The following is a 57,400-nucleotide window of genomic DNA, read 5'->3' on the forward strand; positions in this document are numbered from 1 at the left end:
TGGCGCTTCTTGACGGCCTCGCGCTTCTTCTCGATCTCCTGGCGGAGGAAGTACTCCTCTTCGGACTCCGTTTGATGGGACATGCTGAAACTCGCTGGGGTTGGGTGGTCAGTTGGGAGGTGAAACTCAGCCGGCCGGCTCGGGGGCGGGCTCGGGCGTGGGATCGGGTTCGGGCGCCGGGGCGGGCGGCTCGGGCTTGGGCTCGGCTCCGCCCCCTGCCCCGCCGGGCTTGTGCTTGTCGAGGTAGCTCTTGGCCGCAGCGTTGTTGGGATCGACGGCGAGCAGGCGCTCGTAGAGATCCACGGCGCGCTTGGTCGAGCCGACCTTGGCCGCGGCCTTGGCCGCGCCCCTCAGCGCCATCTTGTTCTTGGGCGACTGCTCGAGGGCGCGGTCGTAGAACTGGTTGGCGCGGCTGTTGTTGCCCTGGGCGGCGTAGCCGTCGGCCATGCACACGAGCACGTCGAGGTCGTTGGGCTTGATGTCGAAGGCGCGCAGGAGCAGCTTGAGCCCGGCGTCGGCCTGACCGGCCGAGACCTTGTCGCAGCCGCGGGTGACGAGGCCGTCGAAGCCACCGCCGCCGCCGCCGCCGCCACCTCCCCCGCCACCATCGCGCTGCGGGCCGGGGACGGGCGGCGCCTTGGCGATCTCGGCCCCGCCGGTCTCGCCCTCGCCGGTCTCGCCTCCCGCCTCGGTCTCGCCCTCACCGGTCTCGCCCGCGGCAGCATCGGCTCCCGCCGTGTCCAGCGAGCCGCCGCTCATGGCCACGCCGATGATCGAGTCCGTCGACAGGTTGAGCATGCGCTGCACGGCCGCCTGGGAGCCGGTGTCGTCCCCGGCGCGGCGCAGGGCCAGGGCCAGCACGCCCTCCGCCAGGGCGCTGCGCGGCTCGACCGCTTGCAAGCCCGCGATCAGCCCGGTCGGGACCTTGGCCTTCGGGTCGCGCCAAAGCTCGGCGCCCGCGACGATGAGCGCCGCTTCGCTGTCCTCGGCGGGGATCATCGGCGCGACCTCGACGATGTCGCGTCCGCCGGCCAGGCGCGCGAAGGCCCGCAGCTCCGTGAGCCGCGCGGCGTCGGGGGCCGAGTCGAGGGAGTCGACGATGTGCTGGCCGTGGACCTGGTCGTCCTCGGCCCGAGACGCGTAGTCGCTGCGCTGCTCGGCGTCCTGGGCGACGGCGGCGGACAGCTGGTAGGCGAGGCTGCGGCTGAGCAGCAAGTCCGCGAGGGCGAGCTTCATGGTCGCGGCGGCTTCGCCCGTGGGCCCGCCGTCGACGGCGCGCTGCAGCGCCGCCTCGGCCTGGGCGAGCTCCTTCAAGCCGAGCCTGGCGGTCGCGGCTCGGGCCGCGTCGACCTCGGCCGAGGCCACCACCGAGCCCTCGTCGCCTGCGCCCTCCGCCCCAGCCTCGGCGCCCGAGCTCTGGCCCAGGTTGAGCAGCCGTTCGCGGATGCTGGGCACGCCGAACATCAAGCCGACGGCGGCGACGAGTCCGAGCACCGCGAACAACCCCGGCCCGAGGCGACGGCGCTCTTGGCTGGCCTCCGCCGGCTCGGCCACGGGCTGCGCCCCGCCGCGCAGCTCGCGATCGTCGAGGTCGAGCTGGAGCTCGCCGTCGTTGGGCTCGCTGCCCCAGGAGGTCGGACCGTCGACCTGGACGGGGATGTCGAAGCCAGACTCGAGCTCGGGCTCTCGGTCGCGGCCAGAGCCAGAGCCAGAGCCAGAGCCAGAGCCAGAGGCTGCGCCTGCGCCCAGGTTGGGGGCCGGCACGACCGAGGCCGCCGAGCGGGCCGTCGCTGGCGGTGCCGTCGGCTCGACCTCCGGCTCGACCTCCGGCTCGATGTCAAAGTCGGACTCGAGCCCGAGCGCCGCCGCTGGCGACACCGTCTCCGGGACGGGCTCGGGCGCCGCCGGAGGCGCTGGCGGGGGCATGGCCGGCGGCGCGAGGGTGACCGGCTGGGCGATCTCGGGCAGCGCTTCGAAAGCCGAGAAGGCCCCCGCGAACTCGGGCATGTCGCCCAGGCGCACCCACTTCTTGCCCGTGCGCGAGACCTCGTCGTCGGGGTGCATGCGCCCCTCGTCGATCCACTCGCGCAGCGACGCGACGTCGGGGGCCGTGAAGGTGGAGCCGTCCGTAGTCCGGATCTGCCAGTCCTTGACCCGGTGCGCCCCCTCCTCGACCACGAACACGTGGCTGCACACGGAGCAGCGCACGCTGACTGGGCCCGCGCCCAGCTGGCGGCCGTCAAAGCCGAACTCGGTGTGGCACTTCTCGCAGCGAATGACCATTCGCGCTCCGACTCTAACGCCCGAGCCCGAGCATTTCCACCACTCAATCGCCGGGCTTCAGCCGACCAGGGCCAGGATCGTCCCGACGACCCCGACGAGGGCGATGCCGATGACGGTCCCGAAGTAGCGCATGGCCGGCGCGACGCCTTCGACGACGACCTCGAGGCCGGCCTCGGCCTTGCAGTTGGGGCAGGCCAAGCCCTCGCCGTGCCCGCTGTGCTCGCCGCCGTCTTCGTCGGCGCCGGAGCTCAGGGCGGCCCCGTCGAACTGAGTGTGGCATTGGCTGCACACGTAGCGCATGCCATCGGCGTACGACGGCGCCGGGGGGGTGTCAAGCGCAGGAGCTTCCGGGGCCGAGATCCGCCTTTACGGGGCCTTCACGCCCCAGCAAAAGCCGCCCCTGCGGCCCTGTGGCACCATGGTCGATGTGCGGATCCTGCTGATCGAAGACGACGAGAAGCTCGCCGAACGCACGGCCGAGTACCTCCAGTCCCACAAGGCCACGGTCGAGATCGTCCCCGACGGCGAGCGGGGCCTCGAGCGCGCGGCCTCCGGCGAGCACGAGCTGGTGCTCCTCGATCTCATGCTCCCCGGCATCGACGGCCTCGAGCTGTGCCGCAAGCTCCGGCAGCGCTCCAAGGTCCCGGTGATCATCTTGAGCGCCCGCGGGGACGAGGTCGACCGCATCGTGGGCCTCGAGGTCGGCGCCGACGACTACATGCCCAAGCCCTTCTCTCCGCGCGAGCTCCTCGCCCGCATCCGCGCCGTGCTCCGGCGCCACTCGGCCGCCCAGGGCGACGACGAGGACAGCGTCACGACGGGCCCGCTCGAGATCGATCGCGCCCGGCGGACCGCGACCATCGCGGGCGCGAGCTGCGAGCTGACGGCCTACCAGTTCGATCTGCTGTGGCTGCTCGCGACCCAGGCCGAGCGCGTGCTCAGCCGCAATCAACTCCACGCCCAGGTCCGGGCCCTGCGGGGTGAGCCGGCCATGGACTTCGACCCCACCGTCGACCGGTCCATCGACGTCCACCTGAGCAAGATCCGTCAGGCCCTCGACGCCGCCTCCCCGGGCCGGGGCGCCGCGATGATCAAGACCGTCCGCGGCGTCGGCTACGTGCTCTCGCCCCAGGGCTGAGCCCCCGCCACGACCCCCGAGACCGCGATGACCAAGCCGCCCCCCGACGCGCGCCACTCGACCCTGGGCGGCCGCCTGTTCGTGCGCATCTACGCGACCTTCGTGGTCTCGGTGCTGCTGTTCACCGTGCTCGCCGCGGGCTTCGTCGCCTTCTCCTTCTCCCGGGAGCAGAGCCACGTCGAGGCCGTCGTCCAGCGCATCCAGGCCGAGGAGGAGGCCCTGCTGCTGCGCCTGCAGTCCGGCGATCTCGCGGGCGCCCTCGAGGACACCCGCGCCCTCGGGGACGAGCTCGACAGCCACATCGTGCTCTTCCCCCACGAGCCGCCCCCCCACGACGACCCGCACCACGACGGCCGCAAGCCCAAGGCCCGGCCCAAGTTCAGGAAGAACAAGAACAAGGGCAAGAGCTGGCACAAGGGCCGCTGGGACCACCTGCCCGGGGAGAGCGAAGACGAGCGCGAGGTCCGACACCACGTCGCCCAGCACCTGCCCGCGTCGCGCCCCGACCTCCGACGCCTGCGCGCCGGCTTGCCCGTCATCCACCACCAGCGCCCTGCCCCGCCGCTGATCGCCGTCCCCATCGTCGACGACACCCTGGCCAAGCGCGAGCGCGTCGCCGCCGTGATCATCGCGGTGCCCCAGAAAAAGCCGCGCGCGGGCCTGCTCGTCGGCGCGCTGCTCTTGCTGCTGGCCCTCGCCGGCGGCGCGTGGGTCCTCGCCGACTCCCTGTCCTCGCGCCTGGCTCGGCTCGAGCGCAGCACCGACATCCTCGCCAGCGGCGACCTCAAGCACCGCGCGACCCTCGACCGCGAGACCCCCCGCGACGAGGTCGACCGCCTCGCCGTCGCCTTCAACGAGATGGCCGAGCGCCTCGACAGCCTGGTCACCGGGCAGCGGACCCTGCTCGCCAACGTGTCCCACGAGCTGCGCACGCCCATCGCCCGGGTCAAGGTGCTGATCGAGATCCTCGGCGAGCGCCTCGAGGCCCTCGACGAGGCCCAGCGCGCGGGGGACAGCGCCGACCCCGAGACCCTCGCCCGCCTCAGCCGCGGCTTCTCCGAGATGCAAGAGGACATCGACGAGGTCGAGGCGCTGATCCGCGATCTGCTGACCTCTGGCCGGCTCGAGCTCGGCGGCACCATCGAGCGCGAGCCCGTCGACCTCACCGCCCTGTGCGAGCGCGCCGCGGCCCGCTTCGACGCCGAGCTCGAAGGCCTCGAGGCAGGCGCTGTGGAGATCGCCGGGGACCACCTCTTGCTCGAGCGCTTGCTCAAGAACCTGCTGTCCAACGCCCGCCGCGCGTGCCCCGAGGGCGCGCTGACCGTGCGCGTCTCGACCGCGGGCGCGCGGACGCAGGTCGAGGTCGAGGACGAGGGGCCCGGCATCCCCGCCGACAAGCGCAAGCAGATCTTCGAGCCCTTCACCCGCCTCGACTCGGCCCGCGCCCGGGACCAGGGCGGGGTCGGCCTGGGGCTGTACCTGTGCCGCCAGATCGCGCGAGCGCACGGGGCCACGATCTCCGCCGAAGACCGCCGCGACGGCCGCTCGGGCGCCCGCTTCGTCCTCACCTGGTAGCGACTTTGTTCACGGAGCTCGAGCCGGGGCAGGCTCCTGGTCGGGCTGGCGCCGCCGATCTATGGTCCGCCCGTGCAAGCCCACCAAGCCGCCTTCGTCGATCTGCTGGTCCGCTACGAGGTGATCCGCTTCGGCGAGTTCACCCTCAAGTCCGGGCGCAAGTCGCCCTACTTCGTCAACGCCGGCCAGCTGCGCACGGGCCAGGCCATCGCCGGCCTCGGCCGGGCCTACGCCGCGGAGATTCAGCGGGCGCGGCTGGCCTGCGACCTGGTGTTCGGCCCGGCCTACAAGGGCGTGCCCCTGGCGGTCGCGACGGCCATCGGCCTGGCCGAGCGGGGCCTCGACGTGCCCTACGGCTTCGACCGCAAGGAGGCCAAGGACCACGGCGAGGGCGGCATCTTCGTGGGCACCAAGCCCGAGGCCGGCATGAAGGTCGTGCTCGTCGACGACGTGATCACCTCCGGCCGCTCGATCCGCGAGGCCGTCGAGCTGCTGCGCGAGGCGGCCCCGGACGTGCAGGTCACCGCGGCCATCGTCGCCGTCGACCGCTGCGAGCGCGGCCGGTCCGAGAAGACCACCATGAGCGAGCTGCGCGAGGAGCTGGGCGTCGACGTCCGGGCCATCGTCGACATCCGGGAGGTCGTCGCCTACCTCCACGGCCGCCAGATCGACGGGCGCGTGGTCCTCGACGACGCGGGCAAGGCCGCGATCGAGGCCTACCTGGCCGAGTACGCCGGCCAGGCTTGAATCCAGGGCCCGGGGTGTGGCAACGAATGCCCGACTCCCCTGGGGGCAATGGTCCCATTTCGACGTGTGCTCTCTGGTGAGACCCACCAGTGAGCACATTCGTACATTGAAGGCTGATATCGCCCATTGCCCCCTACGCGGGGCCTGGAACCCTCCACGCATCACCAGGCCTGGAGTGTGGCGTTTTCGACTCTCAACTCTAGTAGCCATACTCCCTACGCGCTTTGCCTGCTACACCCCTTGCCATGCGCAAGGGAATCACGATGGGCTTCATCGCCGCGCTGGCGTGCACGAGCGCCTGCGGCGACTCGAGCGATCCGGGTGCCGAGGACGAGGCGACGGACACCGCTGGCACCAGCAGCGACGACGAGGTCGGCAGCGAGCAGGGCACCGGAGAGGCGGGCACCACCGGGACCACCACCGGCGACGGCGACACCACGACCACCGGCGACGGCGACACCACGACCACCGGCGACGGCGACACCACGACCACCGGCGACGGCGACACCACGACCACCGGCGACGGCGACACCACGACCACCGGCGACGGCGACACCACGACCACGGGCGACGGCGACACCGACACCACCGGCGATGGCGACACCGACACCACCGGCGGCCAAGAGTGTGGCACCACCCTCTACGCCACCGTGCGCGACTTTCAGATCGCCCACCCCGACTTCCAGTACACCACCGGCGTCGATCTGGGCATCGTCGAGGTCGACCTCGGCGCGGACCAAAAGCCGGTCTACGCCGGCAACCCGAACACGCCCACGACCACCGGCGTCGACAATTTCAACCAGTGGTACAACGACGTCGACGGCGTGAACCAGCCCTTCGAGGTGCCCATCGAGCTCCTCGAGATCATGCCGGGCGTCTACGAGTACGCCAACGGTGCCTTCTTCCCCATCGACGATGAAGGTTGGGGCAACGAAGGTAATCCACACAACTACCACTTCACTCTCGAGCTCCACACCAACTTCCTCTACACCGGCGGAGAGGTGTTCACCTTCGAGGGCGACGACGACCTGTGGGTGTTCGTCAACGGCAAGCTCGGCATCGATCTCGGCGGCGTGCACGGGCCGCTCGAGGGCAGCATCGACATGGACGCCCTCGCGGGCCAGCTCGGCATCGAGATCGGCGGCCTCTACGACCTCGACTTCTTCTTCGCCGAGCGACACACCACGCAGTCGAACTTCAAGATCACGACTACGATCAACTGCTTCAACCCGCAATAATCACTCTAGGAGAGAGCTGCCCCATTTTCTTGGTGGCACACTCTGGCAATTGGGGGCGGTCTCGGGTAAACCCGGACCGCCCCTTTTTGCCCCAATGCTGCGTCTAGTCCCGACTCACGTGTTCACTGGAGCGACCGGCTTTGTCGGTTCTGCCATCGTTTTGGAGCTTCTGGAGCGAGATCCTCGAGCAGAAGTGCTCGCCATCGTTCGCCCGGGCGAAATCGAACCAAGTATACGCCTTCGCGAGACCCTGCACAAAGTCGCGCGTCTGTATGCGCTCGAAAGCGCACAGGGTGTAGAGATTCACACGGCCATCGATCAGCGCTGCCACGCCATCGCGGGCGACCTCTTCGAGCCTGCGTGCGGCGTTCACCTCGACGACTCGCGCCCCTGGGAAGGCGCCGAGTTCTGGCACTGCGCAGCCTCGCTCCAGTATCAGGACCGCCATGCCGACAACATCTACCGGACCAACACCCAGGGCACGGAGCACGCCCTCGATCTGGCCCGGCGGGCCGGTGCGCGCTGCTTCAACTACATCAGCACGGCCTACGTCGCCGGCACCCGCTCGGGGTCGATCCTCGAGCAACCCGTCGAGGAGGGGCACAACAACAACCACTACGAGCGCTCCAAGGTGCGGGCCGAGCAGATGGTCCAGTCCGAGCCGACGATGCGGACCCGGATCCTGCGCCCGAGCATCGTGATCGGGCACTCGAAGACCCGCGCAGCCCTCAACTTCAACGGCATGTACGGCTTCCTGCGCGGGCTGGTCAAGTTCCGCGGCGCGATGGAGCGAGCCCAGCGCAGCCTCGCCGCGCGCCTCGACGTGCGCGTGCGCGCCGATCGACACGGGACGGTGAACCTGATCCCCGTCGACCACGTGGCCCGCGACGCCGCCCGCTTGAGCCTGCGCGACGCCCCCGATGGCATCTACCACCTGACCACGGCCACACCGATCAACACGGGCTCGACCCTCGACACGCTGTTCGAGCTGGCCGGTTTTCGGCGCCCCAAATTGGTCCAGACCTGCGACGAGTTCAGCTCCCTCGACGCGCGCTTTCATCGGCGCGTCGACTTCTATACGGCCTACCTCGTCGGCCCCAAGCAGTTCTCCCGCGCGCACACCAACGCGGCCGCGGGCACCGACGAGGGCGGCACCTTCGTCCTCGACACGGACACGCTGACCGACTTTTGCAACTGGTACGTCGAGCGCCTCGAGGCCCGACGCTCGGTCCTGCCGGCGACGCGATGAGCCTGCCCCAGCGTCCCCACCGACCCGACGACGGCGCCTTCATCGTGGGCACGGGCCGGTGCGGATCGACCCTGCTGACGCAGATGCTGCGCCGGCACCCCGAGCAGCTGAGCGTGTCCGAGCTGTTCGCCTTCATCAGCGATCTGGGCAACCAGATCCCGCGCTGCTTTCCGCCCGAGGCCATCGACGGCGACGCCTTTTGGGCCATCGTCGCCGGCGTGCACCCGCGCCAGAACCTGCTGCTGCGCCACGGCCTGCGCATGCCCGAGGTGCTCTACGACTTCGAGCGCGGTCGCTTCGAGGCCAGCGCGGGCGTCCCCGCCCTCGCCCTCACCACCTTGCCGCACCTCGAGGCCGACCCCTTCGGCTCCGCGCACGCTGGCGACGTCGACGGGCGCCTCGACGAGCTCGAGGCCGTGGTCCGCGGCTGGGGCCGGGCGCCAGCTGCCGATCACTACCGCGCGCTGCTCGGCTGGCTGACTCGTCGCTACGGCCGGCGGGCCTGGGTCGAGCGCTCCGGCGGAACCCTGCGCATCGTCCACCGGCTGATCGAGCAGTTCCCCCACGCGCGCTTTGTCCACATCGTCCGCGACGGGCGAAACACCGCGCTGTCGATGAGCCGCCACATCGGCTTTCGCATGGCGCTCATCGCCTTTCAGCTCGTCGAGTTCCTCGGCGTCGACCCCTTCGACGATCCAGACCGGAGCGAGGTCGACGATCTGCCCGACGACCTCGCCGCGCTCTTGCCCGAGCACTTCGACGCCGAGGCCTTTTGGGCCTACTCCCTGCCCCCCGCGCTGTGCGGGCACTACTGGTCGGGCGAGATCATCCGCGGCCTCGAGGCCCTCGACGCGCTCGAGCGCGATCGCGTGCTCACGCTCAGCTACGAGCGGCTGCTCAACCAGCCGCGGGAGCAGCTGCGGATCCTCGACGCCTTCCTGAGCGGCCCAGAGGCCGCCGAGCAGCCCGCCTCGCGCGCGTGGATCGAGGGCTGCCTGGGCCTGATCGGCGCGGGCCGGTCGGCATGGTCGGAGCTCCCCGAGCGCGAACGCCGAGAGCTCGAGGCGGCCTGCGCCCCGGGCTTCGAGGCCCTCGCCGCCCGCGGCCTCCGGGCCGTCTAGGCAGGCTGACGAACATCCCTCATACTCCAGCCGTTCATGCTCCAGAGCATCGCCATTTCCGCGCTGGTGGTCATCATGATGGTCACCATTGGGCTCGAGCTGACCCTCGAGGATCTGGGGAATGGACTGCGCGAGGGCAAGTGGCTCGTCCTCGCCGTGCTCGCCAACGTCGTGCTCGTGCCCGCCCTCGCCTACGGCCTAGGCCTCGCCACGGCCTTGCCCGCGGGCATCTTGCTCGGCGCGATGGTCTGCGCCTCGGCCCCGGGGGGGCCGACCGGGCCGTTGTTCACGCGCATCGCTGGGGCCGACCTCGCCTTCGCCACGGCGCTCCAGGTGATCCTGTGTGTCATCGGTCTGGTCAGCGCGCCGCTGACCCTCACCTTGTTGCTCAACCACCTCGGCGAGAGCGAGGCGACCCGCACGAGCGTCGCAGGGACGCCGCTTTGGCCCATGGTGAGGACCTTGTTCGTGTTCCAGCTGGTCCCCCTGGCGACCGGCATGCTCGTGCGGAGGCAGCGACCCGAGCTCGCCGCGCGCATGGCCAAGCCCATGGGCACCGCGGCCAACGTGCTGCTGCTGGTGATCATCGTCGGCATGCTCGCTACCCGCGGCAAGATCTTGCTCGAGCAGTCCCTCGTGGTCCACGGCGTGCTCGTGGCCATGGTGGTCCTCCCCCTGGGCCTGGGCCGGCTGTCTCCCTCGGCGACCGAGCCCCAGTCCAAGGCCATGGCGACGGCCATGGTGACCACCGTGCGCAACCTGTCCGTGGCCCTGCTGCTCTCGGCGACCTTCTTCGAAGATCCAGCCGTCGACGCCGCCATCTTGGTGTGGGGCTTTTACATGATGCTGCTGCCCGCGGGTGTGGCTGCGCTGCTTGGGCGTCGGGCTCGCCGGGTCGATCCAGCCCCCGCAATGGCCGACTGAGCTCTGCTCTACCCCCACAGGCATCTGCGAACCGGGGGCGCTTCGTCGCTATCCGCTCCTCCGCTATGGCTTGGTGGGCAATGGGGTTCGTGCCTTCGAGAAGGCTGGTGGTCGCCCCCGCGAGCGGGGGCGTGGAGTCGTTGACAGTCTCTGAGTTGCGCGCCGAAGCCGTTTACGCTCGGCTTACGCGGGGGCGACGGCCCTCCCCCACCCCACCCGCCATGCTCCTCATCATGATTCGCCGCCGAGTCCTCGTCCCCGCCCTCGCCCTCGCTGCCGCCCTGGTGCTGCCCAGCCTCGCCCACGCGAAAAAGGGTGAGGGCAAGCACCAAAAGCGCGTCGCCAAGATGTGCGAGAAGATTCAATGCTCCGATCAGCAGGAGCGGGAGATCGGCCAGGTCTTCCAGCAGATGCACATCGACACCAAGGCCGACCGCGCCACCATCAAAGACCTGCGCAAGCAGATGGCCGACGAGTGGGCCAAGGATCGGCCGAGCGAGGCCACCCTCGAGAGCCTGGCCAAGAAGGTCGCCGCTCACGAGCAGAACATCGCCGATCGGCGCATGGACGCGATGATGGAGCTCCACGGGGTGCTCGACGCGGAGCAGCGCAAGCAGGTCGCCGCCCAGCTCATGAAGGGCAAGGACGGCAAGGGCAAGGGCAAGGGCAAGAAGGCCAAGAAAGACAAGCAGGCTCGCTGAGCCGCACCGGTCCACCGTCCTCGACGCGCAGGCATGCAGCCTGCGCGTTTTTTCGTGCCTCCAGCTCGAACTCGCCCGAGCTCGCCACCGCCCAATCCAAGCGCAGCTCACTTTACACGACGCTGACTCCCAGCCAACGGCTCGCCTCCCCGAAGCGGCGAATGATCAGAGTGTGGCCGGGAGAGACGACTCCCACCCACCTCGAACACTCCCCACTCTTCAAAAGGACCCATGACCATGAGCATCGCCAGCCTGATCGGAACCCGCCTCGCCACTGGACTCGGAGCCCTCGCCATCGCCGGCAGCGTCGCCGGAGGTGCAGCCGCCACGGCGTACGCCGCCCCCGAGCGCGGCGACCGGACTGAAACACGCGCAGATCGGGAGGACGGCCCCCTGAAGGCGTTCCGCCAAGATCTGCGCGAGCAGACCAAGGCCGACCGCGAGGCCGTCGAGGAGATGCGCCGCGAGCTCGCACAGGAGTACGCCAAGGACAGCCCGGACACCGCCAAGATGGAGCGCCTGTTCGCCGCCATCGAGGCCCGGGAGGACGCCATCTCCGAGACCCGCTTCGACGCCTGGGTCCGCGTCCACGCCGAGCTGACCCCCGAGCAGCGAGCCAAGGCCGCCCAGCGCATGGCCAAGGGCAAGGGCGGCAAGGGCAAGCACGGCAAGGCCAAGCCCGGCAAGGGCAAGCCTGGCAAGGGCAAGGGCAAGGGCAAGGGCCACCACGCCGACGACCGCCCGAGCACCCCCGCCGCTGCCGAGGACGTCGCCAAGCCCGAGCCCAAGTCCAAGCGCGAGCGCCGACGCGCCGCCCGGGCAGCCAAGAAGGCCGAGAAGGCCGCGCGCTGAAGCCACAGCTCCCCACAGCCACCACCCCCCAGCGGGCCGCGAATCATCGCGGTCCGCTTTTTCGTGCTCGCGCGTAACCTCGCCGGGCCTGCGGCACTACCGAGGGAACATGCGCCGCACCCGAGACATCGCCGCCCTCTCGCTCTCGACCCTCTTCCTGCTCACGCTCGGCGCCTGTACCGAGGGCGAGGAGGAGGAAGGCTCGGAGGCCGCCGAAGGCGAGACCGCCAACGCAGACGAGGCCGACACCGAGTCCGAGTCCGAGTCCGACTCCGGCGAGACCACCACGGAGTCCTCGGAGACCACCGGGGGCACGGGCTGCTCCCCCGTCGGCGTCCCCCAGGGCGACGCGGCCCTGTCCAGCTGGCTCGAGCAGGGCAGCTACCTCGACTGGCAGGCCGAGGGCGCGGTCCACCCCAGCAGCGGTCCGCACTTCGGCGGCGTGCGCACCTTCGTCGACGACTGCCTGTCCCAGTCGCTCACCGCCGGGACCACCAGCGCGGTCGGGGGAGCCTCGGTCAAGGAGCTCTACGGCGACGGCGACGAGGTGCTCGGCTGGTCCGTCATGCTCAAGGTCGCCGAGGGTGAGGGCGGCGACAGCTGGTACTGGTACGAGATCTACGAGGGCCAGGTCTACGGCGACGGCGTGGGCATCACGCTGTGCACCAACTGCCACGGCGGCGGGCAGGACTTCTTCCTCACGCCCTGGCCGCTGCAGTAGTCAGGGCGCGGGCGCGAGCCCAGTTTGGGGCACGCCCACGATCCGGGCGGTGCTGAAGGCTTCTTGCGAGACCCACACCCGCACCGAGCTGGCGAAGCTCAGCGCCCGACCGTCGGCGAGAAAGCGCGGGTGGTAGTCGACGAACTCGTTGTGGGTCAGCGAGGAGGTCTCGGGCCCGGCGTCGCCGGTCGCGTCGAGCTGAACCAGACCGATCTCGCGGCGGTGGGTGTCCACGCGGTGGGCGAAGGCCAGCATCCGCGGGCCGGCCTGCGCGGGGCTCAGCGCGAGGCCCCGGGGCTCGATGGGCCTGGCGAGCACGCGCGCCTCGAGGTCTTTCGGGGTCAAGGTGATCAGCAGGGGCGCCCCCGCCTTCGCCGCGCCCCTCCCCTTCCCGTTCCCCTTGCCCTTGCCCTTGCCTCGCGGCGGCGTGGCCAGCTCGCGCGCGGCCCGGGCCGCGCCCTTGGCGAGCAGGCGCAGCTCGATGATCTCGATGGTCTCCTGGGGACTCCGCGCGACCAGGATGACCCGCGGCGCGAACGCACCGTCGGCGTCCACGCCCTCGACCACGGCCAGGTCCAGGAGCTGGCGCCCCTCGGCGAAGAACTGCGTGGGCACCCGCAAGTGCGCCCCGGGGCGGCGACGATCGACGAACTCCACGGCGTGGGCCTGACCGCCCGGCTCCCGAGGATCGTCGCTGGGCGTCCGGGTCAGCACGGCCACGCGCCAGGGATCGACGAAGTCGAGGGGGCCCATGCGCACGCCGGGCAGGCGCAGCAGCTCGACGGAGCCCGCCCCGCCCGCCTCGACCTCGGTCAAGGTCGCGCCCGCGCCGACCACGGGCTCGAAGGCCTCCTCGGTCAACCACACCCGGAGCACGGCCTCGTCCCCGGACTGCTCGGCCCGGGCCAGCAACAGCGCGTCGCCCTCGGCCATGCGCGGGGCGAGGACGCCGAGCTCCGCCGATGGGTTCGCCGGCAAGCTCAGCTCGCCGAGCTCGCGCCAATTGCAGCCCGGGCCCGGCTCGCGCCGCCACACCATCAGCTCGCTGTCCCGGGTGATCACGCCCAGGGTCGCGCCGTCGCGGCTCGCGTGCAGGCGCGGCGACTCGGCCATGGCCAGCTCACCGCCCAGCAGGCTCTCGCAAGGCTGCGCGCCCTCGATGACCAGGCGCTCGCGCGCCGCCAGGGCCCCGCCGCCCGCCTCGGCGGACGCGAGCGCGCTCGTCAGCAGCTCCGGCGGGACCCACTCGAGCACCATCGTGTCGCCGACGTCGAGGTCGAGGGTCTGGGCGTCCTCGCTGTAGATCTCGATGGCGTGGCGGGCCACGAGCACGCCCCCGTCCGGGTCCGGGATGGCCACCCCGGTCTCGAGGGTGTCCATGAGCGACACGACCCCGGTCTCGAGGCCGAGGGCGTCGTCGAGCTTGCCCTGGGCCGAGGCGATGCGCTCGTCGAACTCTTGCGGCCGGGCGATCATCTGGCGCGCGACCTCGATCTCCGACTCGAATTGCAGCTCGGCCACCGTCGGCCGGACCTCGTCGACCCGGGCCAGCAGCTTGCGCTGCTGAAACAGCGCCTCGAGGGCGCCGTGCCCGGGCAGGCGCAGGACCGGGCTGTCCCCGACGGCGTCGACGCTCAGCGCGTGGGGGAAGGCGAAGTCCCCGACGCTCACGGCCGCGTAGTCCCGAGCTTCGAAGTCGGCGATGGCGTCGGGCGCGGGCTCGAGCTCGACGCCCGACCAGTCGACGGCCGAAGGATCCTCGAACACCACGAAGCCAAAGCCGCGCTGGTCGGCGAGCTCGAGCAGCTTCGCGGCGCCCTCGGCCTCGCTCTCGGGCAAGACGTCGGCGGCCACCGCCAGCCAGTCCTCGAAGCGATCGACCTCGACCTCGAAGCCCCCCTCCTCGAACACGGCGTAGTAGTCCACGTCGCCGGCCTGGGTCACGACCAGGACGCGGTTGCGCTCCTCGGGCGCCCCCTCCCCGCTGTCCCGCGTGGCCGTCCACAGCGCCGCGCCCAGGGCCCCGAGCACCGCGAGGCCCAACACGGCGATGCGCGGCCGCACGCTCGCGCGGAGGGCCTCGACCTCGCGAGTCATCGCCCCGAGTATACGCGCCGCGCTCGGGGGCTCCCGCCCCGCCCCACCATTTGGAGGGCTGGTGACTCGGATCAGGTCTGGGTCGCCGCGCGCACGCCGTTGGCGTACAGCTGCAGGCCGAGCCCGAAGGCCGGGCGGGCCTCGGCGCCGAAGCGGCGCGCGAGCCAGCGCGGGTGGTTCTCCGGGTAGAGGAAGGCCTCGGGGTGCGGCATCAGGCCGAACACACGCCCGCTCGCGTCGCACAACCCGGCGGCGCCGTCCGGCGAGCCGTTGGGGTTCGCCGGCCACTCGCTGGTCGCCTCGCCCTGGGCGTCGACGTAGCGCACGGGCACCCGGCGCTCGGCGAACAGCTGGTCGCGCACGGCGTCGGAGGCGAACACCAGCTTGCCCTCGCCGTGGCGGCTGGGGCTCTCGATGCTCTCGACGCCCCGGGTCCACACGCAGGGGCTCTCGGGGTCGACGCGCATGCGCACCCAGGCGTTGCGGTAGCCCAGGCGATCGTTGCCGACGATCGACACCTGCTGAGGCGCGAGGGCCTCGGGGCTCGCCTCGCCGAGGGCCCCGGGCAGCAGGCCCAGCTTGGTCATGACCTGAAAGCCGTTGCACATCCCGACCGCGAGGCCGCCGTCGGCGATGAAGCGGGCGAGCTCGCGGCCCAGGCCAAAGCGCATCCGGTTGGCGAACACCCGGCCCGAGGCGACGTGGTCGCCAAAGGAGAAGCCGCCGATGAACACGAGGATCGAGGCCTGGCTCAGGCGGCCGGGCTCGGCCAGGAGGTCGGAGACGTGGACCTGCTCGACCTGGGCGCCGAGCAGCTCGAAGGCCGCGGCGCTCTCGGCCTCGCAGTTGAGCCCGTAGCCCGTGGGCACGAGCACGCGCACGGCCTCGGCGGCGCCGTCGAGCTCGAAGGCGTCCATGATCGCCGTCCGCTTGGCGGCGAAGCTGGTCCCAAAGTTCCGTCCCTGGTGTTGCTCAGAGTCCATGAAGCGCCTCCCCAAAGCGTCCCCGCAGCGCGGCGAGGGTGGTGTCGATGACCGTGCCAGAACCAGAGCCAGAACCAGCGCCCGTGCTCACGCGCAGCGTCGGCGCCTCGACCACCCGGCCGAGTCGCTGGAGACCGTGGGCTCCGAGCGCCGCCTCGACGGCCTCGCCCTGGGCCTCGGCGCAGGTCAAGACGATGCGGCCCGTGCTCTCGGCGAACAGCTGGGCCGCCGCCGAGAGGCCGTCGGTGTCGAGCTCGAGCTCGAGCCCGAGGCCGCTGGCCAGCACCATGTGGGCGAGGCTCAGGGCCAGCCCGCCGCGGGCGCAGACGTGGGCCGAGCGGATCAAGCCGGCGTCCCGAGCCCCCGCGAAGGCGCCGTAGCGCGCCCAGCAGGCCTCGAGATCGGTGCGCGGCAGATCCGTCGGCGGCAGGGGCGAGCCCGCGTCCGCCCGCGCCCGCTCGAGCTCGCTCGCGCCCAGCTCGAGGGCCGTCGCGCCCAGCAAGTACACGCGGTCGCCCGCGGCCCGCGGCTCGAGGTCCAGGCACGCGCCGACGTCCGGGGTCTGACCCATGACGCTGACGAGCAGGGTCGGCGGGATCGAGATCTTCACGCCGCCCAGGAAGGCGTCGTTCTTCATCGAGTCCTTGCCCGAGATCAGCGGGACGCCGTAGGCCAGGCACGCGTCGTAGAGGCCCTGGCAGCAGCGCACGAGCTGGGCGAGCTTGTGGTGCCCGTCGGGGGTCTTGGCCGACTGGATGGGGTCGGGCCAGCAGAAGTTGTCGAGGGCGGCGATGCGATCGAGGCGGGCGCCCGCGCACAGCACCCGGCGCACGCCCTCGTCGACGCAGGCCCGGGCCATGGCCTCGGTGTCGATGTCGGACAGCCACGGGTGGATGCCCTCGCCGAGGATCACCCCCTCGTCCCGGCCGTGGCGCACGCGCATGGCGGTGGCCGTGGACGGCACGTCGCCCTCGACCCCGAGCAGGGGCTTGATGACGCTCAGGCCCTTGACCTCGTGGTCGTAGCTCCGCGCCCGGTCGTCGTTGGCCGACAGGTTGGGCCGCGCGAGCAGGTCGAGCAGGGCCGCGCCGCAGTCGAGCTGGGCCAGCGCCGCCTCGGCAGCGCCCGCGTCCACCACCCGCGCCTGCGCCGGCGACCAGCGGGCCTCGAGGGTCGGCAGCGGCACCCCGTCGTGCATGAACTCGAGGCTCAGGTCGCAGACCTCGAGCGCGCCGTAGTCCACCCGGAAGCGGCCGTCGTCGGTGAACTCGCCGAGCACCGAGGCCTCGACCTCGCGCCGCGCCGCCAGCTCGAGGAAGGCGTCGAGCTGCGCCGGCGGGACCGCGACGGTCATGCGCTCTTGGGCCTCGGAGATGAGGATCTCCCAGGGCGCCAGGCCCGGGTACTTGAGCGGCGCCTTGGCCAGGTCGATGCGCGCGCCGTTGGTCGCCTCGGCCATCTCGCCCACGGAGCTCGACAGGCCGCCCGCGCCGTTGTCGGTCATGCCCGAGTAGAGCCCGCGGTCCCGGGCCTCGCTCAGGAAGTCCCACATCATCTTTTGGGTGATCGGGTCGCCGATCTGCACGGCCTGGACCGGCGAGCTCTCGTCGAGCTCGACGCTCGAGAAGGTCGCCCCGTGGATCCCGTCCTTGCCGATGCGCCCGCCGACCATGACCACGCGATCGCCGACGGCGATGGGCTTGTCCTCGGTCGGCCGCGGCGCCCGCTCGGGAGGGGGGCCCGGGACGGTCACCGGCATGGCCGCCACGGTCCCGCAGTAGACCAGGGGCTTGCCGGCGTAGCGCCCGTCGAACAGCTCGAAGCCGCGGCTATAGGGGATCCCCGACTGGTTGCCGCCGTCGATGACACCGTGGTGCACCCCGTCGCGGATCCGTCGCGGGTGCATCAGGCCGGGGGGCAGGCCGCTGCGATCGCGGAGCGGGCCGCGGGGGTCGCCAAAGCAGTAGCCCCACACGTTGGACAAGAGATCCGCGCCCAGGCCCGTGCCGAAGGAGTCGCGGTTGACCCCGACGATGCCCGTCATCGCGCCGCCGTAGGGGTCGAGGGCCGAGGGCGAGTTGTGGGTCTCGACCTTGTAGACGAGGTGGTCCGCCTCGGTGAAGCGGACCACGCCGGCGTTGTCGTGGAACACGGAGACCAGAAAGTCCTCGCCCTCCGGGTCGGCGCCGCTTTGCTTGCGGGCGTCCGCGACGGCCTCGGTCGCCGCGCGCACGTAGCTGCGAAACAACCCGCGCTCGATCAGCGTCTCGTCTCCCTGCGGGTCGACGTAACGGATCGGCGAGGCGAAGATCTTGTGCTTGCAGTGCTCGGACCAGGTCTGGGCCAAGCACTCGAGCTCGGCGTCGGTGGGATCGCGCCCGAGCCCGCGAAAGTGCGCGGCGATGGCCTGCATCTCTGCCAGGGTCAGGGCGAGCATGCCCTCCTTCGAGATGCGCTCGAGGGTCGCGTCGTCGGCCTCGCGCAGGGCCACCGGCTCCACACCTGGGGCTCGCTCGCTGCCCGCCCTGGGCACGCGCAGATCGACGCTGCGCGGCGCCTGGACGAGGCTGTGGCGCTCGATCAGCGGGTTGTAGAGGAGCTCCCGCGCCGCGGCCTCGAGGGTCGGACCGTCGACGCCCCAGACCAGATAGAGGGTCGAGCTGTAGGCATGGCCATCCAGGCTACGGCGAAGACAGTCGCTCGCCGCACGACGGACGCTGTGACCGATCGCGTCCGTGACCCCAGGCAAGAAACCGACCGACAGGATCCACGGCGCCTCGCCGTCGCGCTCCGGGTCTGGAAGCATTCCCAGCGCCCCGATCTCGGCGACGGGATCGACGAGAGCCTCGAGCACGCGCTGGGCCTCCTCGTCGCTCAGACCGAGATCGAGGTGATAGCTTTTGCGCGTCTGCAGGGCCGCCGGGCTCAGCTCGAGCCAGGTCTCGAGCCGCTTGCGGGTGGCCTCTGCGAGGGGATCCACGAGCCCCGGTCGCACCTCGATCTCGAGCCGATGCACGCTCACGGGCGCATGACTCCCCCGCGGGCGACGAGCTGTCAATGGCCTCTGGCAGCCTTCAATCGTGCGTCCAGCGACATTCTCAGCTGCGCGCGGGGCTCGGTCCGCGCCGATCCGAGGCTCCCGGCGGGGGCGGAGCGACGGGCGCATCTGCGGCCCTTGGTGCTCCGAGGCCCCCTGCGATGGTTTTTTTGCCTGGCACCAACACGCCCGAGCGGCCCCCAGAGCGCGGACGACAGCCCTCGGAGCGAGACGCATCTCCCCGAGAGATCGCACCTTTTCGACGCCGCCCGATGTGGCATCGCGGGCGTGCGCGCGGTTGGATCCAATGGCGCCAGGGCGCCCCCTCGGGCGCGCACACTTGACAGGTCCGCGAGCACCCTGCACCATTTCCCTCGACGGCTACGGATTGCTAGGCGGATCGCTGTCCGAGATGGGACAGGAGCCATGCGGCGAGCCAGGACGGGGTTGCGCTGAGACACCCCACGCTCGTCGAAGCGCCGTCACGCTTCGCAAAGCGCTCTTCTACAGGGCTCGAAAGCCAACCCGCTCATGACGCGGCGTGCCTCGCTGGACTCCAGCGAGAGCGGAACACGCAGACTCGCGCGGACGCCAGCGACAGACAGATCGAACACATGATGACGCTCTCCTCCACCCAAGGACTCCAACGTGGCAGCTGAAGCGCACGCCGTCCCAGAACCCAGCCAGACCCGCACCGCGGTCGTCGACGAGCAGTGGCGCCAGTCCCTGCTCCAGGTCATGCGCCAGGTCGTCAACAACCTGCCCGACGAGACCTCCCTCGGCGAGCTCGTCGCCGCGACCCGGGCCAACCCCCACCTCGCGCCGATGCTCGGCTACATGTCGGTGCAAGAGCTCATCGACATGGCCGTCGCCAGGCCGCCCCGCCCCTCGCCGAGCAAGACCGGCCGGCCCCAGAGCCAGGTCCAAGACAGCGCGAGCGTCGAATACGACGAAGACGGCAACCCGCTGATGGCCCTGCCGAGCACCGGCCCCGCCGTCATCCGCCGCCGCGCCGACGTCCCCGACGGCGACCTCCGCATCCTCCGAGCCCTCGCCGACGACGGCCCGCTCAGCGAGCCCTCGCTGGTCCGCGCGACCAAGCTGACCTCCGACCAGGTCAAGCTCGTGCTCCGCCACCTGCGGACCAAGGGCTGGATTCACATCGAGGGCAGCGGGGCCAAGCGCAAGATCAAGGTCACCCGCAACGGCTCCTCGCACCTGCGCAAGTCCAGCCGCCGACGCCGCTAGGGTCCGCGCCAACCCAAGGCCACCATCAAAAAAGAGCCCGGGCTTTCGCCCCGGGCTCTTTTTTGATCCGCGCGTCCGCGCTCAGCCGATGGGCTGGAAGGACTGCTGAATCGCGCCGGTGAGGCAACCGATGGCGTCGGAGAAGTCCGTGTCACACACCGACTCGATGCAGCAGCGCACGCGGTCCTCGGTGTTGAGGGCCTCGCAGACCTCCTTGACGCGCACGGGCGGGATGGCCTGGCCCGTGAAGCCGCCCATGCCGTCCTCGCCGGTGCAGCCCGGTCCAATGCTGAACTCGAACTTCTTGCTCTCGGCGGTGCCGGGGTCGCCCGGGAGGATGTCGCCGTCCGGGTAGGGCGCGCCGTTCCACTCGCGGTAGACCAGGTCCATCACGCCGCCGGCGATGGGCTCGAAGGGCACCTCGTCGTTGTTCTCGGTGACCACCGGCACGCCGAGGATGCCGAGCATGATGACCTCTTTGTTCTGGCCGGCGATGAGGTCGTTTTGGAGGTAGTCGAGGTAGCGCGTGAGCGGGTGCAGCACGCCGTTGTCGACGGAGTTGCAGTCGGCGTAGACCCCGTTCATGTCGGGCTCCCCACACTCGACGCCCGCGTTCCAGCACACCGCCGAGGTCGCCTGGGGGGTCATGGTCGCCGGGTTGGTCTCCCAGAACTCGTCGTTGTTGGAGTCCGTGAAGTAGGCGTAGCCGTTGGGCGAGCGCACCGAGCAGTCGGCCTCGTCGGTGACGATGGCGACGGCGAGCACCGCCCCGTCACGCAGGAAGGGCTCGTTGCCCTGGTTCCACTGGGCGCCGGGGTTGATGGCCTGCAGCATGGCCTCGAGGGGCGCCTCGTAGCCGCAGCCGGCGATGCCCTGGGGCCCGATGCAGCTCAGCGCGCCCTGGATGTTGTCGCCGGGGACGTTGGTGTCGTCGCCCTCGAAGTGGATGAAGTTGCCGTTGGGCTCGATGGCCACGGGGCAGGCGTCGGTGCAGGCCTGCGGGAAGGAGGGCGGGTTGTCGCCGAGGCCCGTGAACTGGTCGATGCGGGTCGTGCAGGCCGTGTTGATCGGCGCGCCCTGGGCCGGGTCGTAGCCGGGCAGCTCGAACTGGGTGCACGAGGGGTGCCCCAGGTCCGTGGTCGTGACCATGATGTTCACGTCCGGGACCAGCAGGTTGCCCTCGGCGTCCTCGAGCTCCTCGAGCTTGTCGATCAGCAGGGGGAAGTTGGCCGAGAGGTTGACCTGCTCCTCGCCCATGGTGCCGGAGTTGTCGATGACGAACAGGAGGTCGATCTTGTTGCACTCGCCGTCCCCCGAGGCGCACGAGCCCTGGTTGCCGGTGGAGGTCTCCTCCTCCATGTCGAGGCAGCCGCCGGGCGGGCAGCCGTCGGTCTCGCTGCTCTCGCCGCCGATCGTGTCGTCCTCGGGGCCGTCGTCGATGCCGTCGTCGATGCCGTCGTCGTCCAGGGTCACGGTGATACCGGTCTCGTCATCGTTACCGCCAGAATCACCACAGGCGACGACCAGGGCGAAGCTACCGAGCACACCCGAGGCAAAAAGCAAGTTGAAAGTCTTCCTATGCATCGTTCCTCCGAGGATGGCCCAGCCTACACGCTTTCGCGCATGCGCGGGACCGCTTCGGCCCAACTTTGTCACCGGAGTGCTGGAATTCCTCACGCACTCCTGGCGAGAATTCCGCGACTTTAGCGAGCGCTCACGCCGGAATTTTCACGCACCTCGCGAAGCGGCCCGTAAACGGTGATCCGTTCACGGGCCGAGCGGGTGTCGCGGACGCTGCGCTACTCGACGGGCACGAACACGTCCTGGATCACGTCGCCGAGGCATCCGATGGCGTTGCTGAAGTCGTCGTCGCAGACCGACTCGATGCAGCAGCGGACCTTGTCGTCGTAGTCGAGGGACTCGCAGACCTCCTTGACGCGCACGGGCGGGATGGCCTGGCCCGTGATGCTGCCCATGCCGTCCTGGCCGGTGCAGCCCGGCCCGATGCCGAAGGACCACTGCTGGTACTCGGGGGTGATGCCGGCCATGGCGTCCTCGGGCAGGATGTCGGTCTCGCGCCACTGGCGGTAGACCAGATCGGCCACGCCGCCCTCGACGGGCTCGTAGGGCGGCTCGTCGTTGTAGGCCGTGACCGGCGGCACACCGAGGATCCCCAGCATCAAGACCTCCTTGTTGAGGCCCTGGCCGAGGTAGCCCGAGAGGAAGTCGGTGTAGCGCGACAGCGGATGCAGCGCGTCGTCGCTGTCGTCCGAGAAGCAATTGGTATAGACGCCGTTTTGATCGGGCCCGTTGCAGGTGACCCCCGCGTTCCAGCACAGCGCGCTGCTCGGCAGCTTGTCGCCGTCGAGGGTCGCGAAGTAGTCGTCGTCGGTCATGATCGCGTAGTCCTTGACCGAGCAATCCGCCTCGTCGGTGACGATCGCGACGGCGAGGATGGCCCCCTCGCGCAGGAAGGGCTCCTCGGTGCCGCCGTTGGGGCAGGCCGCGGCGTCGTCGGGCGAGCCGCAGTTCCACGGCGCCGTCGGGTTGAGGGCCTGCATCATGGTCTCGAGGGGCGACTCGTAGCCGCAGCCGTCGATGCCCTGGGGGCCGATGCACGCCAGGGTCTGCGCCACGGCGGAGTCCGGGGTGCCGTCGCCGTTGATGTCGACGGGCTCGACCGGCGGGACGTTGTCGCCGTCGGCGTCGAAGTGGATGATCTGCGCGCCGTTGACGGGCTCGATGCCCGGCTGGGGGCACACGTCGGTGCACGCCTCCTCGTAGACCGGCGGGTTGATCTGCGCCAGGCCGGTGAAGCGATCGAGGCGCTTGACGCAGGCCGTCGACACCGGCGCGCCCATCTCCGGCTCATAGTTGGCGAAGGGCTTGCACAGCGGGTTCCCGAAGTCCGTGGTCGTGACCATGATGTTCACGTTGGGCTCCAGGGGCTCGCCGAACTTGTCCGTCAGGCCCTCGAGCTTCTCGATGAGCAGCGGGAAGTTGTTGGCGAGGTTGAGCTGCTCCTCGCCCATGGTCCCCGAGTTGTCGATCACGAACAGCAGGTCGATGAGGTTGCACTCCCCCTCCATGTTGCAGCCCGGGGGGTTCTCCTCTTCGGGCGGGAGGTCCAGGCAGCCGGTGATCGGCGGGCACGGCCCGGTCTCGGACTCCTCCATGGTGTCACCGTCCATGGTGGTCTGGTCGTCGTTGCCGTCGTCCTCGACGAAGACCGTGGTGCTGGCCTCGTCGTCGCCGTCCTGGCCGCGGTAATTCTCGCAGGCGACGGCGGAGGTGATGGGGAGCGCAATGATCAAGGCAATGGTAGGGGAGCGCTTCATGGGGCGACCTCGTGGGGCCGACTCTAACACGCGCACCCCTACGCCGAGCACGCAGGGGCAGCTGCGACGCGCACGTGCAAAATCGGGCCTCCCCCCAGACCCGCGGCAGGCCTGGGGAAATCCGACTACGGGACGACGTTGATCAGCTTGCCCGGCACGTAGATGACGCGCCTGGGCTCGGCGTCGCCGACGAAGCGCTCGACCGCGTCCGAGGCCATCGCCAGCTTGGTGATCGCCTCGCGGTCGGCCTTGGGGTCGAGGCTCGACGGGACCTGGAGTTCACCGCGCTTTTTGCCCTTGATCTGGATGACCAGGGTCCAGCTGTCCTCGACCAGGAGCGACTCGTCGGCCGCGGGCCAGGGCGCGTAGGTCAGCGAGCTCTCGTGGCCGAGGGCGCGCCAGAACTCCTCCGCGAGGTGGGGCGCAAAGGGCGCTAGCAGCACGGAGAAGGTCTCCGCCGCGGCCTTCCCCAGGCGCGCGCCGCCCTTTTCGACGTCGCGCACGAACACCATGAGCGAGCTGATCGCGGTGTTGAAGCTCATGCGTTCGATGCGCTCGCTGACCTCGGAGATCGTCCGATGGAGCAAGCGGCGCTGGTCCTCCGTGCCTTCGCCCTCGGCGAACTCGCGCACCGCATCGGCCGCGCCGTCCTTGCCCTGCTCGAAGAACAGCCGGTAGGCCCGGGCGAGGAAGCGGAAGCAGCCGTTGACGCCCTCGGGCTGCCACGGCGCGCTGGCCTCGAGGGGACCCATGAACATCTCGTACAGGCGCATGGTGTCCGCGCCGTACTCGGCGATCACGTCGTCGGGGTTGATGACGTTGCCGCGGCTCTTGGACATCTTGTCCCACTGGATCGTCAGGGGCTCGCGGGTCTGCTTGTGGACGTACTCGACGTTCTCGCCCTCGCCGAGGGTCTCGATGTCGTCGGCGACGTAGATCCGCTTGACCTCACCCTTGGGTTGGCCCTGCTTGGGGACGTAGGTGGCCCCGAGGATCATCCCCTGGTTGACGAGCTTGTGGAAGGGCTCGCGGGTGCCGACGTGGCCCAGGTCGAACAGGACCTTGTGCCAAAAGCGGGCGTAGAGCAGGTGGAGCACGGCGTGCTCGGCCCCGCCGATGTAGAGGTCGACGGGCATCCAGTAGTCCTGGGCCTCGTCGGACCACGGCGCGTCGGCGTTGCGCGGGTCGCAAAAGCGCAGGTAGTACCAGCACGAGCCGGCCCACTGCGGCATGGTGTTGGTCTCGCGCCGGGAGCCGTCGGGCAGCTCGACCCAGGCGGTCGCCTTGGCCAGGGGCGGCTCGCCGGTCTCGGAGGGGTTGAAGTCCTCGACCTCGGGCAGCCCCACGGGCAGGTCCGCGGTCGGCACGGGCGCGACCTCGCTGCCCCCGTCTGGCGTGGGCTTGTGGACCAGGGGGAAGGGCTCGCCCCAGTAGCGCTGGCGCGAGAACAGCCAGTCGCGGAGCTTGTAGTTGACCCGCGCCTCGCCCTTGCCCTGCTCGGCCAGCCAGGCGGTGATCTTGGCCTTGGCCTCGGCCGTGGGCAGGCCGTCGATGAGCCCCGAGTTCACGGCCACGCCCTGCTCGGTGAAGGCCTCGGCCTGGACGTCGACCTCGCCGCCGCCGACTGGACCCACGACCTGCTTGATGGCGATGCCCATGGTCGTGGCGAAGGCGTGGTCGCGGGTGTCGTGGCCGGGGACGGCCATGATCGCGCCGGTGCCGTAGCCCATCAGCACGTAGTCGGCGATCCAGATCGGCACGGCCTCGCCGTTGACCGGGTTGATGGCATGGGCGCCCGTGAACACGCCGGTCTTCTCGCCCTCGGCCGAGGCCGCCTGGCGGTCGCGCTCGGTCCGGCGCGCGGTCGCCTCGACGTAGGCCTGGACCGCCTCGCGCTGGGCGTCCGTGGCCAGGCGCGCGACCAGGGGGTGCTCGGGGGCGAGGACCATGTAGGTCGCGCCAAACAAGGTGTCCGGGCGGGTCGTGAACACGCGCAGGCGGCCCTCTTCGCCCTCGATGCCCTGGACCTGGAAGTCGACCTCGGCGCCCTCGGAGCGGCCGATCCAGTGGCGCTGCATCTCGAGCACGCTGTTGGGCCAGTCGAGGCCCTCGAGGTCGTCGATGAGGCGCTGGGCGTACTCGGTGATCCGCAGCATCCACTGCTTCATGGGCACGCGGATGACCTCGTTGCCGGCCTCGACCTGCTCGGCGACCTCTTCGTTGGCGAGCACGATGCGCAGCGCCGGGCACCAGTTGACCGGCGCCTCGTGGAGGTAGGCCAGGCGCCGCGCGTCTCGGTAGGCGCGCACGGCCGCGGGGCCCTCGGCCTCGACCTCGGTGGGGATCGCCAGCTCGGCGATGGGCCGGGCCTTGCCGGCCTCGCGGTCGTAGAAGGCGCCCCACAGCTGCAGGAAGATCCACTGGGTCCACTTGAAGTAGCCCGGATCCGTGGTCGCGATCTCCCGGGACCAGTCGTAGCTAAAGCCCAGCATCTTGAGCTGGCGCTTGAAGTTGGCGATGCACTCGTCGGTGCGCACGGCCGGGTGCGTGCCGGTCTTCATCGCGTAGCGCTCGGCCGGCAGGCCGAAGCTGTCCCAGCCCATGGGGTGGAGGACGTTGAAGCCCTTCATCCGCTTGTAGCGGGCGATGATGTCCGTCGCCGTGTAGCCCTCGGGGTGGCCCACGTGCAGACCGCTCCCGCTCGGGTAGGGGAACATGTCGAGGACGTAGTACTTGGGCTTGCTCCGATCGACCTTCGCCTCAAAGGTCTCGTGCTCGTCCCAGTAGGCCTGCCAGCGGGCCTCGATCGCGGCGTGGTCGTAGGGCATGTCGGACCGGACGCTACGGTCTTTTTTGGGGGCTGGCTAGTGCCCCCAGCCCGCCGGGCTCAGAGCGTCCCGGTGAGCGTGCAGGCCGCGGTCTCGGGCTCGAGGGTGATCACCGCTGTGGACTCGAGATCGGCCTTGGCCACCGGGGTGTTGGTCATCCCCGAGACCGCCAGGCAGGCCCCGGCGTCCTCGCTGCCCCCCGCCGTGGGCCGCAGCCGCGTCTCCCAGCGCCCGGTCTGCGCCACCGTCACCGACCACTCCTGGGCCCCCGAGAGCTCGGCGCAGGTCCGGCTCGTCCCGGTGACCCACGGCGGGTTCGCGGGGGCGGTGCAGGGCAGCGGCGGGTCGAAGCAGTCGACGCGCCGGGTGACGATCTCCAGGCCCTCGACGCCGTCGGTGCACAAGCTCGCGGCGTCGGTGGTGATCGCCAAGCTCGCGCTCTCGCCGACCTCGCCGCCGCTCTCGCCCGCCTCGTCCTCGCCCCCGCCCTCGTCCGAGCAGGCCCCGAGGCCGAGACCCAGCGCCAGGACACAGGCCGCGCGCAGGAGGGTGTGGGATCGCTTCGTGCCGAGGCGACGCATGGCGGGAGCATACAGCAGCCGCCCCGCGCTATCGTCGACGGCGATGACGGACGAGGCCAAGCCCAAAAAAGGTGAGATGTACGTATTCGGCGGAGTCGAGGTCGTCCCCGCCGAGACGGGGCGCTGGCTCGGCCGCGATCCCGGGGTCACGCGCAGCGGCGGCGAGGGTCGGGCCGTCGGCGGAGGCGGGTCGTCCCGCGGAGGCATCGGCGTGCACGCGGTCGACACCGAGCAGCTCAGCGACAGCCTCGTCGGCTTCATCGACAACGTCCGCGACATGCTCGCCAAGGTCTCGCAGACCGCCGGGGAGTTCCGCGTCGAGAAGGTCGAGGTCGCGGCGCAGATCAACGCCTCGGGCAAGGTCGGCTTCCTCGGCTCGGGGGCCGAAGCCTCGGGCGGCGCGAGCCTCAAGATCGTGCTCGAGCGCAAGAAGGACGACGCGGCCAAGTGAGCAACCGAGTCGTGGACGTGGGGCAGGGAGGGCGTGGCGTCGTCCACGACGGCTAAAATCGTCAGCGACTGTGGATCCATCCACAGTCGCTGAGTTCGAACTCGCTCGCTGGTTCCAACACGCCTCCCCATCGCCGGGTCGGTCCATTTCCAGTCCCCTTGCGATCGCGCCGAGGGTCGATGACGCGCCCGCGTCGCGACCACACGCGCTCGTTGCTGCGCTTCGCTTGACGCTGCGGCGAATGCGAATCAGGAACCTAGTCCGAGGGTGACTGAGCGTGCATCGAAAGCGGAGGGAGTGGCCCTTCGCCGGTGCTCGACATCGCCCTCGGGGACTCCCTCGACGATTGGAAAAGCATGCAGACTCGGACCCGACTCCTCTCCTTGAACATCCTCGTACTCGCCTCCGTGGCTGCCCTGGCGGCCTGTTCCGACGACGCCCCGGGCGACACCAGCGGGGGCGAAGACGATGCGACCGACACCGTCGGTGACGCGGACACCGAATCCACGGACGACGAGGTCGGGACCTCCTCGGACTCGACGGACACCACCGACTCGACGGACGCGACCGACACCACCGACACCACCGACGCCACGGACACGACCGACACCACGGACACGACCGACACCACGGACACGACCGACACCACCGACGGCACCGACACCACTGACGGCACCGACACCGTCGCCACCGAGACCGACACCACCGACGGTGGCGGCCTGTGTGGGGACGGCATCCTCGACGACAACGAGGTCTGCGACGACGGGGTCAACGACGGCTCCTACGGCGGCTGCAACTCGGACTGCCAGTCCCTCGCGGCCTTTTGCGGCGACGCGGAGATCAACGGCCCCGAGGAGTGCGACGACGCCAACGACGACCTCGCCGACGGCTGCCTGTCCAACTGCCTCGTCCCCCAGACCTGCCTCGAGATCCTCGACTTCGACGCTGCCGCCACCGACGGCCTCTACATGGTCGGCCCCAAGGGCCCCGAGAACGTGTTCATGGCCGACTGCGACATGACCACGGACGGCGGCGGGTGGACCGGCTTCGGCCACGGGAACACCTGCAACGGCGACCTCGACAGCGCGCTCACGGCCGTCGAGGCGGCCCCCGAGGAGGGCGTCGATGCCGAGTGTCGGCCCTTCACCACGGACACCAACGGCGCCCACACCTACACCTGGGACATCGAGTTCCCCCCGGGCTTCGACGAGTTCTACCTCGGCGACTACGTGACCAAGGCCCGCGCCCTGGCCCCCGACACCAGCGAGATCAACGCGGGCGTGTTCGTGCAGTCGAGCTGGGACGACGCCCACGGCAACACGGCCCGCGGCGACGTCTCCTTTGGCAGCGCCGACGAGCCCGGCCCCGCGACCAGCTACGCGGCCGAGGGCGCCAACTTCGAGTGCGTCGAGTGCGAGGAGGCCTTCCCCACGGGCGACACTCCCTTCCAGCTCCAGGCCACCAGCACCACCTTGCGCATCGGCTGGGGCGAAGGCGGCAGCCAGGACGAGGGCTGGTTCCCGTGGTGGTCGGGCGTGATCTTCGTCCGCTGATCGCCCGGGCGCGCGAGCGCCTACGATGAAGCCGAGCTCCAGCGCGCCCACGCGCGCTGGAGCTCGCGCGGTTGCGCCTCCCCAGGCTCGGGGCGCCAATAGAGCATCTCCACGCTGTCCTTGCGATCCAGCGCGAACGCGGGGGCATCTTCGCAGCGGTGGACGATGATCCAACGCGAAGCCGGGTAGTCCCACAGGGCCAGCCGGGCGGCCTTGCGGACCTCGCCCCAGTCGCGCCCATGGTTCACGAGCGTCCCCACCTCCATCCCGCCGACGAGCCAGGCCTGCTCGTCGGCGCTCTTGCGGTAGTCCGCCCCCGCACGCGCGCGAAAGCCCAGCGGCCGCTCGCCCGCCGCCGAGGCCTCCTGCTCCAGGCCCATGCTCCCAGCCAGCAGCTCGAGCAAGACCAGGTGGGCGAGCTCGGACCACAGCCGCGCCTCGTCGACGTGGGCGTAGGCGCCCGCGAAGGCCTCGGGACGGAGCACGCCCCCGCGACCACGGACGCTGCGCAGCTCCAGCAGGCGGCGCGCCCAGTCTGGCGCGGCCTGGGGGCGCAGGTTGGTCCGCCCGAGGACCTCGCCCTCGAGGGCGCGCTCCCAACCAAGACGCGTACCGCTGCGGGACACCTCGCGCACGCGCTCGCGGCAGGCCGCGACCCAGGGCTCGCGCATCGCCTCCAACACCCGAGCCCGCCGCGAGCCCAGGTGCCGGCGCTGGCTCGCGTTGAGCAGGGCGCGGCTGTCGAACAGCGCGCGCACGCCCTGCGCCCCGTGCTCGAGGCCGTCGAGGGTCGAGAGCAGGAGCAAGTTCTCCGGCGCGAGCATGCTCCGCTCCCCGTGGCTGCACACGAAGCGAGGGCCACCAGGACGCGGACCCGAGAGGTTGCGGCGCACGGTCTGAGGCCAGCGCACCGCCCCTCGCGGGCGCCCCCCGACCTCGACGATCCTGCGCCGGTGCAGGCGCCCCGGCTCGCGCAGCGCGGGCACGAGGCAGTCGTCGATGAGCGCGTGGACATCCCCCAGCAGCCTCGCCCACTGCCACAGCCCGTCGGCGAGGGCGTCGTCCTGGGCCCGCCCCGCGGTCAGGCTGCACGGACCCCGAACGACCCCGCCGACGCGCAGGCTGACCAGGGTCAGCACGATCTGCGCCGCGAGCTGCTCCCGGGTCCAGGCCATGTCAGCCCGCGCGTCCTCCCGCCAGCTCGCGCAGGCGCGCCACGAACAGCGCCGTGTCGTCGGCGAGCTCCCCCGGAGGCGGCTGAGTCAACCACGCAGGTCCCCCCGCTTCGGCCACGTTGCCCCCAGCCGGCTCTTTGGGCAGCGTCGACCACGGGGGCTCCGACCCCTCGGGCAGCTCACCCATCTGCGTCCAGATCGTCCGCGCCGCCCGCTCCAATGCGGGATCGCTCCCGAAGCCCTCCAGCTTCGCATGCGCGCCCCGAAGCCAGCCGGCGGGCGGCTCGGACAGCACCGCGGCGAGGGCCTCGAGCACGGGCGCGGGCTGGTTCTCGAACGCGGGCCCCCAGTTGTCGACCAGCGCCTCTCCGATCCACCGGTGGTTGACCGCGCTCGGCGGGGTCACGCCCTCGCTTCGATGGTGGCTCGTCACCAGCACGTAGATCAACACCTCGACGATCTGCGCCATGCCCATGGGGTGGAACCAGCGCACGCGCTCGACGATGGGGTCGAGGCGATCGGCGAGGGCCTCGAAGTTTTGGATGAAGGTCGCCTCCTGATCGACGATCGGGCGCATGACCGGGCGCTGCTCCAGCTGGGCCCTGAGCGCGCCGCGAACCTCCTCGGTCAGGCCGAGCCTTCCCGCCTCGAAGGCGGGGACCTCGACGAAGGCGAAGCGGCGCTTGAGCGCCTCGGAGAACTGAAAGAGCAGGCGTCGGTCGGCGGTGTTGGCCGTGCACAGCAAGCGGAAGTCGCCGGGGATCGGCACCTCGCGACCAGTCCTCGGGTCCTCGAGCTTGCCGCGGACCAGCGCGGTGAACAGCTCGCCGAAGGCCTGGTCGAGGTTGGCCCGGTTCATCTCGTCGATGATCAGCCAGGTCCCCCGGCCGCCTGCCCTTCGTCGGCGCACCGCGCCATCGACGGGCCAGTTCTTCTCGACCGCCGCGAGCACGCAGCCCGGGGCGACGCGGTAGCGGACGCCCTCCCCGCTCCCCTCGCCCGTCGCTGGCGCGAGGCCCCCGACGACCTCGTAGGTGGTCCAGTCGGGGTTGGCCGTCTCGACCTCGACGTCGTAACCGAGCACCTCGGCCAGGCGCTCGGCGAGGGTCGACTTCCCGGTCCCCGGCGGCCCGGTCAGCACGAGGTGGCGACCGGCGAGGAGGTGGTTGAGGCAGCGCTCGACCACGCCCGCGGGGAATACCAGGCCGCGCTCGACCCCCGCCTCGATCTGCGCGCAGCTGCGGGCCCCGAGGCTCAGGGGGTACTCGCCCTCGCAGTGGTCGCCGTCGAGGGGCACGGCCGCGTCGGCCTCGTCCCCAGCCAGACCCTGCCCCGCGCCCGAACTCGGCCCCTTCGACGGCCCGACCGGCCCCCCCTTCGAAGCGAGCGCGACCGCCCCCGATCCCACGGCGACGGCCCCTCGCAGCGCATCGATGAGCTCCTCGAGCCCACCGACGAGGCTCGGGAGCCCCTCCATGGTCTGGCCCATCGAGCTGACCAGCTCGCCGATGTCCGGACGCGCCGGCTCGGCGACGGCCCCCTGGACTCGAGCCGCGCCTTCTTCCAGACGACGCTGCAGCTTCGCAGGCAGGTCTCGATCCGAGCTGTCCCTGACCTCCCGCAGCAGCGAGCGCGTCAGTCGACGGAGCTCCGTCGCGTCCAGGGTCCGCGCCACGCTCGTCGGCCCGTCGATGATCGCGTAGACCCGCTCGGCGTCCTCCTCCTCGGCGGCCAGCTGCGCCCGAACCCGCTCGCGCTCGTCTCGGTTGGCCTCCTCCTGGTCAAACAGCGCAGCCGCGGGCGCGTGCAGCCACAGGGTCGCCAGAAACCACAGCGGCAGACCCTCGGCGCACAGCTGCCAGCGCGTGCGCTGGACCGCCTCGTCCACGGCCTCGCCCACGGCCAGGCGCTGGTAGAAGGTCTTGGCGAAGGCCACGGCCGTGATGTCGGGGATCTTGCCGTTCATCGCGACCACCGCCCCGACGCCCCCCCGGAGCAAGAGCTCGGCGATGCTCGCGACGGCGCCGAGGGTCACTGCGCCCGCGCAGGCGTTGAGCACCGCGAGCCTCGGCGGGCGCTCGACCGCCTCGCGCAGCGCCCCCGCGTCGAGGGGCTGGGCGGCCCCGAGCTCGTCGACGAGCAACAGCTGCCCCGTCTGGGCATGGCCGGCGAAGTGAAACAGATCCGCCTTCGCCAGGCCGTCGTAGAGCCTGGGGAGCGTCGTCTCGGTCTCGCGGGTCAGCGAGACCAGGCCGCGGCGCTCGAGCTCGTCGAAGATCCGATACTCGGGCAGCAGGTGCAGCGCCTCCATGTCGAGAGGCTCCGCCAGGGCCACGAACAACCGCGGGCGCCCCGGTCGACGCGGGGGCTCGGGTTGAGCCTCGAAGCCCGCCCGGCGCCGACACAGGCGCACCTGGGCGCTGCTTCCAAGGCGCCCCAGCTCGGGGTCCACGATGGCCTCCCAGCACGGATCGGCGACGGTGCACTGGCCCGCGGCATCGAGATCGTCAAACAGCTCGAGCACCAGGCGCAGGGGCGCGCCCGCCTCGCGCGCTGCCGTGAGCGCCTCGCCGTAGGCCTCCAGGCAGCTCGACTCGGCGAACAGCACCGCGAACAGCGAGCCACCGAGGGCGTCGAGGGTGGCCAACGAAGCCTTCCGGTCCAGGAAGTACTCGGTCGGCGGGAGCGGGTGCGAGGTGTCCGGCCAGTCCGTGTCCGCCTCCCGGCGCACGACGCAGCCTCCCTCTTTCCAGCTCAGCTGCAAGACCAGCTCGGGCATCTCGGGTGTCGGCGCAACTGGCTCTCGCTCCGCCTCCGCCGCTCGCTCCGCCTCCGCCGAGCCGCGGGTCGCCCACAGCACCAGGTCCACCGCGTGCGTCGGGATGGAGTAGGTCTCTCGCAGCCCGCGGAGCCCATAGACGTAGTCCCGAAACGCGCTGCCCCACTTGCGGCTCACCCGCGTGCCCGTCAGCGCCTCGAAGCCCGCGGCCAGACCCGCCGTGAGCGGCCAGTAGAGCTCGGGGTCGCGGGCGTGCAGCAGGGTCGTCGGGAACGAGCGCCCGGCCCCTCGCAGCGCGCGGTCCTTCCACAGCACGTCGAGCAGAGTGAACACGTCCGCGTCGGTCCGCGCCTGCCACAGCCGGGTCGTCCAGTGGTTCAGGGCCGGCAAGTCGGCCAAGAGCTCTCCGCCGACAGAGCCGGCGAAGGCCGGGGAGAAGCGGTTGCGCAGGTGCTTGCCGCTGACGCAGTCCGCGTTGAAGTAGCCGAACAGGGTCTCGAAGTCCTGGCGATCGAGGCGACACTCGCCGAAGGCCCGAATGTTGTCGTCGACCAGCGAGTGGGCGTTGACCATGGCCTGACGCCGGACCCGCTCCCGCTCGAGCGACCAGTCTGCCAGGGCCGCCTCGATGACGCGTTCGGCCGCGTCGAGCACCGCCGCCGGCCCGGACGCGTCCGATGGAGCCGCAGCCGCAGTCGCAGTCGCAGCCGCAGCCTCTTCCCCGACCCCCCGCAAGCCCTCCCGAATCCGCTCGGGATCCCGCGTCCGCAGCACCGAAGGCGAGACCAGCGTGATCCCGTTCTCGATCAAGTCCAAATGTTCGAGCGCGACCCGTCGCTTGCCCCACGGCTGGAGCAGGCCCTCGAGCCCCGCGTCGCCGATCTTGTTGTAGCTCAGGTCCAGCCGCCGAAGGTGCCCGAGCATGCCCGAGAGCGAGCGCGCCCCCTCCTCGCCGACCTGATTGACCGCGAGCTCCAGCTCCTGCAGCTTGTCGAGGTGTCCGGCGAAGGCCGCGGCCGCCTTGGGCCCGACATGGTTCCCCCCCAGCCGCAGAATCTCCAGCGCGCGCAGCTTGGCCAGCGCCGCCGCCCCCTCGTCGCCGAGCTGGCACACCGAGAGCTCGAGCTCGCGCAGCTTGGCCAGCTTGGCCAGCGCCACCGCGCCCTCGTCGAGGATCCGGTTGTGGCTCAGGACCAGCTCGCGCAGCTCGCCGAGCTTGCCCAGGGCCTGCGCGCCGATCGGGCCGATGCCGCAGCGATCGAGGTTGAGGACCTCGAGGGAGCGGAGCGAGGCGAGGATCTCCGCGCCGCGATCGCCGACGCCTTGATTGCTGCGCAGGCTCAGCTGGGTGAGCCCGCCGATCCAGCTCAGCGACTCGACCCCCGTCGCCGTGATCGCGTTGCGCGAGAGATCGAGGATCTGCAAGCCCGTCAGCTTGCTCAGCACCTCGACCATGGCGTCGTCGATGTCGAGGGCGACGAGGGCGAGGCGCTCGAGGCCCTGGCCGCGCTCGACGAGGGCCGCGAGCACGTCGGCGCCAAAGCCAGAGACGAAGCAGCGCTCGGGCGCCCAGTCCTGGCGCGACAGCCTCCCCCAGTGCTTGCTCCGCGACAGGATCGCCAGCTCGGTCCAGCCCTCCTCCGCCGCGCGCTCGAACACCTCGGCGAGCTGGCCCGCGTCGCTGAGCACCGAGGGCCAGCCCAAGGCTCTGCGCGGCGCGCCGTCCCGCTCCATCACGTGTTCAGCAGCCCCATCTGCCGAGCCGCGAGCTCCTTCATGATCTCCTCGGCCCCGCCGCCGATGCTCAGCACCTTGGTCTCGCGATAGATCCGCTCGCAGTGGGTCCCGACGATGTAGCCGGCGCCCCCGAGGATCTGCACGGCCTCCTTGGCGCACAGCTCGACGCACTGCGTCGCCAGGTTCTTGGCCATGCACACCTCGGCGATGGGCTGCTCGCCGCGATCGATGCGCCAGGCCAGGTCGTCGAGGACGCACTCGACGGCGCGGATCGAGGTCGCCATGTCGACGAGCTTGTGGCGCACGACCTGGTGGCGGACCAGCGGCTTGCCGAAGGTCTCGCGCTGCTGGGCCCAGTCCGCGGCCTCCTCGAAGCACAGCCGCGCGAAGCCCAGGGCCATGGCCGCGAGCATCATCCGCTCGTTGTTGAAGTTGACCATGATCCCCATGAAGCCGGCGTTCTCGAAGCCGATGAGGTTGCTGGCCGGGACCTCGACGTTGTCGAAGTAGATCGCCGCGGTGTCCGAGCAGTGCCAGCCCATCTTGTCGAGGGGCGCCCGGCTCACGCCCTCGGCGTCGCCGGGGATGGCCAGCAAGGAGACCCCGCCCATGCCCTCGCCGCCCGTGCGCACCGCCGTGGTCAGCCAGTCGGCCCGCACCCCCGAGGTGATGAAGGTCTTCGCGCCGTCGACGATGTAGCGGGCCTCGTCGCCCTCCCCCACCTTGCGCGCCTTGGTCTGGATGTTGGCGACGTCCGAGCCCCCCGACGGCTCGGTGACCGCCAAGGCGATGATCGCCTCGCCCGCGATCACCGGCGGGGCGATGCGCTCCTTGAGCGCCTCCGAGCCCAGGGCGATGATCGGCGGCAGGCCAATGCCGTGGCTCATCAACCCGGCGATCAGCCCCCCCGAGCCCGCGCGGGTCAGCTCCTCCGAGACCAGCAGGCGGCCGAAGGCGTCGGTCTGTGTGCCGCCGTAGGCCTCGGGGAAGCCCACGCCGAGCAGGCCGTGCTCACCGGCCTTTTGGTAGAGCTCGCGGGGGAAGGACTTGGCGGCCTCCCAGTCCGCGATGTTCGGGCTGATCTCGCGCTCGACGAAGGCGCGGATCGAATCGCGCAACACGCCGTGCTCCTCGGTCCATCCAGGGTGGCGCCGAGGGAAGCGAGGGATGGTCGACGACGAGCGCATGCGGCTCAAAGAGCAGCACGGATCCGCCGTCGCTGTCTACCGTCACCAAATTTCGCAGCGATCGGTCGGGTTCATGGGCGTGCCGGGCTCGCAGCTGAAGGCCTCGGCGAAGGCCGGCAGGTCGATGAGCGGGCCCATGGCGCGCCAACGCCCGGGGGAGTGGGGGTCGACCTGGCGGCGCCGCTCGGCCTCGGCCTCGGACGCGTGCTGGCACCAGTTTTGCCCCCACGCCACGAAGAACACCTGCTCGTTGGTCATGCCCTCGGCGACCGGCGCGGCCCCGGCCTCGCCCTGCTCCGCGGCCCAGGTCTGGTAGGCCATGTAGGCCTCCTTGACCCCGCCGATGTCCGCGATGTTCTCGCCCGCGGTCAGCTCGCCGCTGACCGCCGCCCCCGACTCGATGGTGTAGGCGTCGTACTGGCTGACCACGCAAGCGACGCGCTCCTCGAAGGCCTTGGACACCTGGGGCTCCCACCACTCGCGCAGCCGGCCGGTCGCGTCGTACTTGCGGCCCTGATCGTCGAAGCCGTGGGTCAGCTCGTGGCCGGCGACGGCCCCGATGCCGCCGAAGTTCATGACCATGGGCGCGCTCGCGTCGAAGAAGGGCGGCTGGAGGATGCCGGCCGGAAACGCGATCTCGTTGCCGGTGGGGTTGTAGTAGGCGTTGACCAGGGGCGCGGGCATGTGCCACTCGGCCTTGTCGACGGGCTCGTCGACCTGGCTGACCTGGTGCGCCGCGTGGGCGCGCTTTTCCGCCAGCACGTTGGCGAAGTGGCTCGCCCCGATCTCGACCTCGGCGTAGTCCTTCCACGCGTCGGGGTAGCCGATCTTCCGGCCCATGGCGGCGATCTTGTCCTTCGCGCGCCCGCGGGTGGTGTCGTCCATCCACTCGAGGGTCGGGAAGCTGGCCTCCATCGCCGCGTTGATCCGGTTGATCATGTCGTCGGCGATGGCCTTGCTGTCCCCGGGGAAGGCGTCGGCGACGTAGGCCTGGCCGATGAGGTCGGGCAGCGCCCACATCACCGAGTCGTTGCAGCGCTCCTCGAGGGGCGCCATCTCCTCGACGCCGAGGACGAGCTTGGCCAGGCCAAAGTTCGCGTCGACGAAGGTCGAGCTCAGGTCGTTGGCGGTGGCGTGGACCACCATCCAGCGCAGGTAAGCCTGGAGCTCGGGCAGCGGGCGGTCCTTGATCAGCTCGGCGACGGCGCCCATGTACTCGGGCGACTCCAGGTTGACGGACTTGGTCTCGGGCAGGCCGGCGGCCTGGAAGTAACCCTTCCAGTCGAGGCCCTTGGCGCGCCTTTTGAGGCCCTTGAAGCCCACCTTGTGGTAGTTGGCCTCGGAGTCCCGGCGCTGCACCGGCGTCAGCGAGGCCTCGGCCAGGGCGACCTCGATGGCGACCACGGCCTCGGCGTCGGCCTTGGCCTGGGCAGCCTCGACCCCCGAGAGGGTCAGCATTTCGGCGATGTGGGCCTCATAGGCGGCCAGCAGCGCGCGCCCGCCCTCCCCTTCGGCGCCCTCGGGGGGCAGATACATCGCGCGGCTGGGCAGGCCGAGGCCGGACTGCACGAAGATCGCCATGTTCATGTCCGGCGCGTCCATGTAGTCCGCGTCGACGCCGACCATGAAAAAGGGCGGCATGGCGGGCATGCCGAGCCAGCCGACGCGGCCCCACACCGTGGCGTGCAGCTCGCCCACCAGGGGCATGAGCGCTTTTTTGGACTTCAGCCCGTCGATCTTGGCGAGGATGGGCGCGAGCGGCTCGATGCCGGCGGCGTCCCGGGCCGCCATGTCCGTGCACGCGCCGTAGTAACCCCCGAGCTTTTGGGTCCCCGGGTCGAGGCCCGCCTCGCCAGCGGCGGCCTTCGCCGCGGCCGCGTCGAGGACCGACGCGAGGATGGCCCGGTTGTTGTCCTGGACCGTGTTGAAGCTGCGCCCGTAGCGGGGCTTGTCCGCCGGGCGGGGGTGGCTGTCGAGCCACCCGCCGCAGGCGTAGCGGTAGAAGTCCTGGCAGGGGTCGGCGTCGGCGTCGATCGACGCGACCAGACCCTCGATGCCGGTGCTCGGGACCTCCCCCGAGGGCTCCACTGCGACGTCGTCGACGTGGGCCGGCTCCGGCTGCGGGCTCGCGTCGGGCGTCGTCGAGTCTCCGGGCTTGCACGCGAGCGCGGCCAGGAGGGAGCAGCAGGTCAGGGGGAGCGCGGCGGAGCGGAGCATGTGCCCCGACCATGCCAGACCCCGGCGAGGCCGTCTGCGCCTGCGAAGAGCGCCTGCGCGCTGTGCCCGGCCGGCGTTGTCGCGTACAGTCGCGCCGTGCTCGAGCTGACCGACCTGCGCAAGCGCTACGGCGAGCGCGAGGCCCTGGGCGGCGTGACCCTGCGCCTTCGCCCGGGCGAGGTGTTTGGCCTGCTCGGGCCCAACGGCGCCGGGAAGAGCACGCTGTGCGGGCTCGTCGTGGGCTCCCTCACTCCCGACGGCGGCTCGGTCCGCGTCGCAGCGGGCGACCCCCGCGAGCCCGCCGTGCGCCGCCGCGTCGGCTTCGCGCCCCAGCCCCTCGCGCTCTACGCCCAGCTCAGCGGCGCCGAGAACCTCGCGTTCTTCGCGGGGCTCTACGGCCTGCACGGCGCCCGCCGGAGCGAGCGGATCGCCGCGGTGCTCGACTTCGTCGGCCTGCGCGGGCGCGCCGACGACCGCGTCGGGACCTACTCGGGGGGCATGGCGCGGCGCTTGAACCTCGCCGTCGCCCTGCTCCACGAGCCCGAGCTCCTGCTCCTCGACGAGCCCACCGTCGGCGTCGATCCCCAGTCCCGGGACCACCTCCTCGCCAACATCGAGTCCCTGCGCGACGCCGGGGTCACCGTGCTCTACACGACCCACTACATGGAGGAGGCCCAGCGCCTGTGCGACCGCGTGGGCATCCTCGACCGCGGGCGACTGCTCGCCGTCGACGCGACCGCCGAGCTGCTCGCCGCCCACGCCGGCGCGGCCAGGCTCCGGGTGCGCTTCGCCGACGGCCACGCCCACACCCACGCCCTCGACGGTGAGGCCCCCCTCGACGCCCTGCGGACCCTCGCGGCCGCGCTCGAGCCCGAGCACGGGGCCGTCGAGCGCTTCGCCGTCGATCAACCCAGCCTCGAGGACGTGTTCCTCGAGCTCACCGGCCGGAGCCTGCGCGACACGTGAGCCCGGCCGAGCACAGCGCCGCCCCGCCCCGCGCGGGCTGGACCGCCGCGTGGGCCCTCGCGCGCAAGGACCTGCAGCTCCTGCTCCGGGACCGCGCCGGCGTGTTCCTGACCTTCTTTTGGCCGCTGATCCTCGCGACCTTCTTTGGCGCCCTCGGTCCGGGCTTCGGCGCGCTGACGACCGGCGACGAAGGCGAAGCCGGGGCCGAGTCGAGCGCCATGGTCGTGCTCGCCGTCGACGAGGCCGACAGCCCCGACTCCCGCGCCCTGCTCGAGGCCCTCGACGCGACGCCGCGGGTGCGCCTCGAGGCCGCGCAGCGCGAGGACGCCCAGGCCCGCGTGCGCAGCGGGGGCGCCCCCGCGATGGTCGTGCTCGAGCCGGACTTCGCCCTCGCGGCCGACACCCCCGAGGTCCGCGTGCGCGTCGACCCGCGGCGGCGCAGCGAGGCCGAAGTCCTCGGCCAGGCCCTCGAGCTCGCCCTGCACCGCGCGCGCGCGGGTGAGCCCGGCGCCTCGACCCTCACCGTCCACCTCGACTGGCTTGGAGGCGGACCGGGAGACCAGTCCAACGACGCGGCGCTGACCAAGCCCCCGAGCCCCTTCGCCGTCACCTTCCCCCAGGGCATCATCTGGGCCGTGCTCGCGTGCGCGGCCACCTTCGCCACCAGCTTGGTCCAAGAGCGCAATCAAGGCACCTTGCTGCGCCTCGCCGTGGCCCCCCTGCCCCGCTGGCAGCTGCTCGTCGGCAAGGCCCTCGCCTGCCTCGTGGCCATCCTCGCCGTCGCCGCCGTGCTGCTCGCCGTCGCCACCCTCGGCTTCGGCGTGCGCCCGCACAGCTGGCCGCTGCTGCTGCTCGCCGTGCTGTCCACGGGCCTGGGCTTCGTCGGCGTGATGACGGCCCTCGCCGCCCTCGGCCGCCGCTCGGCCTCCGCCGCGGGCATGAGCTGGGCCATCCTCATGGCCATGGCCGTCGTCGGCGGCGGCATGGTGCCGCTGTTCATGCTCCCCGAGCTGCTCCAGCGCGCAGCGACCCTCAGCCCCGTGGCCTGGGCGCTGATGGCCATGGAGGGCGCCGTGTGGCGCGGCTTTGGGCTCGCCGAGCTGCTGCCCTGGTGCGCGGCCCTCGTGGGCCTGGGGCTCGCGGGTCTGGCCGTGGGCAGCCGGGCCGTCCGCGACCTGTAGATCTCCGCGCGTCAGGCACGAAAAAGCCGGCGCCGCCATGGAGACGGTCGCCGGCCATTCGGAGCGGTGGTAGAGGTGGAACTCAGCCAACCGCGAGGCTGGCGGTGAACTTGGCACCCATCTCGGCGATCTTGGCCGGGAGCTCGGTGACGGTGGCCTTGGCCTCGTCGATGGTGGTCGAGATGTCGGCCTCGAGCTGGGTGATCTCCTGGAGCTGCGCCTCGAGGGAGGCCTTCTCCTCGCCCTTGGCGAACTTGACCTTGGCGGTCAGCTTGGTGGTCAGCTTGGTCGCCAGGGTGGTCGCGCGCGCGCCGTGGCCGACGATGTTCGCGGTCGCGGTGGTGACCGTGTCGGGGGTGTTCTTGATGCCGGCGGCGACGTCGAGGGCCAGCTCGAGCATGGCCTGGAGCTCGGCCCGGGCGTCGGCGGTGATGTCGAGGTTGGTGTCGATCTCGATCTTGCCACCATCGAAGGAGGCGCTGACCATGCCCTTGAGGTCCGCGGTGGTGATCGCCAGGCGATCGGGCGCGGTCTCGATGTCAGCCATGAGCTTCTCGAGGTCGGTGATGGGCTTGAGGACCAGGTCGACCTCCGCCTGGATGTCGGTGGGGATGGCCTTGAGCTCCTCCATCGGGTCCTTGTCGCTCTCCTCCTCGCCGTCGGGGTTCTCGGTCCCGTCGCCCTTGTCCTTGCAGGCGGTCAAAGAGGTGCACATCACGGCCACGAGGCCCGCGGTCAGAACTAGCTTGGTGATCTTCATCGCTTGAAACTCCGTGCGGCACGGTGTCGCTGATTTGTGCCTAGCGGTCAAGGGCTAGTGAAAGAGATAGCGAATGCACGCAATTCTGACTCGACCCGATTGGGGACACCAGGTTCGAGTACATGGGCGATCAACCAACATAGTCCTGCACCGAGAGCGTTGACCTTGCGTCCTTACCCTACCGCAATCAACACTCCCAGGAGATGGCGACGCGATCCTTCGAGCTGAGCTGCGTCATCGCGGCGTCGCCGAGCAGCGTGGCTGCGCACCTGCGCGAACCCCAGAATCATCGCGGGCTGCAGCCGCTGATCACCGAGATCATCGAGCACGAGCGCTCCCACCCCCAGGATGGTCACGGCCGCGCTCACGCCCGCTTCGACGCCATCGAGCGCGTCCCCATCCTGGGCCTGCGCTACCCCAACCGCATCGCCATTCGTTGTGAAGCTGACACGAAGGCGGACGAACACGGCACGCTCGCCGTCCGCTTCGAGGCTCGCAGCAAACCAATGTTGAGGCTCACCAGTCAGTTCACGCTGCTCCCGCGCCCCGGCCCTCGAGAGGGGTATCCGCACTGTCGGCTCGTCGAGCGCGTCGAGATCACCCTGCCCTGGCTGCTCGATCGCCTCCTGGGTCGCTTCTCCTTCGACACCGCGCGGGCCGCCCACGAGCGCCTGTTGAGCAACCTCCGAGCCCGCCTCGAGCCCCAGTAGAGCTCGCGGAGTCTCGGGTCGAGCCCAAGCCAAACCCAGGTCGACCCCAAGCGGAACCAAAATCGAACTCAGACAATCCACGCCTCTCGAAGGCACGAACGACGTTGGCCCACGACCCGAGCGGAGGAGCGGACAGCGACGAAGCGTCCCCGGTCCCGAGCCCCCGGTGGGGGCAAAACAGCACTCAGAGGGTCGGCCAAAACGAGTTTGGCCAACCCTCTGTCTACTTTAGCCGTCGTGGACGACGCCACGCCCTCCCCGCCCCACGTCCACGACTCAGGGACTGTGAAATTTTCACAGTCCCTGTCTACTTTAACCGTCGTGGACGACGCCACGCCCTCCCTGCCCCACGTCCACGACTCAGACCGCCGACGAAGCCAGCACGGTCTGCATGTCGCTGCGCAGGTCTCGGTCGGGCTCGATGGCCTCAGCCGCGCGCAGGGCAGGCTCGAGGCCGCCCAGGCCCTCGCCCCAGGTCGAGAGCACCCGCACCGCGCCGCGGCGGATCCGGGTGGCCGGCGAGCGCAGGGCCGCGGCGAGGAGCTCGGCGCCCTTGCCCGAGCGATCGACGAGGCCGTGCACGACGATCAGCAGGGTGTCGTGCACGTCGAACTCGGGGCCGAGGCCAGGCTCGTCCGCGGGGCCAGTGGCGATGGCGTCGAGGGGCAGGTGCGCCCGGGCCAGCTCGATGGCCACGTCGAGGCGCGCCGCGTCCTCGGTGTGCACGAGCGGGAACCACGACTGCGAGTGCAGCGGCTCGGCGACCACGCGCCGGTGGTGGTGGGGCCAGCTGTCGATGCCGAGGAGCTGGGCCGCGGCGTCGGCCTGGTGAAAGCGCAGCTCGTCCTCGCCGGCCAGCCCGGCCTCGACCTGCTCGCTCCACTCGGAGCGCGCGACGACCTGGCCCGCCATCTCGATCACCGCCGCGCGGCAGTCGAGGTCCCAGCCCAGGGCGCGCAAGGTCGCGTCGTCCTCGAGCTCGTCGCCCACGGGCGCGATGAACTCGCGCAGCTGCTCGGCGACGAGCAGGTGGATGAGGTCGAGGGGGCGGTGCCCGGGGCGGCGGGACAGGTGGCGCAGGTAGGCCTGGGCCACCTGCGGCGCCTCGCCGTAGTCCTCGATGTGCTCGGCCGGGCCCGCGCGCAGCAAGGCGGCGAGGATGCCCGCGGCCCCGTCGAGCAGCGCGTCGTCGACGATGTCGGCCGCGAGCGCCTGCTCGAGGCGACCGGCGCGGGCGCAGGTCAGCGCCAGGTAGTCGTCCATGACCGCGTTGCGGTAGCCCTCGCGGACCAGCCACGCGCGGATCGACTCGAAGGTCTGGGCGCCCAGCTCGCCGGGGTCCGGGTCGGCGCTCAGGCTCTCGGCCAGGCGCTCGACGGCGTGGATGCGGCCCCACGCCCGCGCGCCCTTGGCCAGGGCCCACAGCGAGACCTGGGGCCGCTCGAGGGTCGCGGCCAGGGCGACGGCGGCGAACAGGGTGAACTCCTCGTGGCGGCCGATGGTCAGCAAGACCTCGCGCTCGTCGCAGCCCACGAGCACGCCGAGCATGCCGATGCCCAGCTTGACCAGCTCGCGCTCGGGCGCCTCGCGGATCAGGAACATCGCCAGGCGATGGAAGCGATCGGGCTGCAGCTCGCCGCGCGCCACGACCTCCGCGAGCACGTCGTCGAGCACACCCAGGACCGGGCCGCGGGACAGCAGCCGAGCCAGGTGGCGCAGGTTGGGCACGCTCGAGTCGGCGAGCAGGTCGCGGACCGCCTTGGCGATCTGCTTGGCCCGCAGGCGCTCGTCGGCGACGCTCAGCTCCGAGCCGAACACCGCCCCGGCCGCGGCCGACTCCGCCTCGACGGCGCCGTCGGGCAGGGGCAGCTCACCGAGGAAGGCGGGCTCCTCGAGGGCGTTCACGGCCGCCTCGACGTGCGCGTAGATCGACGGACGCGCGCCCCAGGTCGTGGCTGCGTCGAGGGTCTCCAAGGTCCAGCTCTCGATCTCCGTAGATTGCATGGGGTTCAACCCGATGGGCCGCCTAGCCTGCTCGTTTTCCCGGACCAGGACAAGACCGCCCACCTGCTCAGCACCTCAACACACGCCGCGACAGGCGCGAGAGCACCGCGCGGAGCGACCTTGACAGCCTGTACAGTGGCGTGTCCCCGACCCCATCTCCAGAGCGGGAGACGGGACTCAGGGGCTGTGAATGAATTCACAGTCCCTGTCCATTATAGCCGTCGCGGACGACGCCACGCCCTCCCTGCCCCACGTCCGCGACTCAGGCCGCGGAAAGGGCCGCGATTACACGGCCATGGCCAGACACAGCTGGCCCAGATAGTAGGCTGGCAAACCCCAGGCTCGGTTGATGAAATTCGACTCGACGAAGCGCTCGCGGGCGACGGAGAGATCCGAGAGGTAAAAGGCCAGCGCGCCGATCAGCGCGATCGGTGGGGCCCCTCCGCGCCACGCCCCAACTGCGCAGGCGAGCATCATCGAGATGACCACGATGTACGCACGCACCGCTGCGCGCATGCCCCCGTCGACGTGGGACCGCAGCCAGCGATCGACGATCAGCGCGACGCCGAACAGCAGCGGGATCGCGGTCAGCGTGGCGTTGACGTCGAGGCCGCGGACGGCGAAGGCGACCACGTAGCCGACGTGGCCGAGCAAGAAGGCGACGAGCCCGGCGAGGAAGGGGGCGCGCGCCTTGCCGAGCAAGCACGCGTCGCCGACCCACGAGAGCGCGAGGCCGACGAAGATCCACTGGCCGAAGGCCGAGTCGAAGGCCCCGTTGACGATGGCCGTGGCCAAAAAGCCCGTCGACGCGCCGAGCTTGGTCGCCGCCAGGTAGGCCGGCGAGGCGGCCCGGCGCTCGCCGTAGAGGTGCGCGGCCAAGAAGATCAGGGTCGCGAAGAAGCACAGCTGCGTGCTCACGCCGGCGCTCCCCCGCGGCCGACCTCGGCGAGCAGCCCGTCGTGGACCGGGCACGCCCGCCCCCTCGCCCGCGCGCGCTCGACGAACCATCCGTTGCGCCACGTCCACTCCTTGACCGCGCCGCGGTAGCTGGCGATGGACAGGCTGTAGCTCGCCAGGCGCTCGACCAGCGCCTCGAGCTCGAGGGCCGCCTCGCCGACGAGGCCGAGCTCCGGGCCGCCGACGGCGAGCATCTCGGCCACCAGCGCGCGCAGGGCCTCGCCGTGCTCGCGGACGACCGTGCCGACGTCGCAGGCCCTGGCCTCGCACAGCAGGCCAAAGGCCGAGTTCCAGATCAACTTTTCGAGCTCGACGGCCGCGAACTTCGGCGCGTCGACGACGGCCGCGGGCACGCCCATGGCGAGCAGGTCCTCGACCACCGCCTCGGCCTTGGGGCCGCAAAAGGGGCTCTCGCCGCCGGGCTCGAGGGCGGCCCCGCGGGTCGGCACGGCGAAGAAGAGCAAGCCCCGGGTCGCCTCGCCGAGACCTCGCGCGTCCAAGTAGGGGCGCAGCATCCCGTTTTGCACGAACACCAGGTCCGGGTGGCGCGCCTTCGGGATGCGCTCGAGCACCGCCGGCAGGGCGTCGTTGCGGACCGCGAGCACGATGGGCTCCCCGGGCCGCCCAGGCGCCTCGGCGCCGACGAAGGCCCAGTTGGCGACGCGATCGACCAGGGTCACGCGCTCGGGATCGAGGGCCGCCAGGGCCGTGCCCACGCGCCCCGCTCCGACCACGATCATCAGCCCGCCTCCCGCTGGCTGCGGGCGGCCTCGACCGCCTCGACCTGCGCCCGGATGCACGCGTTGACCTTCTCGGCCCGCTCCTCGTGCACCCAGTGCGCGCCGTCGTCGATGCGCACGACCTCGAAGTCGTCGACCCAGCCGCGGTAGTGGGCCTCGTCGGCGAACCACTGCCCGAGCGCGTGGTCTTGCGTGCCCCAGATGAGCTTGGTCGGCACGTGGATGGGGCGCAGGCGCCGGGGCAGCCGCCGGGCCAGGGCGCGGTAGTAGTTGAGGCCTGGCAGGCCGCGCTCGCGGATCTGGCGGATCCGGGGCTCGAGGCGCTCGGCCGTGAACACCTGCTCGTGGACCGCGGTCTCGCGCATCTGCTTGCGGATCAGCTGGTCGGGATCACGGCTGACGTAGAGCTCCGGCACCACGGGCAACTGAAACAGGAACATGTACCAGCTGTTGAGCAGCTGCTTGGGCCGGTACATCTCCTTGAACAGGATCTGGTAGGGCGGGCAGTTGATGGTCGTCAGCGAGCGCAGCCGGCCGCCGTGGCGCTGCGCGACCTCCCAGGCGATCACCGCCCCCCAATCGTGACCGACGAGGTGCACCCGCTCCTCCCCGAGGGCGTCGATGAGCTCGACCACGTCGCGCACGAGCAGGTCGAGGTCGTAGTCCCGCACGCGCTTGGGCGCGTCCGTCCCGCCGTAGCCGCGCAGGTCGGGGGCGACGACCCGGTAGCGCTCCGAGAGCCCCTCGAGCTGCTCCCGGAAGGAGACCGAGAGATCGGGGAAGCCGTGCAGACACAAGATCGTCGGCGCGCTCGCCTTGCTCCGCCCCTTTGCCGTCGGACCGCGCTCGTACCAGCGCACCCGCAACCCCGAAAACAGGCAGCCGACGAAGGTTTCGGTCCCGGGGGGGTGGTAGGCGAGATCGTCCATGCTGCGTGGGTAACACATTGTTCGGCGCCCGGGGAAAGAGGCCCAAAGAGCCCCCGATGGCGCGCCGCAGCCCGCCTTGTGGACGACTTGAACGCGGATATCATCAGCGCATGTTCGCTGCTTTCGGTCGACCCTCGGCCCTCGCCCTCGCGGCGCTGACCTGCCTCTTGGCCGCCTGCTCGAGCCCCCCGAGCCAGGCCGACGGCGCGACGAAAGCCGACGACAAAGACGGGCAGGCCCCGCCCGCGCCGACGGGCCCCGAGTACGTGCACGCCGAGGCCGGCGAGGTCGTCGCGCTCGTCCGCGCCGCCCGGACCCAGGCCCTCGCCGACGATCGCCAGCTCGTGGTCTACGTCGGCGCGAGCTGGTGCGAGCCCTGCCAGTACTTCCACGCCGCCGTCGACGACGGCCGCCTCGACGCCGTGTTCCCCAAGCTGCGCCTGCTCGAGTTCGACCTCGACCAGGACCGCGAGCGCCTCGTCGCCGCCGGCTACCGCTCGAAGATGATCCCGCTGTTCGTCGTGCCCGACGCCGAGGGCAAGCCCAGCCCCCACCGCCTCGAGGGCAGCGTCAAGGGCGAGGCGGCCATCGAGAACCTGCGCGGCCGCCTCGAGCCCGTGCTCCAGGCGGCCGCGGCCGACGGCCTCTTTTAGAGCGCTCGCGTTCGCGCCCAGCGTGGCGGCGAGAGCGGGCGCGAGCGGGCGGGCTTCATCGGCGCGAGCAGCTGCAGCGGCAAGATCCCGTTGCCCTCCTCCGCGTCGCGCGTGAACGCAAACGAGCGGTTGACCAAGTAGCGGTTGGGCGTCGCGTCGAGCCCCGGGTAGAAGGCCACCTCGAACTCCCCAGCCTCGGACGAGAGCACGAACACGTCCCGGGCGACAGGCGTCATCGCGGGCGCGAGCTCGACCTCGAGCTGGGCGAGCAGCGGCACCTCGATCTCGAGCTCGGAGCCGCTCCACGCGATCGAGGCCTCGCCCAGCTCCACGCTGCCGAAGGCGCCAGCGTAGACCGAGAGATCCTCGGCCGGGGGGTCGTAGGGGGTCGTCGGCTCGCTGGGCTCGGGCAGATTCGCCTCCGCGGCCTCCTCGAGGGCGACCGCGGCCACGAGGCTCATGTCGTCCCCCGAGCCGTTCGAGAGCACGGAGACCACCACCCCCTGATCCGGGAGCATCACGAAGGTCGAGGTCATGTCGAGGGTGTTGCCGCCGTGCTGGACCACCCGCACGTCGCGGTAGCCCTGCGGCCCGTTGAAGCCCCGCGCCGCCATCACGCCGTAGCCGTAGCCGAGCGTTTCGGGATCGATCCCCGGCCCGAGCGCGGCCTGGCCGACCTGCATCTGCTCGCGCAGTTCGTCGGACAGCACGGCCTCGTCGCCCTCGATCAAGAACCCGCCGAGCTTGGCCATGTCCGTCGCGGTCGACCACACCAAGCCCGCCGGACGCGTGAAGGCGTTGTCGGCGTGGTCCTCGGGGCTGGTCCAGTCCGCCGGGCCCTCTTCGATCGCGAGCTGGGCGAGCAGCGAGAAGGTGTCGAGCTCGGAGCTGAGGATCGGGCCAAAGCCGCTGGCGATGTCGACCTCGCTGGCGAGCATGTCGTCGCGGCGGGCGTAGGTGTGGTCCATGTCCAGGGGCGCCGCGACGTCGTCGATCACGACGTCGGCCCAGGGACGCTCGGCGAGCGCTTCGGTCAAGACGCCCGCGAGCGTGTAGTTTGGGTTGCTGTAGCTCCACGCGACGCCGGGCGGCACCATCGCGTACTCGTTGGCCGCGAACTCGGCGTAGGTCCGCGCCTGCAGCTCGGCGTCGTCGGGGGCGTCGTCGAAGGGCGTGTAGTCGAACAGGCCCGAGCGATGGGACAAGAGCCGGTCGACGGTCAGGGTGTCGAACACCCCCGGGGAGGCCTCGAGCTCGAGCCCGGGCAAGAACTCGGCGAGGGTCGAGTCGAGCTCGAGGGCGCCCGCGTCGACCTCGCGCAGCAGCGCGATCGCGGTCATCTTCTTGGTGTCCGAGCCGATCTGAAACAGGGTGTCCGGCGTGACCAGCTCATCGGCTTCGTTCTTGGTGCCAAAGCCCTCGGCGTAGATCACCGCGCCGTCGCGCCAGATCGCGACGCTGCACCCGGTCGCGTAGCCGGTGCCGAGCGTGAGCTCGACGGCGTCCTCGATGCGGGCGATGGCCTCGGCGTCGAGCGGGTCTCCCTGGCCGCCGGTCGTGGAGTCGGAGCCCGAGCCCGTGTCGGAGCCCGTGTCCGTGTCGGAGTCCGTGTCCGTGTCCTCCGTGGACGTGTCACCGGCGGCCTCGTCGTCGGAGGGGGAGTCGTCGCCGCTGCATGCACTCGAGGCCAGGGCCAGGCCGAGGCAGGAGAACAGGAGCAAGCGGGCCGAGCTCGGCGAGGAGGGGTCGCTACCGTGGAGCGTCATCGAGACATGGAACCCTGACGCCCCCGCGGGGTGTCACCAGACGCGATCTTTTTTTCAGCGCCGCGTGCCCCAATTCACACGGCACCAGGCGCCTGACACCTGGGGAAGCGGCCCGCGCCTAGCCCTCGACGGCGAGCCAGCGGAAGTCCATGTAGCCCGAGGTCCCGGCCTCCGAGTAGTAGTCGTCGATCTGCACGGCGAACAGCGCCCCCTCGGTCGAGCGGACCACGTAGACCTGGAGCTTCGGGCTCAGGACGTGGGTCATGAAGTCGTAGTCGTACCACCCGCCGAAGGCGTACTCGGGGTCGTCGTTGTCGTCCTCCTCCACCTCGGGCTCGTCGGTGATGAACGCCGCGTCGGGCTCCAGGGCGGCGTAGTCCTCGAGCTCGATGCCCTCGACGATGGCGGCCTCGACCCCTCCGCTTCCGCTCACGCCTCCGTTGAGGGCGACGTTGAAGCGCAGGAAGGCCACGTCCCACGGCCCGTCCTCGTCGACCGTCTCGACGGCGTCGAGGTCGAGGTAGATCCACGCGCTCTCGTCGGTGGCGTCGACGACGGTCCGCGTGTAGGGGGGCTCTTGGGTGTGGGTGACGGGATCCTCGGCCCCGCCCTCGTCGGCGCCCTCGTCCTCGCCTTCGGTCCCCTCCCCCGTTCCAGCTTCGTCGTCGAAGCCGATGTCCTCGGCGCAGGCGGTCGAGGCCAGGGTCAGGCAGGTTGCGAGGAGGGTTGCAAGGAGGGTTGCGAGTCGATGGTCTCGGAGATTCATGGTGGGCTCCCGTCAGTAGCGGACATTGATGCCCGCGTAGAAGCTGCGCGGGGCGATGCGGTTGACGACGGCGTCGCCAGCGTCGAGCAGGTTCTCGGCGCCGACGAAGGCCGTCACGTAGCGAAGGAAACGTTGGCTGACGCGCACGTCGATGGTTGCGAAGGGGTCGGCGAACTCGGCCGAGTCCTCCGTGACCGAGAAGGCCCGCTCACCCTGGATCCGGCCGCGCACGGACGCGCGCGTCCCCCAGCGCCCGTGGAAGAAGCGGAACCCGAAGGTGGTCTGGTGCGCGGGCCGATTGGGGAGGGGCTGGTCGCTGCCGTGCTGGCGCGCGTGCAGGAACTGGTAGCTGCCCTCGACCCCGAAGTACTTGGCGAAGCGCACGTCCGCCGTGCCCTCGACCCCGCGCAGCGTCGCCGTGCCGACGTTGACGTAGCTGAACACCTGGAGCTGGTTGGCGCCCCCCTCGGCAACGAGGTCCACGGTCATCAGGTCGCGCAGCTGGTTGTCGAACACCGAGGCGGTGAAGGTCAGGTTCTTGGTCGGCAGGTAGCTGACCCCGACGTTGAGGGTCCAGGCCTGCTCCGGGCGCAGCGAGGGGTTGCCCTGGACGCGGTAGCCGACGCCCGCGTTGGCGAACGCCAGGTAGAGCTCGCGGAAGCTCGGCGCCCGGTAGCCGCGGCCGTAGGACACGCGGAAGCTCAGCTCGTCCAGGGGCGCGACGAGCAGGGCCAGGCGGCCCGTGGGGTAAACGCCGAACTGCGAGTCGAAGTCCAGGCGCAAGGCCGGGAGCACGGTGATCCGCGGGGCCGTCGACGGGACCCACTCGTCCTGGACAAAGAGCGCGGCGCGGCTGCGCTGGGCTCGATCGTTGTCGGGCCCGGAGCCGCCCAGCTCGACCTCGAGGCGATCGGTGCGCAGCCACTCGAACTGCAGGTCGACCCCCGTGGTCAGCACGTGCTTGCCGACGAGCTGGTCGTACTGCGCCCCGACCTGGAGCACCTGGTCCCAGGTCGGCTGGTACTGGTCGAGGGCGTCGTCGCCCCGCTGATCCTGGCGGAACTGGTCGCGGAAGATGTTGGTGTGCAGGGTCGTCTGCAGCTGGCTGTCGCCGTCGATCCAGGTCGTGGCCAGGGTCGCGTCGGTGGTCTCGGTCAAGTTGCGGCGGTCGAGGATCGCCCCGCCGTTGGTGACGTCGACGCCCTCGGAATTGCGCCGCAGGTAGCTGCCGGTCAGGTCGATGCGCAGCGCCGACAAGGGCTGGACGTGGACCCCGGCGCCGACGTTCCAGGCCTGGAAGCCGTCGCCGGTAGTCGCCTCGTCCTCGGGCGACGCGTCCCAGCCCTCGCTGCGGTGCAGCCCGCCGGTGAGCGAGGCCTGCCAGCGGCGCATGCCGCCGGCGACTCGGCCCGTGGCGTCGATGGTGTTGCGCGAGCCGTAGGCCCCGTGGGCCTCGGCCTGGACGCCCTCGTCGGGCTTGCGCGTGATGATGTTGATGACGCCGCCGACGGCGTCCGAGCCCTGCAGCACCGAGCCCGCGCCCTGGACGATCTCGATGCGCTCGATGTTCTCGACGGTCAGCCGGCTCAGGTCGACCGCGCCCCCGATGCGCCCGGTGACGCGCTGGCCGTCGATGGTGATCAGCACCTGCTCGGGGTTGAAGCCGCGCAGCGTCGCCCCGACCCCGCCGATGCCCGGGGAGGTCTGGACGCCGGCGCCCTGCTGCTCGAGGACCTCGTCGAGGGTCTCGGCGCCGGAGTTGACGATGTCCTCGCGCGAGACCACCGTCGTCGCCACCGGCGTGGTCGCGGCGTCCCGGCTGGTCCGCGTGCCCGTCGAGACCTCGATCTCCCGGACCTCGGGATCGACCTCGTCGCGGGCCTCCTGGCGGCCTCGAGCTCGCCGGCTCCGTCGACCCTCGGCGCCCGCTTCCCCGTCGACCTCGCCCGTCTCCGACGCGGATGACGCGGCCCCAGGATCCTCCCCATCGGTCGCTTCGGGGGGCGCCGCCAGACTGGCGGTGAGCGCGAGGCAGAGCATTTCCTGAATCATACAATATTGAAAATTACATTCAATATCATGATGACTCACACGACATCTTGGTCATTAAATGTCTCATGGTGAGATTTAAGCTCGGTCTGAGTTTGCGATCACAGAAAGCAAAATTGAAAATCAGTTTCATGAAAATCATTTTCGCGCACCTCGCACCGCTCTCGCTCCTCGGCCTCGCGCTGGCCTGCACCGACCCCGCCAGCGACGACGGCGAGACCACCGTCGCCGACACCGGCGACATGGACGGCGAGTCGGACGCGACCACCGAGGACGGCGAGACCGAGACCAGCACCGAAGCGGGCGAGACCACCGAGACCGAGACCACCGGCGAGACCGGCGGGGAAGCCTGCGGCGAGTTGCCCTGCGAGGACGCGTTGATCCTCGACCTGTCTCTGCAAGAGTCCGTCGCCGAGGGCGAGGTCAACTCCACCCAGGACGGCGAAGACTGGGTCTCGGTCGTCGACGCGACCGCCGGAGGCTCGATGGCGGCCGCGAGCAACCCCTGGATCTACCTGCGTATGACCCCCGAGGGCCTCGAGAAGGTCGCCATCGACGACTACGCCGCGATGGAGTCGACGGCGTGGCACTTCGCGGCCAAGCGCTACGGCATCCGGGTCAACAGCGGGACCTCGGGCCCCGGCTGCGTGCACGTGGCCGCGGTCGACGCGAGCTACGCGGACCTCAGCGCTGCGCCCGACTCGGCCGAGTACGCCGCCGAGGACTTTTACGACGACAGCTGCACCCTCGTCGAAGACGGCGTCGGCCTTGGCGACCCCAACTACCTGCTCGCCGACTGGTGGGGCTACGCGGGCTGCGTGACGACCACGGGCCAGGTCTTCCTCGTCGAGCTCGACGACGGCTCCGTCGCCAAGCTGACCGTCGAGGCCTACTACGGCGAGGGCCAGGAGGGCTGCAACACCATGGGCACCATGGGCAGCGAGTCGGCGATGCTGACCTGGCGCTGGCGGCTGCTGTGATCCGCGGGCCCAGGCGCGTCGAGGCGCGGCTCAGCGTTACGGCCGCGCTCATCGTCGTGGCGCCGCTGCGCGTCCACGCCTCCCCGCGCTGCGCGACCCCGGCGGCTCGCGCCCAGACCCACGACGGCTTGCCGCCGCGCCCGACCGAGGGCGGGCTGTGGTCCTACGCCGCGGACGACGAGGTCGACTTCCACGAGGATCCCTCGGGCCTCGTGCGGGTCCACTACGCGGCCGCCGGCCCCAGCCAGACCCTGCTCGAAGACGCCGACCAAAGCGGCGTCCCGGACTACGTCGAGGCCGTCGCCGAGGTCGCCGTGGAGGGCCTCGGCCTCTACGCCGACCAGGGCTTTCGCCCCCCCGTGACCGAGGCAGCGCTCGGGCTCGGAGCGCTCGGCGGGAGCGAGGCCCTCGACATCTACCTCGTCGACTTCCAAGGCAGCTCCGACGGGGTGTTCTCGACGGACGCCTGCACCAGCGCCCCCCGGCACTGCACGGGCTGGATCGGGCTCGAGAACGACTTCGCCGGCTACAGCTACCCCAGCCTCCAGTACGCCCTCGACACCGTCGTCATCCACGAACTCTTCCACGCCGTGCAGTCGGCCTACGACGGCGATCAGCCCGTGTGGTTCAGCGAGGGCACGGCGACCTGGGCCCAGACCCTGGTCATCCCAGCCTCGGGCGACTTCCTGGCCAAGTGCGACGCCTACCTCGCGCTCTCGGATCGGCCCATCGACAAGCCGCCGACCGGCCCGGTCCAGAGCTTCGCCTACGGCACCGCCTTGTTCTGGGTCTTCCTCGATACGCGCCACGGCGCGCCCATGAACCTCGGGCTGCAGCTCGCGACGGAGAGCGAGGACGGCGACGACGTCGACATCATCGCCGGGCTCGCGGACTTGCTGCTCGAGCTCGGCGACGACCTGCCGAGCGCGTGGTCGGAGTTCGCCCGCCTCAACCTCGCCACCGGGCCCCGCGCGGGCGCCTGGCCCAGCCACTCCTTCGCCGCCCAGCTCGACGGCGTGCCCGAGGAAGGCGCGGGGCCGGCCATCGAGGACGACGCCCGCTTTTCTCCGCTCGCGGCCAACTACTACCGCCTCGAGCACGCCGGCGGGCCCCTGGCCGTGGGCACGGACACCGGCCACCCGGCCCTCGCGCTCTCGGTCTTCCCCGTCGCCGACGGGGCCCTCGACGGGCCCCTGGAGCAGCCCCTCGCCAGCTGGTGGGCCGAGGCCCCAGCGGTCGTCGCGCTCGGCGACGCGCCAGCGGGAGGCTACTGGCTCGTCGGCAGCCTGTCCGAGCAAGCCGCGGCCTCGGCCAAGACCCGGCTGTGCTTCGGCGACCCGACCTTCGTCGCGGCCTGCCTCGACACGGAGGAGCCTGGAGACGAGGGCGGCTCCGAGACGGGCGCGGGCGATGAGACCGACGAGACCGACGAGACCGACGAGACCGAAGGTGACGAGGACCTCGGCCTCGACGACGACGGGGCCGGCTGCGGGTGCCGCTCGGACCCGGAGCCCCGCGGAGCCGGCTGGCCCGCCCTGCTCTTGGTCGCCAGCCTCGCCTTCCGGCGCCGCCGCTGACGGCCAGAGCCAACATAAAAGACCCCACCTCGATCGTGCTCGAGGTGGGGTCAGGCGTTGGGGTTCAGGCCGGACGAGCCCAGCTGGTCCCTCCAGCGACACACCATCGGACTGACCAACCGACGGTGGCGCAAACCAGCTGGGCTCGCGGCCCGAAGTGAAGGAAGTCAGACCTCGATGAGCGCCACCATGGCTTGGGTCGCGTCGGCGAAGTGGGCCGAGTAGAGCAGCAACCGCCCGTTGAAGGCGAAGGCGCGCAGGTGCTTGGCCGGCAGCGGGATGGCGTCGAGGACCGTGGACCAGCTGTCGGCCTCGGGGTCGTAGCGCTGGATCGCGAGGTTGGGCTCGAGGCCTTTTGCGCCCATCTTCGAGCCGCCCACGAGGTAGAGGGCGTCGTCGATGGCCACCAGCTGGGCCGAGAGCACCGGCGCGCCGGGGCACGCGATGGTCGACCAGGTCTTGGTCTCGAAGGTGAAGGCCTCGCAGGTGGTCACGGGCTCGAAGCCGCCCTGCATCCCGCCGAACATGAAGTAGCGGCCGTCGTGGGCGGCGCCAGCGAAGGCCCGGCGCGGGCCCGTGAGCTCGACGCCGCTGAGCTCGAAGGCCGAGCCCGCGTTCTCGGCCACGAGCACGTCGAGGCGGTGGTCGAAGGCCGCCTCGCCCGCGCGGGCGGGGTCGTAGTCGAGGCCGCCGAACATCCACAGCTGCTCGCCGTGGACGGCGAGGCCGAACTGGCTGCGCGTCCCGACCAGACCCACCGAGCTCAGGGTCCAGGCGCCCGCCTCGAGGTCGTAGTGGTAGACCTCGCCGTGGGTCCGCGCGGACTCTCCCCATTGAGGGTGGCCGAAGCCGCCGACGGCGACGATCGTGCCGTCGACCACGGCCGCGCCCATGGTCTGGCGATGGACGGGGAGGTCCGCGAGTTCGGACCAGGTCATCGAGGGCAGGTGCAGGCGGTGACCCTCGGCCAGGAAGTCCTCGGGCCCAAAGTCGTGCTGGCCGACGCTGCGGTTGCCGCCGAACAGGTAGAGGGCGTCGTCGTGGAGCACCATGCCCATGCGGTTCTTCGCCGCCCCGGGGCTGTCGAGGCGCCACAGCCCGCGGACCTGGGCCTCGCTCGAGCCTGCGAGCGAGACCTGCTCGACCTGGCGGGTCCGAGCGTCGCGGCTCATGCCGTGGATGCCCCCGAGGGCGAGGAGCCCGCTGGGGCTCTCGACCAGCTGGTGGAAAAAGCGCGGGAAGGCCAGGGTCCCCGCGGCCTTCCAGGCGTCCGCGCCCGGCTCGAGCCGGTAGACCACGCCGTCGTTGCCCGAGGCGACGAGCGCCTCGCCGACCCCCTCGGCCGCGAGGCCAAAGGGCTCGCCGGGGAAGTCCGGCCCCTTGGACCAGGTCTTCGTGGCGGGGTCGTAGATGTCGACGGAGGTGCTGATCTTGCCCGCGTCGGTCATCCCACCCACGGCGTAGAGCTTGCCGCCCGCCGCCGCGACGCCGAGGGCACGGCGCGCGAAGGGCATGTCGAAGGCCTGCCAGCTCGGCTCGGCCGCGCTCAGGTCGAGGGCGAGGGCCTGGGTCTGGAAGGTGCCCGAGCGGGGGCCCCCGGACAGGGTCCAGCCGCCCGCGACGTAGACCACCGAGCCGATCGCCGCGACCTCGTGGGACGAGCGGGGCTCGGGCAGCGCCGGGCCCTCGGTCCAGGTGTTCGTGGCGGGATCGTAGATCCCCACCTCGGCGATGGAGCGCATGTCCGCGTCCTCGCCGGGGGCGTTGAGGATGCGCATGCCGCCGACCCGCACGATGCGGCCGTCGACGCTGGCGAGGGCCACCGACTGCAGCGGCTCGATCTCGCCGAGGCTCTCCCAGCGCTGCCCGCCCGCGCTCGCGCGGAGCAGCGCGCCGGTCTGCCCGGTCTCGTCGTACTGGTGCGGCGTGCCGAAGTAGCCGCCGAGGATGTAGGTGTCGCCGCCGAGGCTGGTCGCGCCGAAGCTGGTCACGCCCAGGGGCAGCAGGGGCGGCCCGACCTCGGTGTCGACGGCCAGGCTCGGGCCCTGCTCGGAGGTGTCCGCGGCGGTGTCCGCCGACGCCTCGTCCGCGCTCGGGGCCACGTCGGGGCTGACGGTTTGGCCGCCGTTGCAGCCGAGGCTCAGGCACAGCGCCGCGAGCACCGTGGCGCCCCCGGCCCATGCGAGCCCGTGGTGAATGGAGCGGTGCATCATCCCTGCTCCGAGCCCTAGAGCCGCTCTCCGTGATCGGCGAGGTAGCTCGCCACGCCCTCGGCCGTCGCCGTCATCCCGGCGTCGCCCTTGTTCCAGCCCGCGGGGCACACGTCGCCGTGCTCCTCGTGGAACTGCAGCGCGTCGACGAGGCGCAGGAGCTCGTCGATGTTGCGACCCAGGGGCAGGTCGTTGACGATCTGCGAGCGCACGACGCCCTCGCGGTCGATCAAGAAGGCGGCCCGCAGGGCGACGCCGTCGGCGGTCTCGATGCCGTAGGCCGAGACGATCTCGTGCTTGAGGTCGGCGGCCAGGGTGTACTTCACCGCGCCGATGCCCCCGTCGTCGAGGCTCGTGTTGCGCCACGCGGCGTGGGTGAAGGCCGAGTCCACGGACACGCCGATGACCTCGACGTTGCGCTCGCGGAACAGGGTCACGCGGTGGTCCAGGGCGATCAGCTCCGAGGGGCACACGAAGGTGAAGTCCAGCGGATAGAAGAACACGAGGGCGTACTTGCCCTTGGTCGCGCTCGCGAACTCGAAGGCTTCGTCGATGGTGCCGTCGGCCAGGACGGCCGAGCAGTTGAAGTTGGGGGCGGGTTTTCCTACCAGGATGGCCATGTTTGATCTGCGTTCAGGATGGGGATGAAGGTGTCGGAGCTCGGCTCATCCGCGGAGGGTCGCGGAGGCCGGCCCAGATCCAGGGTTTCCAGCAAAGACGCGCGGGTCTCGGGCCCCAGCGGGAGGCGCTCGCAGCCGACGCTCGACTCGACCCGGAGCCAGCCCGGCTCGCCTGCATGGAGCGCGGCCTGGGCTGATTCGGTGACGTCGAAGGCGATGTAGTGGATGGCCGCGGGCTCGCGATCGTCGGGATCCAGGCGTCGACACGGGCAGCGATGGGCGCCGACCTCGAGACAGATAAGGCCGGTGTCGAGCTCCCGCGAGAAGACCTCGCCGACGGCGGCCGAGCCCGCGTGGATCGACAGCGTGGCGGTCAGCACCCCCGGCCCCGGGACCAGGCGCGCGTACTCGTCGATCTCGCGCTGAATGTCCCCGGTGGAGGTCCGCGACTCGACGCGCAGGACCTCGTGGATCTGCCACAGCGCGGTCGTCCGGCTCTCGAAGAGCACCGACAGGTGACTGAACTCGACTCGGCGCGCGGCTTTGACGCGCCAGACCATCGGGCCCCAGCGGTCGCGAACGCGCTCGAAAATGGCGACGGGGAGGATGTCGCGCAGTTCGATCTCAGTCGGGACGTCCGTGCTCACCAACTCAAGATATTGAATACTGATTTCAATATCAAGGATCTTTTTCATGACGGGAGTCACGTGAAGAGCCTCCAATGCCAAGTTGGATCTCATTGGGCCACCCAGATTTTGACACTCGACTTCAA

At 70.9% G+C, this 57,400-nt stretch carries 44 protein-coding genes (1 of these 44 running past the window's edge); 19 read left to right on the top strand and 25 right to left on the bottom strand.

Translation table 11 applies throughout. From position 1 onward, the window contains the following. The 3 genes in view from PPSIR1_RS11140 to PPSIR1_RS11150 are tightly spaced (at most 57 nt apart) and all read right to left on the bottom strand, a layout consistent with a single transcriptional unit that may run on beyond the window. On the bottom strand, positions 1-83 hold the 5' end (the start) of the coding sequence (locus tag PPSIR1_RS11140; protein WP_006971150.1) for a TFIIB-type zinc ribbon-containing protein. Its footprint begins 214 nt before the window's first position; only the first 83 of its 297 coding nucleotides appear in the window; it begins with the start codon at positions 81-83; its stop codon lies off the left edge, out of view. Between the two features lie 43 nt (positions 84-126). Then, positions 127-2,283, bottom strand: a complete 2,157-nt coding sequence (locus PPSIR1_RS11145; RefSeq protein WP_006971151.1) for a zinc-ribbon domain-containing protein — start codon at positions 2,281-2,283, stop codon at positions 127-129. 57 nt (positions 2,284-2,340) lie between these two features. After that, the gene (locus tag PPSIR1_RS11150) at positions 2,341-2,583 is read right to left on the bottom strand and encodes a hypothetical protein (RefSeq protein WP_006971152.1); all 243 of its coding nucleotides are present in this window, start codon (positions 2,581-2,583) and stop codon (positions 2,341-2,343) included. A 118-nt stretch (positions 2,584-2,701) separates the two neighbouring features. Here PPSIR1_RS11150 and PPSIR1_RS11155 point away from each other — a divergent pair, with 118 nt between their 5' ends. From PPSIR1_RS11155 to PPSIR1_RS11200, 10 genes are all read left to right on the top strand, one after another. After that, on the top strand, positions 2,702-3,421 hold the full coding sequence (locus PPSIR1_RS11155) for a response regulator transcription factor (RefSeq protein WP_006971153.1): 720 nt from the start codon (positions 2,702-2,704) through the stop codon (positions 3,419-3,421). A 27-nt stretch (positions 3,422-3,448) separates the two neighbouring features. Beyond that, positions 3,449-4,996: a HAMP domain-containing sensor histidine kinase gene (locus PPSIR1_RS42425; RefSeq protein WP_006971154.1), complete on the top strand. Its 1,548-nt coding sequence runs from the start codon at positions 3,449-3,451 to the stop codon at positions 4,994-4,996. A gap of 72 nt (positions 4,997-5,068) precedes the next feature. Further along, complete coding sequence (gene pyrE / locus PPSIR1_RS11165) at positions 5,069-5,743, top strand: orotate phosphoribosyltransferase (protein WP_006971155.1); 675 nt, start codon at positions 5,069-5,071, stop codon at positions 5,741-5,743. Between the two features lie 245 nt (positions 5,744-5,988). Further along, positions 5,989-6,981 (top strand): fibro-slime domain-containing protein, encoded by a 993-nt coding sequence (locus tag PPSIR1_RS11170; protein WP_006971156.1) that lies wholly within the window; start codon positions 5,989-5,991, stop codon positions 6,979-6,981. Between the two features lie 94 nt (positions 6,982-7,075). Next, positions 7,076-8,230, top strand: a complete 1,155-nt coding sequence (locus tag PPSIR1_RS11175; RefSeq protein WP_086001216.1) for an SDR family oxidoreductase — start codon at positions 7,076-7,078, stop codon at positions 8,228-8,230. Continuing rightward, positions 8,227-9,351, top strand: a complete 1,125-nt coding sequence (locus PPSIR1_RS11180; RefSeq protein WP_006971158.1) for a sulfotransferase family protein — start codon at positions 8,227-8,229, stop codon at positions 9,349-9,351. Before PPSIR1_RS11175 ends, PPSIR1_RS11180 begins: the two co-directional genes overlap by 4 nt. Positions 9,352-9,387: 36 nt before the next feature. Beyond that, positions 9,388-10,275 carry a bile acid:sodium symporter family protein gene (locus PPSIR1_RS11185; protein ID WP_006971159.1) on the top strand — a complete coding sequence of 296 codons (888 nt, stop codon included), beginning with the start codon at positions 9,388-9,390 and terminating at the stop codon, positions 10,273-10,275. Between the two features lie 233 nt (positions 10,276-10,508). Then, positions 10,509-10,976 carry a Spy/CpxP family protein refolding chaperone gene (locus PPSIR1_RS11190; RefSeq protein WP_157595432.1) on the top strand — a complete coding sequence of 156 codons (468 nt, stop codon included), beginning with the start codon at positions 10,509-10,511 and terminating at the stop codon, positions 10,974-10,976. A gap of 237 nt (positions 10,977-11,213) precedes the next feature. Further along, positions 11,214-11,828 (top strand): Spy/CpxP family protein refolding chaperone, encoded by a 615-nt coding sequence (locus PPSIR1_RS11195; protein WP_157595433.1) that lies wholly within the window; start codon positions 11,214-11,216, stop codon positions 11,826-11,828. A 109-nt stretch (positions 11,829-11,937) separates the two neighbouring features. Then, positions 11,938-12,549 carry a hypothetical protein gene (locus PPSIR1_RS11200; RefSeq protein ID WP_006971162.1) on the top strand — a complete coding sequence of 204 codons (612 nt, stop codon included), beginning with the start codon at positions 11,938-11,940 and terminating at the stop codon, positions 12,547-12,549. Here PPSIR1_RS11200 and PPSIR1_RS11205 read toward each other — a convergent pair whose 3' ends face one another. From PPSIR1_RS11205 to PPSIR1_RS11215, 3 genes are all read right to left on the bottom strand, one after another. Next, entirely contained in the window at positions 12,550-14,646 is a 2,097-nt protein-coding gene (locus PPSIR1_RS11205) for an RNA-binding protein (RefSeq protein WP_006971163.1), read from the bottom strand. It abuts the gene before it with no gap. Between the two features lie 71 nt (positions 14,647-14,717). Continuing rightward, positions 14,718-15,629 carry a phosphoribosylformylglycinamidine synthase subunit PurQ gene (locus PPSIR1_RS11210; protein WP_006971164.1) on the bottom strand — a complete coding sequence of 304 codons (912 nt, stop codon included), beginning with the start codon at positions 15,627-15,629 and terminating at the stop codon, positions 14,718-14,720. Continuing rightward, entirely contained in the window at positions 15,619-18,651 is a 3,033-nt protein-coding gene (locus PPSIR1_RS11215; protein WP_006971165.1) for a phosphoribosylformylglycinamidine synthase subunit PurL, read from the bottom strand. The genes PPSIR1_RS11210 and PPSIR1_RS11215 overlap by 11 nt, the downstream gene beginning before the upstream one ends. Before the next feature lie 663 nt (positions 18,652-19,314). Here PPSIR1_RS11215 and PPSIR1_RS11220 point away from each other — a divergent pair. Beyond that, the gene (locus tag PPSIR1_RS11220; protein ID WP_006971166.1) at positions 19,315-19,914 is read left to right on the top strand and encodes a hypothetical protein; all 600 of its coding nucleotides are present in this window, start codon (positions 19,315-19,317) and stop codon (positions 19,912-19,914) included. An 81-nt stretch (positions 19,915-19,995) separates the two neighbouring features. On the opposite strand, the gene PPSIR1_RS11225 is transcribed toward PPSIR1_RS11220, so the two are convergent. From PPSIR1_RS11225 to PPSIR1_RS11240, 4 genes are all read right to left on the bottom strand, one after another. After that, positions 19,996-21,498: a hypothetical protein gene (locus PPSIR1_RS11225; protein WP_157595434.1), complete on the bottom strand. Its 1,503-nt coding sequence runs from the start codon at positions 21,496-21,498 to the stop codon at positions 19,996-19,998. 215 nt (positions 21,499-21,713) lie between these two features. Then, positions 21,714-23,228 carry a hypothetical protein gene (locus tag PPSIR1_RS11230; protein ID WP_006971168.1) on the bottom strand — a complete coding sequence of 505 codons (1,515 nt, stop codon included), beginning with the start codon at positions 23,226-23,228 and terminating at the stop codon, positions 21,714-21,716. 149 nt (positions 23,229-23,377) lie between these two features. After that, positions 23,378-26,080 carry a leucine--tRNA ligase gene (gene leuS / locus PPSIR1_RS11235; protein WP_006971169.1) on the bottom strand — a complete coding sequence of 901 codons (2,703 nt, stop codon included), beginning with the start codon at positions 26,078-26,080 and terminating at the stop codon, positions 23,378-23,380. A 59-nt stretch (positions 26,081-26,139) separates the two neighbouring features. Next, positions 26,140-26,661, bottom strand: a complete 522-nt coding sequence (locus tag PPSIR1_RS11240) for a hypothetical protein (RefSeq protein ID WP_006971170.1) — start codon at positions 26,659-26,661, stop codon at positions 26,140-26,142. A gap of 43 nt (positions 26,662-26,704) precedes the next feature. On the opposite strand from PPSIR1_RS11240, the gene PPSIR1_RS11245 reads away from it, so the two are divergent. Continuing rightward, the gene (locus PPSIR1_RS11245; protein WP_006971171.1) at positions 26,705-27,112 is read left to right on the top strand and encodes a Pepco domain-containing protein; all 408 of its coding nucleotides are present in this window, start codon (positions 26,705-26,707) and stop codon (positions 27,110-27,112) included. Between the two features lie 383 nt (positions 27,113-27,495). After that, on the top strand, positions 27,496-28,665 hold the full coding sequence (locus tag PPSIR1_RS11250) for a fibrinogen-like YCDxxxxGGGW domain-containing protein (RefSeq protein WP_232296460.1): 1,170 nt from the start codon (positions 27,496-27,498) through the stop codon (positions 28,663-28,665). Between the two features lie 20 nt (positions 28,666-28,685). Here the strand turns inward: PPSIR1_RS11250 and PPSIR1_RS11255 are convergent, their stop codons facing one another. The 4 genes from PPSIR1_RS11255 to PPSIR1_RS11270 are packed head-to-tail and all read right to left on the bottom strand — an operon-like array spanning position 28,686 to position 37,760. Beyond that, on the bottom strand, positions 28,686-29,840 hold the full coding sequence (locus PPSIR1_RS11255; RefSeq protein WP_006971173.1) for a hypothetical protein: 1,155 nt from the start codon (positions 29,838-29,840) through the stop codon (positions 28,686-28,688). Between the two features lies 1 nt (position 29,841). Beyond that, positions 29,842-34,353 carry an AAA family ATPase gene (locus PPSIR1_RS11260; protein ID WP_006971174.1) on the bottom strand — a complete coding sequence of 1,504 codons (4,512 nt, stop codon included), beginning with the start codon at positions 34,351-34,353 and terminating at the stop codon, positions 29,842-29,844. Beyond that, positions 34,353-35,543 (bottom strand): acyl-CoA dehydrogenase family protein, encoded by a 1,191-nt coding sequence (locus tag PPSIR1_RS11265; RefSeq protein ID WP_045115807.1) that lies wholly within the window; start codon positions 35,541-35,543, stop codon positions 34,353-34,355. The genes PPSIR1_RS11260 and PPSIR1_RS11265 overlap by 1 nt, the downstream gene beginning before the upstream one ends. Positions 35,544-35,585: 42 nt before the next feature. Then, complete coding sequence (locus PPSIR1_RS11270; protein ID WP_006971176.1) at positions 35,586-37,760, bottom strand: M13 family metallopeptidase; 2,175 nt, start codon at positions 37,758-37,760, stop codon at positions 35,586-35,588. Between the two features lie 96 nt (positions 37,761-37,856). On the opposite strand from PPSIR1_RS11270, the gene PPSIR1_RS11275 reads away from it, so the two are divergent. Further along, positions 37,857-38,726 (top strand): ABC transporter ATP-binding protein, encoded by an 870-nt coding sequence (locus tag PPSIR1_RS11275; protein ID WP_006971177.1) that lies wholly within the window; start codon positions 37,857-37,859, stop codon positions 38,724-38,726. Beyond that, positions 38,723-39,907 (top strand): ABC transporter permease, encoded by a 1,185-nt coding sequence (locus PPSIR1_RS11280; RefSeq protein WP_006971178.1) that lies wholly within the window; start codon positions 38,723-38,725, stop codon positions 39,905-39,907. The genes PPSIR1_RS11275 and PPSIR1_RS11280 overlap by 4 nt, the downstream gene beginning before the upstream one ends. A gap of 82 nt (positions 39,908-39,989) precedes the next feature. Here the strand turns inward: PPSIR1_RS11280 and PPSIR1_RS11285 are convergent, their stop codons facing one another. After that, positions 39,990-40,667, bottom strand: coding sequence for a hypothetical protein (locus PPSIR1_RS11285; RefSeq protein WP_006971179.1), 678 nt, complete (start codon positions 40,665-40,667; stop codon positions 39,990-39,992). A gap of 203 nt (positions 40,668-40,870) precedes the next feature. Between PPSIR1_RS11285 and PPSIR1_RS42430 the strand changes: the two genes are divergently transcribed. Next, positions 40,871-41,377, top strand: coding sequence for an SRPBCC family protein (locus PPSIR1_RS42430; RefSeq protein ID WP_006971180.1), 507 nt, complete (start codon positions 40,871-40,873; stop codon positions 41,375-41,377). Between the two features lie 360 nt (positions 41,378-41,737). Here PPSIR1_RS42430 and PPSIR1_RS11295 read toward each other — a convergent pair whose 3' ends face one another. From PPSIR1_RS11295 to PPSIR1_RS11310, 4 genes are all read right to left on the bottom strand, one after another. Further along, a complete protein-coding gene (locus tag PPSIR1_RS11295) occupies positions 41,738-43,381 on the bottom strand; it encodes a hypothetical protein (protein WP_006971181.1) in 1,644 nt (547 codons plus the stop codon). Between the two features lie 285 nt (positions 43,382-43,666). After that, on the bottom strand, positions 43,667-44,299 hold the full coding sequence (locus tag PPSIR1_RS11300) for a lysoplasmalogenase (protein ID WP_006971182.1): 633 nt from the start codon (positions 44,297-44,299) through the stop codon (positions 43,667-43,669). Next, the gene (locus PPSIR1_RS11305) at positions 44,296-45,078 is read right to left on the bottom strand and encodes a ketopantoate reductase family protein (RefSeq protein ID WP_006971183.1); all 783 of its coding nucleotides are present in this window, start codon (positions 45,076-45,078) and stop codon (positions 44,296-44,298) included. The genes PPSIR1_RS11300 and PPSIR1_RS11305 overlap by 4 nt, the downstream gene beginning before the upstream one ends. Further along, positions 45,078-46,007 carry an alpha/beta fold hydrolase gene (locus PPSIR1_RS11310; protein WP_006971184.1) on the bottom strand — a complete coding sequence of 310 codons (930 nt, stop codon included), beginning with the start codon at positions 46,005-46,007 and terminating at the stop codon, positions 45,078-45,080. The genes PPSIR1_RS11305 and PPSIR1_RS11310 overlap by 1 nt, the downstream gene beginning before the upstream one ends. A gap of 110 nt (positions 46,008-46,117) precedes the next feature. On the opposite strand from PPSIR1_RS11310, the gene PPSIR1_RS11315 reads away from it, so the two are divergent. Then, positions 46,118-46,660, top strand: a complete 543-nt coding sequence (locus PPSIR1_RS11315; protein ID WP_006971185.1) for a thioredoxin family protein — start codon at positions 46,118-46,120, stop codon at positions 46,658-46,660. On the opposite strand, the gene PPSIR1_RS11320 is transcribed toward PPSIR1_RS11315, so the two are convergent. The 3 genes from PPSIR1_RS11320 to PPSIR1_RS11330 form a co-directional block, all read right to left on the bottom strand. Next, a complete protein-coding gene (locus tag PPSIR1_RS11320) occupies positions 46,657-48,426 on the bottom strand; it encodes a serine hydrolase domain-containing protein (RefSeq protein ID WP_006971186.1) in 1,770 nt (589 codons plus the stop codon). The two genes, PPSIR1_RS11315 and PPSIR1_RS11320, sit on opposite strands and share 4 nt — an antisense overlap. A gap of 118 nt (positions 48,427-48,544) precedes the next feature. Further along, positions 48,545-49,192 (bottom strand): HmuY family protein, encoded by a 648-nt coding sequence (locus PPSIR1_RS11325; protein ID WP_006971187.1) that lies wholly within the window; start codon positions 49,190-49,192, stop codon positions 48,545-48,547. A gap of 12 nt (positions 49,193-49,204) precedes the next feature. After that, a complete protein-coding gene (locus PPSIR1_RS11330; RefSeq protein WP_006971188.1) occupies positions 49,205-51,232 on the bottom strand; it encodes a TonB-dependent receptor plug domain-containing protein in 2,028 nt (675 codons plus the stop codon). Between the two features lie 140 nt (positions 51,233-51,372). On the opposite strand from PPSIR1_RS11330, the gene PPSIR1_RS11335 reads away from it, so the two are divergent. Both PPSIR1_RS11335 and PPSIR1_RS42435 read left to right on the top strand, forming a co-directional pair. Beyond that, positions 51,373-52,221, top strand: coding sequence for an HmuY family protein (locus PPSIR1_RS11335; protein WP_006971189.1), 849 nt, complete (start codon positions 51,373-51,375; stop codon positions 52,219-52,221). Between the two features lie 56 nt (positions 52,222-52,277). Further along, on the top strand, positions 52,278-53,798 hold the full coding sequence (locus PPSIR1_RS42435) for an MXAN_6640 family putative metalloprotease (protein WP_157595437.1): 1,521 nt from the start codon (positions 52,278-52,280) through the stop codon (positions 53,796-53,798). A gap of 167 nt (positions 53,799-53,965) precedes the next feature. Here PPSIR1_RS42435 and PPSIR1_RS42440 read toward each other — a convergent pair whose 3' ends face one another. The 3 genes from PPSIR1_RS42440 to PPSIR1_RS42445 are packed head-to-tail and all read right to left on the bottom strand — an operon-like array spanning position 53,966 to position 57,275. Then, positions 53,966-56,011, bottom strand: coding sequence for a Kelch repeat-containing protein (locus PPSIR1_RS42440; protein ID WP_006971191.1), 2,046 nt, complete (start codon positions 56,009-56,011; stop codon positions 53,966-53,968). A gap of 14 nt (positions 56,012-56,025) precedes the next feature. After that, complete coding sequence (locus PPSIR1_RS11350; protein WP_006971192.1) at positions 56,026-56,628, bottom strand: peroxiredoxin; 603 nt, start codon at positions 56,626-56,628, stop codon at positions 56,026-56,028. Next, positions 56,613-57,275, bottom strand: a complete 663-nt coding sequence (locus tag PPSIR1_RS42445; protein WP_053335348.1) for a DUF3501 family protein — start codon at positions 57,273-57,275, stop codon at positions 56,613-56,615. The genes PPSIR1_RS11350 and PPSIR1_RS42445 overlap by 16 nt, the downstream gene beginning before the upstream one ends. Positions 57,276-57,400 lie beyond the last annotated feature (125 nt).

This window comes from Plesiocystis pacifica SIR-1 (assembly GCF_000170895.1).
Classification (GTDB): domain Bacteria; phylum Myxococcota_A; class Polyangia; order Nannocystales; family Nannocystaceae; genus Plesiocystis; species Plesiocystis pacifica.

Bases quoted from the DNA above. Each gene is read 5' to 3' on its own strand.
- leuS (WP_006971169.1), bottom strand. From the start codon at position 26,080: ATGCCCTACGACCACGCCGCGATCGAGGCCCGCTGGCAGGCCTACTGG.
- PPSIR1_RS11325 (WP_006971187.1), bottom strand. From the start codon at position 49,192: ATGAATCTCCGAGACCATCGACTCGCAACCCTCCTTGCAACCCTCCTC.
- PPSIR1_RS11175 (WP_086001216.1), top strand. From the start codon at position 7,076: ATGCTGCGTCTAGTCCCGACTCACGTGTTCACTGGAGCGACCGGCTTT.
- PPSIR1_RS11260 (WP_006971174.1), bottom strand. From the start codon at position 34,353: ATGGAGCGGGACGGCGCGCCGCGCAGAGCCTTGGGCTGGCCCTCGGTG.
- PPSIR1_RS11335 (WP_006971189.1), top strand. From the start codon at position 51,373: ATGAAAATCATTTTCGCGCACCTCGCACCGCTCTCGCTCCTCGGCCTC.
- PPSIR1_RS11180 (WP_006971158.1), top strand. From the start codon at position 8,227: ATGAGCCTGCCCCAGCGTCCCCACCGACCCGACGACGGCGCCTTCATC.
- PPSIR1_RS11305 (WP_006971183.1), bottom strand. From the start codon at position 45,078: ATGATCGTGGTCGGAGCGGGGCGCGTGGGCACGGCCCTGGCGGCCCTC.
- PPSIR1_RS11270 (WP_006971176.1), bottom strand. From the start codon at position 37,760: ATGCTCCGCTCCGCCGCGCTCCCCCTGACCTGCTGCTCCCTCCTGGCC.
- PPSIR1_RS11240 (WP_006971170.1), bottom strand. From the start codon at position 26,661: ATGCGTCGCCTCGGCACGAAGCGATCCCACACCCTCCTGCGCGCGGCC.
- PPSIR1_RS11255 (WP_006971173.1), bottom strand. From the start codon at position 29,840: ATGGCCTGGACCCGGGAGCAGCTCGCGGCGCAGATCGTGCTGACCCTG.
- PPSIR1_RS11190 (WP_157595432.1), top strand. From the start codon at position 10,509: ATGATTCGCCGCCGAGTCCTCGTCCCCGCCCTCGCCCTCGCTGCCGCC.
- PPSIR1_RS11210 (WP_006971164.1), bottom strand. From the start codon at position 15,629: ATGGACTCTGAGCAACACCAGGGACGGAACTTTGGGACCAGCTTCGCC.
- PPSIR1_RS11185 (WP_006971159.1), top strand. From the start codon at position 9,388: ATGCTCCAGAGCATCGCCATTTCCGCGCTGGTGGTCATCATGATGGTC.
- PPSIR1_RS11265 (WP_045115807.1), bottom strand. From the start codon at position 35,543: ATGCGCTCGTCGTCGACCATCCCTCGCTTCCCTCGGCGCCACCCTGGA.
- PPSIR1_RS11315 (WP_006971185.1), top strand. From the start codon at position 46,118: ATGTTCGCTGCTTTCGGTCGACCCTCGGCCCTCGCCCTCGCGGCGCTG.
- PPSIR1_RS11145 (WP_006971151.1), bottom strand. From the start codon at position 2,283: ATGGTCATTCGCTGCGAGAAGTGCCACACCGAGTTCGGCTTTGACGGC.
- PPSIR1_RS11170 (WP_006971156.1), top strand. From the start codon at position 5,989: ATGCGCAAGGGAATCACGATGGGCTTCATCGCCGCGCTGGCGTGCACG.
- PPSIR1_RS42425 (WP_006971154.1), top strand. From the start codon at position 3,449: ATGACCAAGCCGCCCCCCGACGCGCGCCACTCGACCCTGGGCGGCCGC.
- PPSIR1_RS11195 (WP_157595433.1), top strand. From the start codon at position 11,214: ATGAGCATCGCCAGCCTGATCGGAACCCGCCTCGCCACTGGACTCGGA.
- PPSIR1_RS11310 (WP_006971184.1), bottom strand. From the start codon at position 46,007: ATGGACGATCTCGCCTACCACCCCCCCGGGACCGAAACCTTCGTCGGC.
- PPSIR1_RS11350 (WP_006971192.1), bottom strand. From the start codon at position 56,628: ATGGCCATCCTGGTAGGAAAACCCGCCCCCAACTTCAACTGCTCGGCC.
- PPSIR1_RS11245 (WP_006971171.1), top strand. From the start codon at position 26,705: ATGACGGACGAGGCCAAGCCCAAAAAAGGTGAGATGTACGTATTCGGC.
- PPSIR1_RS11285 (WP_006971179.1), bottom strand. From the start codon at position 40,667: ATGAAGATCACCAAGCTAGTTCTGACCGCGGGCCTCGTGGCCGTGATG.
- PPSIR1_RS11225 (WP_157595434.1), bottom strand. From the start codon at position 21,498: ATGCATAGGAAGACTTTCAACTTGCTTTTTGCCTCGGGTGTGCTCGGT.
- PPSIR1_RS42430 (WP_006971180.1), top strand. From the start codon at position 40,871: ATGGCGACGCGATCCTTCGAGCTGAGCTGCGTCATCGCGGCGTCGCCG.
- PPSIR1_RS42440 (WP_006971191.1), bottom strand. From the start codon at position 56,011: ATGATGCACCGCTCCATTCACCACGGGCTCGCATGGGCCGGGGGCGCC.
- PPSIR1_RS11155 (WP_006971153.1), top strand. From the start codon at position 2,702: ATGGTCGATGTGCGGATCCTGCTGATCGAAGACGACGAGAAGCTCGCC.
- PPSIR1_RS11200 (WP_006971162.1), top strand. From the start codon at position 11,938: ATGCGCCGCACCCGAGACATCGCCGCCCTCTCGCTCTCGACCCTCTTC.
- PPSIR1_RS11205 (WP_006971163.1), bottom strand. From the start codon at position 14,646: ATGACTCGCGAGGTCGAGGCCCTCCGCGCGAGCGTGCGGCCGCGCATC.
- PPSIR1_RS11330 (WP_006971188.1), bottom strand. From the start codon at position 51,232: ATGCTCTGCCTCGCGCTCACCGCCAGTCTGGCGGCGCCCCCCGAAGCG.
- PPSIR1_RS11150 (WP_006971152.1), bottom strand. From the start codon at position 2,583: ATGCGCTACGTGTGCAGCCAATGCCACACTCAGTTCGACGGGGCCGCC.
- PPSIR1_RS11320 (WP_006971186.1), bottom strand. From the start codon at position 48,426: ATGACGCTCCACGGTAGCGACCCCTCCTCGCCGAGCTCGGCCCGCTTG.
- PPSIR1_RS11295 (WP_006971181.1), bottom strand. From the start codon at position 43,381: ATGCAATCTACGGAGATCGAGAGCTGGACCTTGGAGACCCTCGACGCA.